Origin of the sequence: Enterobacter cloacae complex sp. I2 (assembly GCF_014896205.1) — a bacterium.
Taxonomy (GTDB): domain Bacteria; phylum Pseudomonadota; class Gammaproteobacteria; order Enterobacterales; family Enterobacteriaceae; genus Enterobacter; species Enterobacter quasihormaechei.
In genome coordinates this window covers 114,250-171,920 of record NZ_JADBRA010000008.1, presented here as the reverse complement: position 1 = coordinate 171,920, position 57,671 = coordinate 114,250, and the positions used below count along the sequence as shown (strand labels likewise).

General features: G+C 55.9%; 52 protein-coding genes and 9 tRNA genes (2 of these 61 only partly in view). 46 read left to right on the top strand and 15 right to left on the bottom strand.

What is annotated here, in order from left to right:
- On the top strand, positions 1–142 hold the 3' end of the coding sequence (locus tag IM300_RS09285; protein ID WP_193036251.1) for a citrate synthase. 1,142 nt of this gene lie to the left of the window's left edge; the window shows 142 of its 1,284 coding nt (coding positions 1,143–1,284); the start codon falls outside the window, past its left edge; the stop codon is at positions 140–142.
- An 85-nt stretch (positions 143–227) separates the two neighbouring features.
- On the opposite strand, the gene nei is transcribed toward IM300_RS09285, so the two are convergent.
- The 7 genes from nei to IM300_RS09250 all read right to left on the bottom strand — a co-directional run bounded on the left by nei (position 228) and on the right by IM300_RS09250 (position 6,127).
- The gene (gene nei, locus IM300_RS09280; RefSeq protein ID WP_112792597.1) at positions 228–1,019 is read right to left on the bottom strand and encodes an endonuclease VIII; all 792 of its coding nucleotides are present in this window, start codon (positions 1,017–1,019) and stop codon (positions 228–230) included.
- Between the two features lie 18 nt (positions 1,020–1,037).
- Positions 1,038–1,778 (bottom strand): 5-oxoprolinase subunit PxpA, encoded by a 741-nt coding sequence (gene pxpA, locus IM300_RS09275; protein WP_193036249.1) that lies wholly within the window; start codon positions 1,776–1,778, stop codon positions 1,038–1,040.
- A complete protein-coding gene (gene pxpC, locus IM300_RS09270) occupies positions 1,765–2,697 on the bottom strand; it encodes a 5-oxoprolinase subunit PxpC (protein ID WP_112792599.1) in 933 nt (310 codons plus the stop codon). The genes pxpA and pxpC overlap by 14 nt, the downstream gene beginning before the upstream one ends.
- Positions 2,691–3,347, bottom strand: a complete 657-nt coding sequence (gene pxpB, locus IM300_RS09265) for a 5-oxoprolinase subunit PxpB (RefSeq protein WP_102750583.1) — start codon at positions 3,345–3,347, stop codon at positions 2,691–2,693. Before pxpB ends, pxpC begins: the two co-directional genes overlap by 7 nt.
- Positions 3,348–3,361: 14 nt before the next feature.
- Positions 3,362–4,105 carry a type 2 GTP cyclohydrolase I gene (locus tag IM300_RS09260; protein ID WP_064910841.1) on the bottom strand — a complete coding sequence of 248 codons (744 nt, stop codon included), beginning with the start codon at positions 4,103–4,105 and terminating at the stop codon, positions 3,362–3,364.
- A gap of 10 nt (positions 4,106–4,115) precedes the next feature.
- Complete coding sequence (gene phrB, locus IM300_RS09255; protein ID WP_193036247.1) at positions 4,116–5,528, bottom strand: deoxyribodipyrimidine photo-lyase; 1,413 nt, start codon at positions 5,526–5,528, stop codon at positions 4,116–4,118.
- 392 nt (positions 5,529–5,920) lie between these two features.
- The gene (locus tag IM300_RS09250) at positions 5,921–6,127 is read right to left on the bottom strand and encodes a YbfA family protein (protein WP_014069366.1); all 207 of its coding nucleotides are present in this window, start codon (positions 6,125–6,127) and stop codon (positions 5,921–5,923) included.
- Between the two features lie 307 nt (positions 6,128–6,434).
- Here IM300_RS09250 and kdpF point away from each other — a divergent pair, with 307 nt between their 5' ends.
- From kdpF to potE, 9 genes are all read left to right on the top strand, one after another.
- Entirely contained in the window at positions 6,435–6,524 is a 90-nt protein-coding gene (kdpF, locus tag IM300_RS22800) for a K(+)-transporting ATPase subunit F (RefSeq protein ID WP_080473261.1), read from the top strand.
- Complete coding sequence (gene kdpA / locus IM300_RS09240; RefSeq protein ID WP_193036245.1) at positions 6,524–8,203, top strand: potassium-transporting ATPase subunit KdpA; 1,680 nt, start codon at positions 6,524–6,526, stop codon at positions 8,201–8,203. The genes kdpF and kdpA overlap by 1 nt, the downstream gene beginning before the upstream one ends.
- Positions 8,204–8,221: 18 nt before the next feature.
- Positions 8,222–10,270 (top strand): potassium-transporting ATPase subunit KdpB, encoded by a 2,049-nt coding sequence (kdpB, locus tag IM300_RS09235; protein WP_131636184.1) that lies wholly within the window; start codon positions 8,222–8,224, stop codon positions 10,268–10,270.
- A gap of 11 nt (positions 10,271–10,281) precedes the next feature.
- On the top strand, positions 10,282–10,857 hold the full coding sequence (kdpC, locus tag IM300_RS09230) for a potassium-transporting ATPase subunit KdpC (protein ID WP_064910823.1): 576 nt from the start codon (positions 10,282–10,284) through the stop codon (positions 10,855–10,857).
- A complete protein-coding gene (gene kdpD / locus IM300_RS09225; RefSeq protein WP_193036243.1) occupies positions 10,858–13,545 on the top strand; it encodes a two-component system sensor histidine kinase KdpD in 2,688 nt (895 codons plus the stop codon).
- Complete coding sequence (gene kdpE, locus IM300_RS09220; protein ID WP_193036241.1) at positions 13,542–14,219, top strand: two-component system response regulator KdpE; 678 nt, start codon at positions 13,542–13,544, stop codon at positions 14,217–14,219. The genes kdpD and kdpE overlap by 4 nt, the downstream gene beginning before the upstream one ends.
- Before the next feature lie 278 nt (positions 14,220–14,497).
- Positions 14,498–14,602, top strand: coding sequence for a leader peptide SpeFL (gene speFL / locus IM300_RS09215; RefSeq protein ID WP_003858645.1), 105 nt, complete (start codon positions 14,498–14,500; stop codon positions 14,600–14,602).
- Between the two features lie 254 nt (positions 14,603–14,856).
- Positions 14,857–17,055: an ornithine decarboxylase SpeF gene (gene speF / locus IM300_RS09210; RefSeq protein ID WP_193036239.1), complete on the top strand. Its 2,199-nt coding sequence runs from the start codon at positions 14,857–14,859 to the stop codon at positions 17,053–17,055.
- On the top strand, positions 17,052–18,365 hold the full coding sequence (gene potE / locus IM300_RS09205) for a putrescine-ornithine antiporter (protein ID WP_193036237.1): 1,314 nt from the start codon (positions 17,052–17,054) through the stop codon (positions 18,363–18,365). The genes speF and potE overlap by 4 nt, the downstream gene beginning before the upstream one ends.
- A gap of 89 nt (positions 18,366–18,454) precedes the next feature.
- Here potE and pgm read toward each other — a convergent pair whose 3' ends face one another.
- Together pgm and seqA are read right to left on the bottom strand one after the other, a co-directional pair.
- Positions 18,455–20,095 (bottom strand): phosphoglucomutase (alpha-D-glucose-1,6-bisphosphate-dependent), encoded by a 1,641-nt coding sequence (gene pgm / locus IM300_RS09200; protein ID WP_063449358.1) that lies wholly within the window; start codon positions 20,093–20,095, stop codon positions 18,455–18,457.
- A gap of 24 nt (positions 20,096–20,119) precedes the next feature.
- A complete protein-coding gene (gene seqA, locus IM300_RS09195) occupies positions 20,120–20,665 on the bottom strand; it encodes a replication initiation negative regulator SeqA (protein WP_063449359.1) in 546 nt (181 codons plus the stop codon).
- A 183-nt stretch (positions 20,666–20,848) separates the two neighbouring features.
- Between seqA and ybfF the strand changes: the two genes are divergently transcribed.
- From ybfF to fur, 4 genes are all read left to right on the top strand, one after another.
- Positions 20,849–21,622 carry an esterase gene (gene ybfF, locus IM300_RS09190; protein ID WP_193036235.1) on the top strand — a complete coding sequence of 258 codons (774 nt, stop codon included), beginning with the start codon at positions 20,849–20,851 and terminating at the stop codon, positions 21,620–21,622.
- A 128-nt stretch (positions 21,623–21,750) separates the two neighbouring features.
- A complete protein-coding gene (ybfE, locus tag IM300_RS09185; protein ID WP_063866095.1) occupies positions 21,751–22,038 on the top strand; it encodes a LexA regulated protein in 288 nt (95 codons plus the stop codon).
- Between the two features lie 155 nt (positions 22,039–22,193).
- Positions 22,194–22,724: a flavodoxin FldA gene (gene fldA, locus IM300_RS09180; RefSeq protein ID WP_003858653.1), complete on the top strand. Its 531-nt coding sequence runs from the start codon at positions 22,194–22,196 to the stop codon at positions 22,722–22,724.
- A gap of 291 nt (positions 22,725–23,015) precedes the next feature.
- Positions 23,016–23,462: a ferric iron uptake transcriptional regulator gene (gene fur, locus IM300_RS09175; RefSeq protein WP_003858655.1), complete on the top strand. Its 447-nt coding sequence runs from the start codon at positions 23,016–23,018 to the stop codon at positions 23,460–23,462.
- A 92-nt stretch (positions 23,463–23,554) separates the two neighbouring features.
- Here fur and chiQ read toward each other — a convergent pair whose 3' ends face one another.
- From chiQ to nagE, 4 genes are all read right to left on the bottom strand, one after another.
- Positions 23,555–23,881 (bottom strand): ChiQ/YbfN family lipoprotein, encoded by a 327-nt coding sequence (chiQ, locus tag IM300_RS09170; protein WP_107535662.1) that lies wholly within the window; start codon positions 23,879–23,881, stop codon positions 23,555–23,557.
- Between the two features lie 47 nt (positions 23,882–23,928).
- Positions 23,929–25,326, bottom strand: coding sequence for a chitoporin (gene chiP, locus IM300_RS09165; protein ID WP_107534927.1), 1,398 nt, complete (start codon positions 25,324–25,326; stop codon positions 23,929–23,931).
- A gap of 446 nt (positions 25,327–25,772) precedes the next feature.
- A complete protein-coding gene (glnS, locus tag IM300_RS09160) occupies positions 25,773–27,440 on the bottom strand; it encodes a glutamine--tRNA ligase (RefSeq protein ID WP_063866092.1) in 1,668 nt (555 codons plus the stop codon).
- A gap of 170 nt (positions 27,441–27,610) precedes the next feature.
- Positions 27,611–29,560 (bottom strand): PTS N-acetyl glucosamine transporter subunit IIABC, encoded by a 1,950-nt coding sequence (gene nagE, locus IM300_RS09155; RefSeq protein WP_063866091.1) that lies wholly within the window; start codon positions 29,558–29,560, stop codon positions 27,611–27,613.
- Positions 29,561–29,885: 325 nt separating this feature from the next.
- Here nagE and nagB point away from each other — a divergent pair, with 325 nt between their 5' ends.
- From nagB to IM300_RS09085, 14 genes are all read left to right on the top strand, one after another.
- Positions 29,886–30,686 carry a glucosamine-6-phosphate deaminase gene (nagB, locus tag IM300_RS09150; RefSeq protein ID WP_003858663.1) on the top strand — a complete coding sequence of 267 codons (801 nt, stop codon included), beginning with the start codon at positions 29,886–29,888 and terminating at the stop codon, positions 30,684–30,686.
- Between the two features lie 55 nt (positions 30,687–30,741).
- Positions 30,742–31,890, top strand: coding sequence for an N-acetylglucosamine-6-phosphate deacetylase (gene nagA / locus IM300_RS09145; protein WP_063449365.1), 1,149 nt, complete (start codon positions 30,742–30,744; stop codon positions 31,888–31,890).
- 8 nt (positions 31,891–31,898) lie between these two features.
- Positions 31,899–33,119: an N-acetylglucosamine repressor gene (locus IM300_RS09140; RefSeq protein ID WP_102750595.1), complete on the top strand. Its 1,221-nt coding sequence runs from the start codon at positions 31,899–31,901 to the stop codon at positions 33,117–33,119.
- Positions 33,120–33,164: 45 nt separating this feature from the next.
- The gene (nagD, locus tag IM300_RS09135; protein ID WP_063449367.1) at positions 33,165–33,917 is read left to right on the top strand and encodes a ribonucleotide monophosphatase NagD; all 753 of its coding nucleotides are present in this window, start codon (positions 33,165–33,167) and stop codon (positions 33,915–33,917) included.
- 250 nt (positions 33,918–34,167) lie between these two features.
- Positions 34,168–35,832, top strand: a complete 1,665-nt coding sequence (gene asnB / locus IM300_RS09130) for an asparagine synthase B (protein ID WP_193036233.1) — start codon at positions 34,168–34,170, stop codon at positions 35,830–35,832.
- Positions 35,833–36,057: 225 nt separating this feature from the next.
- Positions 36,058–36,134: transfer RNA gene (locus IM300_RS09125), tRNA-Met, on the top strand.
- An 8-nt stretch (positions 36,135–36,142) separates the two neighbouring features.
- Positions 36,143–36,227: transfer RNA gene (locus IM300_RS09120), tRNA-Leu, on the top strand.
- 23 nt (positions 36,228–36,250) lie between these two features.
- Positions 36,251–36,325 (top strand) — tRNA-Gln (locus tag IM300_RS09115).
- A 17-nt stretch (positions 36,326–36,342) separates the two neighbouring features.
- Positions 36,343–36,419: transfer RNA gene (locus IM300_RS09110), tRNA-Met, on the top strand.
- Between the two features lie 8 nt (positions 36,420–36,427).
- Positions 36,428–36,512: transfer RNA gene (locus tag IM300_RS09105), tRNA-Leu, on the top strand.
- Between the two features lie 23 nt (positions 36,513–36,535).
- A tRNA-Gln gene (locus IM300_RS09100) sits at positions 36,536–36,610 on the top strand.
- A 17-nt stretch (positions 36,611–36,627) separates the two neighbouring features.
- Positions 36,628–36,704: transfer RNA gene (locus tag IM300_RS09095), tRNA-Met, on the top strand.
- Positions 36,705–36,745: 41 nt separating this feature from the next.
- Positions 36,746–36,820, top strand: a tRNA-Gln gene (locus IM300_RS09090).
- A gap of 34 nt (positions 36,821–36,854) precedes the next feature.
- A tRNA-Gln gene (locus IM300_RS09085) sits at positions 36,855–36,929 on the top strand.
- Positions 36,930–37,037: 108 nt separating this feature from the next.
- Here IM300_RS09085 and ubiF read toward each other — a convergent pair.
- A complete protein-coding gene (gene ubiF, locus IM300_RS09080) occupies positions 37,038–38,216 on the bottom strand; it encodes a 3-demethoxyubiquinol 3-hydroxylase (protein ID WP_193036231.1) in 1,179 nt (392 codons plus the stop codon).
- A gap of 135 nt (positions 38,217–38,351) precedes the next feature.
- Here ubiF and miaB point away from each other — a divergent pair, with 135 nt between their 5' ends.
- The 10 genes from miaB (at position 38,352) to rihA (ending at position 48,623) form a co-directional block, all read left to right on the top strand.
- The gene (gene miaB, locus IM300_RS09075; RefSeq protein ID WP_063449370.1) at positions 38,352–39,776 is read left to right on the top strand and encodes a tRNA (N6-isopentenyl adenosine(37)-C2)-methylthiotransferase MiaB; all 1,425 of its coding nucleotides are present in this window, start codon (positions 38,352–38,354) and stop codon (positions 39,774–39,776) included.
- A gap of 163 nt (positions 39,777–39,939) precedes the next feature.
- The gene (locus tag IM300_RS09070) at positions 39,940–40,986 is read left to right on the top strand and encodes a PhoH family protein (protein WP_022647440.1); all 1,047 of its coding nucleotides are present in this window, start codon (positions 39,940–39,942) and stop codon (positions 40,984–40,986) included.
- Positions 40,983–41,450 carry an rRNA maturation RNase YbeY gene (gene ybeY / locus IM300_RS09065; RefSeq protein ID WP_003858677.1) on the top strand — a complete coding sequence of 156 codons (468 nt, stop codon included), beginning with the start codon at positions 40,983–40,985 and terminating at the stop codon, positions 41,448–41,450. The genes IM300_RS09070 and ybeY overlap by 4 nt, the downstream gene beginning before the upstream one ends.
- 84 nt (positions 41,451–41,534) lie before the next feature.
- On the top strand, positions 41,535–42,413 hold the full coding sequence (gene corC, locus IM300_RS09060) for a CNNM family magnesium/cobalt transport protein CorC (protein ID WP_003858679.1): 879 nt from the start codon (positions 41,535–41,537) through the stop codon (positions 42,411–42,413).
- Positions 42,414–42,418: 5 nt separating this feature from the next.
- Positions 42,419–43,957 (top strand): apolipoprotein N-acyltransferase, encoded by a 1,539-nt coding sequence (lnt, locus tag IM300_RS09055; RefSeq protein ID WP_193036229.1) that lies wholly within the window; start codon positions 42,419–42,421, stop codon positions 43,955–43,957.
- Positions 43,958–44,360: 403 nt separating this feature from the next.
- On the top strand, positions 44,361–45,266 hold the full coding sequence (locus IM300_RS09050; RefSeq protein WP_193036227.1) for an amino acid ABC transporter substrate-binding protein: 906 nt from the start codon (positions 44,361–44,363) through the stop codon (positions 45,264–45,266).
- A gap of 155 nt (positions 45,267–45,421) precedes the next feature.
- Positions 45,422–46,162 carry a glutamate/aspartate ABC transporter permease GltJ gene (gene gltJ / locus IM300_RS09045; RefSeq protein WP_015571133.1) on the top strand — a complete coding sequence of 247 codons (741 nt, stop codon included), beginning with the start codon at positions 45,422–45,424 and terminating at the stop codon, positions 46,160–46,162.
- On the top strand, positions 46,162–46,836 hold the full coding sequence (gene gltK, locus IM300_RS09040) for a glutamate/aspartate ABC transporter permease GltK (RefSeq protein ID WP_022647437.1): 675 nt from the start codon (positions 46,162–46,164) through the stop codon (positions 46,834–46,836). The genes gltJ and gltK overlap by 1 nt, the downstream gene beginning before the upstream one ends.
- Positions 46,836–47,561 (top strand): amino acid ABC transporter ATP-binding protein, encoded by a 726-nt coding sequence (locus tag IM300_RS09035; protein ID WP_006809622.1) that lies wholly within the window; start codon positions 46,836–46,838, stop codon positions 47,559–47,561. Before gltK ends, IM300_RS09035 begins: the two co-directional genes overlap by 1 nt.
- A 120-nt stretch (positions 47,562–47,681) precedes the next feature.
- Complete coding sequence (gene rihA / locus IM300_RS09030; protein ID WP_193036225.1) at positions 47,682–48,623, top strand: pyrimidine-specific ribonucleoside hydrolase RihA; 942 nt, start codon at positions 47,682–47,684, stop codon at positions 48,621–48,623.
- 54 nt (positions 48,624–48,677) lie between these two features.
- On the opposite strand, the gene IM300_RS09025 is transcribed toward rihA, so the two are convergent.
- The gene (locus tag IM300_RS09025; RefSeq protein WP_107535661.1) at positions 48,678–49,160 is read right to left on the bottom strand and encodes a zinc ribbon-containing protein; all 483 of its coding nucleotides are present in this window, start codon (positions 49,158–49,160) and stop codon (positions 48,678–48,680) included.
- Between the two features lie 214 nt (positions 49,161–49,374).
- Here IM300_RS09025 and leuS point away from each other — a divergent pair, with 214 nt between their 5' ends.
- The 8 genes from leuS to mrdB all read left to right on the top strand — a co-directional run.
- The gene (gene leuS / locus IM300_RS09020) at positions 49,375–51,957 is read left to right on the top strand and encodes a leucine--tRNA ligase (protein WP_063449373.1); all 2,583 of its coding nucleotides are present in this window, start codon (positions 49,375–49,377) and stop codon (positions 51,955–51,957) included.
- A gap of 14 nt (positions 51,958–51,971) precedes the next feature.
- Positions 51,972–52,541: an LPS assembly lipoprotein LptE gene (lptE, locus tag IM300_RS09015; protein ID WP_063449374.1), complete on the top strand. Its 570-nt coding sequence runs from the start codon at positions 51,972–51,974 to the stop codon at positions 52,539–52,541.
- The gene (gene holA, locus IM300_RS09010) at positions 52,541–53,572 is read left to right on the top strand and encodes a DNA polymerase III subunit delta (RefSeq protein ID WP_193036223.1); all 1,032 of its coding nucleotides are present in this window, start codon (positions 52,541–52,543) and stop codon (positions 53,570–53,572) included. Before lptE ends, holA begins: the two co-directional genes overlap by 1 nt.
- The gene (gene nadD / locus IM300_RS09005) at positions 53,565–54,230 is read left to right on the top strand and encodes a nicotinate-nucleotide adenylyltransferase (RefSeq protein WP_193036221.1); all 666 of its coding nucleotides are present in this window, start codon (positions 53,565–53,567) and stop codon (positions 54,228–54,230) included. The genes holA and nadD overlap by 8 nt, the downstream gene beginning before the upstream one ends.
- A 268-nt stretch (positions 54,231–54,498) precedes the next feature.
- Complete coding sequence (gene rsfS / locus IM300_RS09000) at positions 54,499–54,816, top strand: ribosome silencing factor (protein WP_003858696.1); 318 nt, start codon at positions 54,499–54,501, stop codon at positions 54,814–54,816.
- 3 nt (positions 54,817–54,819) lie between these two features.
- Positions 54,820–55,287 (top strand): 23S rRNA (pseudouridine(1915)-N(3))-methyltransferase RlmH, encoded by a 468-nt coding sequence (rlmH, locus tag IM300_RS08995; RefSeq protein WP_003858701.1) that lies wholly within the window; start codon positions 54,820–54,822, stop codon positions 55,285–55,287.
- Between the two features lie 28 nt (positions 55,288–55,315).
- On the top strand, positions 55,316–57,217 hold the full coding sequence (gene mrdA / locus IM300_RS08990; protein ID WP_063449377.1) for a peptidoglycan DD-transpeptidase MrdA: 1,902 nt from the start codon (positions 55,316–55,318) through the stop codon (positions 57,215–57,217).
- 2 nt (positions 57,218–57,219) lie between these two features.
- On the top strand, positions 57,220–57,671 hold the 5' portion of the coding sequence (gene mrdB / locus IM300_RS08985) for a peptidoglycan glycosyltransferase MrdB (protein ID WP_048966702.1). Its footprint extends 661 nt past the window's final position; 452 of the gene's 1,113 nt are visible here — the first part of the coding sequence; it begins with the start codon at positions 57,220–57,222; its stop codon lies off the right edge, out of view.

The window sequence follows — 57,671 nt, the reverse complement described above, 5'->3', positions numbered from 1 at the left end:
CGTGATCTTCGCCATGGCGCGTACCGTGGGCTGGATTGCGCACTGGAACGAAATGCACAGCGAAGGCATGAAAATCGCCCGTCCTCGTCAGCTGTACACCGGCTACGAGCAGCGTGATTTTAAGTCTGATATTAATCGCTAAAAAAACACGCCCGGCGGCGCTTCGCTTGCCGGGCCTACAAGTGCGAAATGTAGGCCGGGTAAGGCGTGGCCGCCACCCGGCTTTTTTACATCTGGCACCGGGGACACCAGTAAAACGGTCTGGAAGAGATCGTAGCCTTCTCAATCACTCCGCCGCACCGCTCGCACTTTTTCCCCGCCCGATGGAACACCTTAAAGCGGAACAGCGCCCCGTGATGCTTGTTTTCATCTACGATGCCGCGCGTATTGTACGACAGCCGCGGAATGTCCAGCAGCGCGTGCGACAGCGCCTCCAGCTTTTCATCGCTCAGCTGCGACGCCTTGCGCTGCGGCGCCAGCCCCACTTCCCAGAGGATCTCCACCCGCAGGTAGTTTCCCAGCCCGGCAAGAAACGCCTGATCGAGCAACAGCCCGGAAAACTGGCGGTTGCGGAACTGGGGAGACAATAGCCGGGCTTTAACATCGCTCGCCGTCAGGCGCATGTCCAGCACGTCCGGCCCGACGCGCTGTAAGAACGGATGCGTCAGCAGCTGCTCCGGCGTTAACATTTCGATATCAGAGGCGCTGTAGAGCAGGATCGCCTTATCCGCCGTTTGTAACCGGACGCGCAGCACGCGCGTCGTTTGCGGCTGCTCGTCCGCCTCCACCACGCGCCAGACGCCGTAAAGCTGATTATGGCTATATAACGTCAGGTTATGGGAAAAGTGCGTGAGCAACGCTTTGCCGCGCGTTTCAATGTGGGTCACCGTCTGTCCCACCAGCGCTGTTTCAAACGGTTTTAGTTGAGGAAAGGCAAACCAGACATCGGTCAGAGGTTTACCCTTTATCGCCGCCTCCAGGCTATCCGCCGCGCGGCGGATCTCCGGACCTTCAGGCATGTTATTGTCCTTTTATCATCAATCTGCGCTGACGAGAATGCCCTCTTCAGAGAACGCCGCCCGCAGGCGTCTCGCAAACTGGAGCGCATGCTCCCCGTCGCCGTGTAAACACACCGTATCGGCCTGAACATTTGCGGATGTTCCATCCACGGCGGTCACCCGCCCAGCGCGCACCATCTCCAGCGTCTGCGCCAGCGCTTTATTTTCGTCGGTAATCAGCGCACCGGCCTGCGTGCGCGGCACCAGGCTGCCGTCCGGCATGTATCCCCGATCGGCAAAGACTTCCTGCCGCGTCGACAGCCCCAGCCGCTCTCCGGCACGAATAAGCTCGCTACCCGCCAGGCCAACCAGAATCAGCTGAGGATTGCAGTCCCGCACCGCGCGGGCAATCGCCTCCGCCAGCGCCGGATCTTTCGCTGCCTGGTTATAGAGCATGCCGTGCGGCTTGACGTGACGCAGCACGCCATGCTCAGCGCGCACTATCGCCTCCAGCGCGCCGATCTGGTAGAGCACCTGAGCGTAGACCGTCTCCGGCGGGAGATCCATCGCCGTACGGCCAAAGTTCTCCCGGTCGGGAAAGCTGGGGTGAGCGCCAATCGCCACGCCGTTTTTCATAGCATTGCGTACGCTTTCCAGCATAGTCTGCGCATCGCCGGCATGAAAACCGCAGGCGATGTTGACCGAGGAGACCAGCGTCATCAGCGCCGCATCGGCGCTGCTGCCCTCCCCCAGATCGGCGTTTAAATCAATCTTTACCATCAAGCCTCCACGCCAGCTGTTCGAGATAGCGCTGCCGATCCTGCCGGGCCTTCAGCGCCTCCTCCAGCGTACATTGCACAAAATGAATCGGCTGACCGAGAGGGATTTGCGCCAGATGGTAGCGATCCGCTTCGATAATGCAGGCAATACGCGGATAGCCGCCGGTAGTTTGCGCGTCGTTCATCAGAACGATGGGCTGCCCGTTGCCCGGCACCTGAATCACCCCCGGCAGCAGCCCGTGGGACAGTAGCTCCCGGTCAGTCGTGCGGGTCAGCGGCTGCCCCTGAAGCCGGTAACCCATACGGTTACTCTGCGGGCTGATCTTCCACGGCGAGCGCCAGAAAGACTCTTTTGAGGCTTCATCAAACTCCTGATATTCCGGTCCCGGCAAGGCGCGGATCACGTTCCCCCACAGCAACTGCTTGACGCCCTGCGTGGTGGTGAAATGGCGCGCTGAGGGCTTAATCGCCAGACGATCGCCGTCGCGCAGTAGCCGTCCTTCATGGCCGCCCATTCCCGCTTTCTGGTCAGTGCTGGATGAGCCCAACACCTCCGGCACGTCGATGCCCCCCGCCACGGCAAGATAGCTGCGCACGCCGTGCAGAGGACGCTTAAGCGTCAGACGCTGCCCGGCTTTCGCCCGCAATCGCCAGCCGGTCCACACCGCTTTGCCGTCCAGCGTCGCGTCACAGCCCGCGCCGGTTAAGGCAAACCAGGTTTCCTCACCAAACTCAATAACGCACTGACCCAGCGTAATTTCTAACGCCGCCGTGCTGCCTGGGTTGCCTACCAGCAGGTTGGCAATCTCCAGCGAAGGACGATCGAGCGCGCCGCAGTAGCTCACGCCGGACTGACGCAGGCCAAAACGGCCGGCATCCTGTACCGAGGTGTAAAGCCCTGCACGGATAAGCGTTAACATACTCCCTCCTTCTGCGGGATAAAGCGCAGGGTATCCCCCGGACGCAGGAGTATTGGCGCATCATGGCCGGGTTCAAATAACGGCGTGGACGTGTGCCCGATAAGCTGCCAGCCGCCCGGCGAAGCGAGCGGGTAAATTCCCGTTTGTTCGCCACCAATCGCCACGCTGCCCGCCGGTACGCTCAGGCGCGGCTCAGCCCGGCGCGGGGTGTGTAGCTGGGGCGATAACCCGCCAAGATAGGGGAAGCCCGGCTGGAAACCTAAAAACCAGACAACATAGTCGACTGAGCTGTGCAGCTCGACGACCTGCTTTTCCGTTAATCCACAGTGTTCCGCCACCACGCCAAGGTCAGGGCCACCTTTGCCGCCATAGACAACCGGGATCTCAATCGCCCGCGATTCCGGCTCCAGCGCCTCGCTCTCCTCCCACCAGCGTTGCAGACGCTCTATGGCATCCAGCGCCCCGGTGTGCGGATCGCGTAGCACCACGGTGATATTATTCATACCCGGAATAGCTTCAACCACGCCGGGTAGCTCGGGCAGCCGCTGAGCCAGGCGCCAGATACGCTTTTGCGTGGCAAGCGTCACCGGAGGCTCAAGCTCCAGAACTACCGCGGTTTCACCCAGAAGATAACAACGCGCTCGCTGCACTTAACTACCTCTCATCAGGCCGGATTAGGGATATCAATAAACGTCACATCCAGATCGGTATTTTCCGTCAGCCACTCGCTGAGGGCGCGGATGCCGCCGCGCTCGGTGGCATGATGGCCTGCCGCGTAAAAGTGCAGGCCTTGTTCACGCGCGGAATGAATGGTCTGCTCGGAAACTTCGCCGGTAATAAACGCATCGACACCGAAGCGTGCCGCACTGTCAATAAAGCCCTGACCGCCGCCGGTGCACCATGCCACGCGCTTCACGGTATCCGGCCCGGTGTCGCCGCACCACAGCGGACGACGTCCCAGGCGCGCTTCGATCCACGAGGCCAGCTCCAGCCCCGGTACCGGCATCGACAGCTCGCCCCACGGCACCAGGGGTTCAATTTCCCCCATCACGGTAATCCCCAACAGCTGCGCAAGCTGGACGTTATTACCCAGTTCAGGATGCGCGTCGAGCGGCAGGTGGTACCCGTACAGGTTGATGTCATTCGCCAGCAGCGTTTTGAGGCGGTTGCGCTTCATGCCGCGAATAATCGGCGATTCGTTTTTCCAGAAGTAACCGTGATGGACGATCACCGCATCGGCTTCCTGACGCACCGCCTCATCCAGCAGCGCCTGGCTTGCCGTCACGCCGGTGATGATTTTTTGCACCGTGTCGCGTCCCTCAACCTGCAAGCCATTCGGGCCGTAGTCGCTAAACGAGGCGGTGTTAAGTTTTTCGTTAATCAGGCGTTCCAGTTCACTGTTTTTCATCATCACTCTCTCAAGCTTTTCGGGCGGCTTCGTACGCCGCCAGCGTGGCGACGCGCGCCTGTTTATGGTCGACAATCGGACGGGGATAGTTCAGGGTAACGCGCTGTTTATCCGCCCATGTCCAGGGTTCATGAATGGCTTTGGCGGGGACATCCTTAAGCTCAGGTAGCCAGCGACGGATAAACTCGCCGTCAGCATCAAATCGTTGTCCCTGCGTGGTCGGATTGAAGATCCGAAAATAGGGAGCCGCATCCGTTCCGGTGGAGGCCGCCCACTGCCAGCCGCCGTTATTCGCCGCCAGATCGCCATCGATCAGCTGAGACATAAAATAACGCTCTCCGGTTCGCCAGTCGATAAGCAGATCCTTCACCAGGAAGCTGGCGGTAATCATTCGCAGACGGTTATGCATCCATCCGGTTTCGTTGAGCTGCCGCATAGCCGCATCAACAATCGGGAAGCCGGTGAGTCCACGCTGCCATGCCTTAAGCAGCTTATCATCCAACTGCCACTGTACCTGTTCGGTCCAACGAATGAAGGGGCGATGTTTACATAAATAAGGATGATACGTCATCAGGTGACGGTAAAACTCACGCCAAATCAGTTCGTTCAGCCACACAGCACCAGCGCCCCCGTCAAGCGCCTGAGGCTGTTCCGCCAGCAGCCGATGCAAACACTGGCGCGGAGAGAGCACGCCCAGCGCTAAACAGGCCGACAGGCGGCTGGTGCCTTCAATCGCTGGAAAATCCCGACGCGCCTCGTATTGTGCCGCCCCCTGCTTGCAGAACTGACGCAACTGGGCAATAGCCGCTTTCTCGCTGGCAGGAAATAACGCTTCATCGAACGACTGCTGAGGATAATTCACTGTGATTTCAGTCAGATCCGTTATCGTATCCCCTCTCACGGCTGGCGCGGGAACGCACTCGGGTAGCCCCTCTTTCAGGCGCTTGATAAACGCATTTTTAAACGGCGTGAAAACTTTATACATCTCGTGATTGCCGGTCATCACGCTGCCCGGCGCGAGCATCACGCTGTCATCAAAGCCTTCACAAACCACGCCCGTAAGGGTTTTCTCCAGCTGACGGTCGCGCTGCTGCTCGTTAAATTCGTACTGGTAGTTGTAAAAAAGACGCGTTACCGCGTGCTGCTTACAGATTGCCTGCACCGTCTGAAGCTGTGCGGCAAAATCGTTCACCTCTTCATAGATAAGCGGGATGCCTTTTTCGGCCAGTGAATGTTGCAGGTCATTCAGATACGCGCTGAGCAAAGACGCTTGCCGGGGCGCCATATCATGCTGCTGCCACTGCTCTGGCGTGGCGATAAACAGGGCCAGCACATTCGCGTCTTTGGCGCGGCAGGCCGCCGCGAGAGCGATGTTGTCGTGAATGCGTAAATCCGCGCGAAACCAAACCAGATGGGTGGGCATAAAACTCCTGGCAATTGTCCATTATGTCCGTAAGGGCATGCCGTAAAAGGAAAAAGGCATGCATTGAACTACTTTGCCATGAAGTGTAGACGGGATGAAATAAAAAAGGCCGCCCGAGGCGGCCTTACAGACTGCTAACAAAGTGCTTGTTGTGCGTTTCGCCCGGCGGCGCTACGCTTGCACGGGCCTACAGTGAAACATGCAATGCATTGATATCTTTGCACTGTGTAGGCCGGGTAAGCGCAGCGTCACCCGGCAAGTGGGAGGGCTAAATAGATGCCTGTAACCTCTGACGAGGGCCTGAAGCCCCCAACGGACCGCGAATCCCGAGGGACAAAAAAACCGCCACATTGTCGTTGGCGGTTTTTTTATGGCTACGATGTCGCGTCGTATCAGTAGAAATCGCAGGTTGCTTTCTCGGCCTGATCCATCCACACCGGCTTTTCGCTGGTTTTCGCCCAGACGCGGTGCAGGTAACTGTAAAAACGCGCGCGATCTTTCCAGAACAGCATCACCGGCAGGGCCAGCACGCCAGCCACTACGGCGAAAGTGCGACGCATGAACACGATATGAGCCGGATACTCTTTATAAAGATCCATATTTTCTCCCCTATAGTTGGCCGGAAACGTCATCCGGAAAATTCAAAATTTGTGAGCTGGATAAAATAATATCGCTTTGCGTGTAATTTTACTACTCATCCGACCACTTATTTTCATCCATTTAGTGAATATTTACACTCACGCCGTAATTAAGTTACAAAAAAGTTAACGATTTACTTATCAATAGTTAAATTGTGGGCTTTCCATTTTTATACTTTTTTTACACCCCTCCCCCCGATTTTTGCGAAATCTTTGCGCCGTAAATCCTACCGTTAGCACCATTACAAATGTCACCCGGAGGTGGAGTGTGAGTGCAGGTCTGATTGCCGGCATCGTGCTGGTGTTCCTGTTAATGGCTTATCTGATTTATGCCCTGATTAATGCGGAGGCATTCTGATGGCTGCTCAGGCGTTTTTGCTTATTGCCAGCTTTTTACTGGTGCTGTTTGTGCTCTCCAGGCCGCTGGGAACCGCGCTGGCGCGGCTGATCGGCAATGCGCCATTGCCGGGCACGAGAACGATTGAAAATGTGCTCTGGCGCGTTTCAGGTATAAACGACCGGGAAATGAACTGGCGTCAGTATCTGATGGCGATACTGCTGCTGAATATCATGGGGCTTATTGCCCTTTTTGCGATGCTCATGCTCCAGGGGAGCCTGCCGTTGAACCCGCAACGGCTACCGGGTTTATCCTGGCACCTGGCGCTGAACACGGCGGTCAGCTTTGTGACCAACACTAACTGGCAGTCTTACGCCGGTGAAACGACGCTCAGCTACTTCAGCCAGATGGCCGGGTTAACCGTGCAAAACTTTCTGTCTGCGGCCAGCGGTATCGCGGTGATCTTCGCCCTGACGCGCGCGTTTGCCCGCCAGAATGTCAGCACGCTCGGCAACGCCTGGGTTGATGTCACGCGCATTACCCTTTGGATCCTGGTTCCTGTTGCGCTGCTTATTGCCCTGTTCTTTATTCAGCAAGGCACCCTGCAAAACCTGCTGCCTTATACCCCTTACACTTCGCTTGAAGGAACCGGGGGACTTCTGCCGATGGGGCCGGTGGCATCGCAGGAAGCGATCAAGATGCTGGGCACCAACGGCGGTGGCTTCTTCAACGCCAACTCATCACATCCGTTTGAAAACCCAACGGCATTGACCAATTTTGTGCAGATGCTGGCGATCTTCCTGATCCCCACCGCGCTCTGTTTCGCCTTTGGTGATGTGGTTAACGATCGCCGCCAGGGCCGCACGCTGCTGTGGGCAATGACGCTCATCTTCGTGGTCTGCGTAGCCCTGGTGATGTGGGCCGAATGGAACGGCAACAGCCACTTCATGCCGCTGGGGGCCAACAGCAATATCAACCTGGAAGGCAAAGAGAGCCGCTTCGGCGTTCTTGCCAGCAGCCTTTATGCGGTGGTCACCACGGCGGCCTCCTGCGGGGCGGTGAACGCCATGCACGACTCTTTCACCGCGCTCGGCGGCATGATTCCGATGTGGCTGATGCAGATTGGCGAAGTGGTCTTCGGTGGGGTCGGCTCGGGGCTGTACGGCATGCTGCTGTTCGTTCTGCTGGCAGTGTTTATCGCCGGGCTGATGATTGGCCGCACGCCGGAGTATCTCGGTAAAAAAATCGACGTTCGCGAGATGAAGTTAACCGCGCTGGCGATCCTGGTCACCCCCGCCCTTGTGCTGCTCGGCACCGCCCTGGCGCTGATGACCGAGGCAGGCCGCAGCGGCATCTTTAACCCGGGCATCCACGGCTTTAGCGAAGTGCTGTATGCCGTGTCGTCCGCCGCCAACAACAACGGCAGCGCCTTTGCCGGGCTAAGCGCTAACTCGCCGTTCTGGAACTGTCTGCTGGCGTTCTGCATGTTCGTTGGTCGTTTCGGCGTGATTATTCCCGTCATGGCAATCGCTGGAGCACTGGTGAATAAGAAAATCCAGCCGACCACCGCCGGTACGTTACCGACCCACGGCGCGCTGTTCGTCGGCCTGCTGATTGGCACCGTCCTGCTGGTGGGCGCCCTGACCTTTATCCCCGCCCTCGCGTTAGGCCCGGTTGCGGAAACTCTCTCTTTACGCTGATTTTGCGGAGAATTTGTCATGAGTCGTAAACAACTGGCCCTGCTCGAACCGTCCTTAGTTCGTCAGGCCCTTATGGATGCGGTAAAAAAACTGAGCCCGCGCGTGCAGTGGCACAACCCGGTGATGTTTATCGTCTGGATGGGGAGCTTACTCACCACCGCGCTGGCGATTGCCATGGGAACGGGCCACCTGGCAGGCAATGCAGCCTTTACGGGCGCCATCAGCCTGTGGCTGTGGTTTACCGTGCTGTTCGCCAACTTCGCCGAAGCGCTGGCAGAAGGCCGCAGTAAAGCGCAGGCCAACAGCCTGAAAGGGGTAAAAAAGACCGCTTTCGCGCGCAAATTACGTGAACCGAAATATGGCGCGGAGATGGATCACGTTCCGGCGGATGAACTGCGTAAAGGTGACGTGGTGCTGGTGGAAGCCGGCGACATCATCCCCTGCGACGGGGAGGTCATTGAAGGCGGTGCATCGGTGGACGAAAGCGCCATCACCGGGGAATCCGCCCCGGTGATCCGCGAGTCCGGCGGCGACTTCGCCTCCGTAACGGGCGGGACCCGCATTCTTTCCGACTGGCTGGTGATCCAGTGCAGCGTTAACCCGGGCGAAACTTTCCTCGACCGGATGATCGCTATGGTCGAAGGCGCACAGCGTCGTAAAACGCCGAACGAAATTGCCCTGACCATTCTGCTGGTGGCGCTTACCCTCGTCTTCCTGCTGGCAACGGCGACCCTGTGGCCGTTCTCCGCCTACGGCGGTACGGCGGTCAGCGTTACCGTGCTGGTGGCCCTGCTGGTGTGCCTTATCCCCACGACGATCGGCGGCCTGCTTTCCGCAATTGGCGTGGCGGGGATGAGCCGCATGCTGGGCGCGAACGTTATCGCCACCAGCGGACGCGCCGTGGAAGCGGCGGGCGACGTAGACGTGCTGCTGCTGGATAAAACCGGAACCATCACCCTGGGGAATCGTCAGGCATCTGAATTTTTACCCGCCCCCGGCGTGGATGAAAAAACGCTGGCGGATGCGGCGCAACTCTCCTCTCTGGCCGATGAAACGCCGGAAGGCCGCAGCATCGTGATCCTGGCCAAGCAGCGCTTCAACCTGCGCCAGCGCGACGTGCAGAGCCTGCACGCCACCTTCGTACCGTTTACCGCGCAAACCAGGATGAGTGGGATCAACATTCAGGACCGGATGATCCGTAAAGGGTCCGTTGACGCCATTCGTCGTCATATTGAGGCAAACAATGGCCACTTCCCGCCTGAGGTGGACAAGCTGGTTGAAAACGTGGCGCGTCAGGGGGCGACACCTCTGGTGGTGGCGGAAGGAGCAAGCGTGCTGGGCGTGATAGCCCTGAAGGATATCGTTAAAGGCGGTATCAAGGAGCGTTTCGCCCAGATGCGCAAGATGGGCATCAAAACGGTGATGATCACCGGGGATAACCGCCTCACCGCGGCCGCCATTGCTGCCGAAGCGGGCGTGGATGATTTTCTCTCCGAAGCGACGCCGGAAGCCAAGCTGGCACTCATTCGCCAGTATCAGGCGGAAGGCCGTCTGGTGGCGATGACCGGCGACGGCACTAACGACGCCCCGGCGCTGGCGCAGGCCGACGTGGCGGTGGCGATGAACTCCGGTACGCAGGCAGCAAAAGAGGCGGGCAACATGGTCGACCTCGATTCGAACCCGACCAAGCTGATCGAAGTGGTGCACATCGGCAAACAGATGCTGATGACGCGCGGCTCGCTGACCACATTCAGTATCGCCAACGACGTGGCGAAGTATTTCGCCATTATCCCGGCAGCGTTTGCGGCGACCTATCCGCAGCTGAACGCCCTGAACGTGATGCACCTGCACTCCCCGGCGTCGGCCATCATGAGCGCGGTGATTTTCAACGCCCTGATCATTGTCTTCCTCATCCCGCTGGCGCTGAAAGGGGTGAGCTATAAGCCGCTGACCGCCGCCGCCATGCTGCGCCGCAACCTGTGGATTTACGGCCTGGGTGGGCTGGTGGTGCCCTTTATCGGGATCAAGGTTATCGACGTGCTGTTAACGCTGTTTGGGCTGGTTTAAAGGTGAATCAAATGACGATGTTACGTCCCGCTATACTGTTGTTTATTCTGCTGTCTCTGATTACCGGCGGGCTTTACCCGCTGGTGACCACGGCGCTCGGCCAGTGGTGGTTTAAGGACCAGGCCAACGGCTCGCTGATTATCCAGAACGGTGAAAACCGGGGCTCGCGCCTGATTGGGCAGAACTTCACGGGCGCAGGCTACTTCCAGGGACGCCCTTCCGCCACTGCGGAAAGCCCGTATAATCCAATGGCGTCCGGCGGCAGCAATCTGGCAGGCAGCAATCCCGCGCTGGATAAAGCCATCGCTGAACGCGTTGCCGCCCTGCGCGCCGCCAATCCGCAGGCCAGCCGTGAGGTGCCGGTTGAACTGGTCACCGCGTCGGCCAGCGGGCTGGACTACAGCCTGACGCCGGACGCGGCGGCATGGCAAATTCCGCGCGTGGCCGCCGCCCGCCAGCTGCCCATCGAACAGGTGAGCAAGCTGGTCGCAGAGCACACGCAAAAGCCGCTGGTCAGCTTCATCGGCATGCCGGTAGTGAACATTGTTGAGCTGAATCTGGCGCTGGACGCGCTAAGGAAAAACTAAATGACCGACGAGCCCATGCGCCCGGATCCGGACAGGCTGCTTGAACAGACGGCGGAAGCCCATCGCGGCAAGCTAAAAATTTTTTTCGGTGCCTGTGCGGGCGTCGGGAAAACCTTCGCCATGCTGACGGAAGCCCAGCGGCTGCGGGCGCAGGGGCTTGATATTCTCATCGGCGTGGTGGAAACCCACGGTCGCAAAGAGACGGCGGCGCTGCTGACGGGGCTGGCGACGCAGCCGCCCCAGCGCATTAACCATCGCGGGCGGCTGGTCACGGAGTTCGATCTGGATGCCGCCCTCGCCCGCCGACCTGCGCTCATTCTGATGGACGAACTGGCGCACAGCAACGCGCCGGGCTCGCGTCATCCGAAGCGCTGGCAGGATGTTGAGGAGCTGCTTGAAGCCGGCATCGACGTCTTCACCACGGTGAATGTTCAGCATCTGGAAAGCCTGAACGACGTGGTGAGCGGCGTCACCGGCATTCAGGTGCGGGAGACCGTCCCCGATCCGTTTTTTGATTCTGCCGATGAGGTTGTTCTGGTTGACCTGCCGCCGGACGATCTGCGCCAGCGCCTGCACGAAGGCAAGGTGTATATTGCCGGCCAGGCCGAACGCGCCATCGAACATTTCTTCCGCAAGGGAAACCTGATTGCCCTGCGCGAGCTGGCCCTGCGCCGCACTGCCGATCGCGTTGATGATCAGATGCGCGCCTGGCGAGACCTTCAGGGGCGAGAGCGCGTCTGGCACACGCGGGACGCCATTCTGTTATGCATTGGCCACGGCAGCGGCAATGAAAAGCTGGTCCGCACCGCCGCCCGGCTTGCGGCGAAGTTTGGCAGCGTGTGGCACGCGGTATACGTCGAAACGCCGCAGCTTCACGCCCTGCCGGAGAATCAGCGCCGCGCCATTCTGAGCGCGCTGCGGCTGGCTCAGGAGCTGGGCGCGGAAACCGCAACCCTTTCCGATCCGCAGGAAGATAAAGCCATTCTGCGCTACGCGCGTGAGCACAACCTGGGCAAGATTGTCATTGGGCGTCGCCAGCATCGCCGCTGGTTTAGCCGGGAATCTTTCGCCGACAGGCTGGCCCGCCGCGCGCCGGATCTCGATTTAGTCATCGTCGCGCTGGATGACAGGCCCGCTCCCCTGCCCAACCGCGCGCCGGACGCCCGCGCCTTTGGCGATAAATGGCGCATGCAGATCCGCGGCTGCCTGGTGGCCGTGGTGCTCTGCGCCCTGATTACGGTGATTGCCAGCCAGTGGCTGATCGCCTTCGACGCCGCCAATCTGGTCATGATTTATCTGCTGGGCGTCGTCGTGGTCGCCCTCTTTTACGGCCGCTGGCCGTCGGTGCTGGCAACGGTGATCAACGTCGTCAGCTTCGATCTGTTCTTTATTGCGCCACGCGGGACGCTTGCCGTCTCGGACGTGCAGTACATTCTGACTTTTGCCGTGATGCTTACCGTCGGGCTGGTGATCGGGAACCTGACGGCGGGCGTGCGCTACCAGGCGCGCATTGCCCGCTACCGCGAGCAGCGCACGCGACATCTTTACGAAATGTCAAAATCGCTGGCGGTCGGCCGCACGCAGCAGGATATCGTCCAGACCAGCGAGCAGTTTATCCGCTCAACGTTTCATGCCAGCAACCTGATTTTACTCCCCGACGAGCACGGACATCTTCGCCCGCTTACCTCGCCTTCGGGCATGACACCGTGGGATGAAGCGATTGCCCGCTGGAGCTTCGACAAAGGGTTACCCGCCGGTGCCGGAACCGACACCCTGCCCGGCGTGCCTTACCAGATCCTGCCGCTGCGCAGCGCGGATAAAAACCACGGGCTGGTCATCGTGGAGCCGTCTAACCAACGCCAGCTGATGATCCCCGAGCAGCAGCGCCTGCTGGAAACCTTCACCCTGCTGGTCGCCAGCGCCCTTGAGCGGCTGGCGCTTACCGCCAGCGAAGAGCAGGCGCGGCTGGCAAACGAGCGTGAAAGCATCCGCAACTCGCTGCTGGCGGCGCTTTCCCACGATCTGCGCACCCCGCTCACCGTGCTGTTTGGTCAGTCCGAAATTCTCACGCTGGATCTGGCGGCGGAAGGGTCGAAGCACGCGGTACAGGCCAGCGAAATTCGCCAGCACGTGCTGAATACCACGCGCCTGGTGAATAACCTGCTGGACATGGCGCGCATTCAGTCCGGCGGTTTTAACCTAAAAAAAGAGTGGCTTACGCTTGAAGAGGTTGTCGGCAGCGCGCTGAAGATGCTGGAGCCGGGTCTGGGTGGACGCCATATTGCGCTGAACATGCCGGAACCCCTGACGCTCATACATGTTGATGGCCCGCTGTTTGAGCGCGTCCTGATTAATCTTCTGGAAAACGCGGCTAAATACGCCGGAGCAAAAGCGCAGATTGGGATCGCCGCCGGGGTAGATACACAGACGCTGCGGCTTGAGATCTGGGATACCGGGCCGGGTATTCCGGCGGGTCAGGAGCGCGCCATTTTCGAAAAATTTGCGCGCGGCAATAAGGAATCCGCCATTCCGGGCGTTGGGCTGGGGCTCGCGATCTGCCAGGCGATTGTCGACGTGCATGGCGGCACCATTTCAGCCGAGAACCGCCCGGAAGGTGGCGCACGCTTTTGTGTTACACTTCCTCTTGAAACTCCACCAGAACTTGATGATTTACCAGAGGATATGTGATTAACGTTCTGATTGTTGAAGATGAGCTCGCTATCAGCCGATTTCTGCGTACCGCGCTGGAAGGCGACGGTTTGCGCGTTCATGAAGCCGGTACGCTTCAACGGGGGTTAATCGAAGCCGCGACCCGCAAGCCGGACCTGGTGATTCTGGATCTGGGGCTCCCGGATGGCGACGGCATTGATTTTATTCGCGAAGTGCGTCAGTGGAGCCAGATGCCGATTCTGGTCCTTTCAGCCCGCATCGAAGAGGCGGATAAAATCGCCGCGCTGGATGCCGGAGCGGATGATTATCTGATCAAACCGTTTGGCATTGGCGAGCTACAGGCCCGGCTTCGTGTGGCGCTGCGTCGTCACAGTGCCACAACCCCATCTGATCCGGTGTACGCCTTTGGCGATATCCGCGTCGATCTTGCTGCCCGCCGCATTGTGCGGGGAGAAGAAGAGGTTCACCTCACGCCCATCGAATTTCGTCTGCTGGCCGTGCTGCTCAACAACCATGGAAAAGTGCTAACGCAGCGACAGCTCTTAAGTCAGGTCTGGGGGCCAAATGCTGTTGAGCATAGTCACTATTTACGCATTTATATGGGACACCTTCGCCAGAAACTTGAAGCCGATCCCGCGCGTCCGCGTCATTTATTAACAGAAACCGGTATTGGCTATCGGTTTATGATCTGAATAAGTATTCAAATCGGCCTTAAATAAAGAAAGCCATCCCCCTGAATATGCCATGAAAATAATGCAGAGGTTATTTTCATGGCTATATTCGTCCTTCCCAAACACAATTCAAACACCAATTTAACATCAAACCAACAAAACAGCATTTTGATCTGCATTATTCATCAAAAACGACTAATTATTTCTGAAATGATCGGTTAATGGTGATCTGTTTCACAGTTAATCCCTTTTTCCTGGATAAAATGACCGTGCTTTCAATTACTGAAAGGAAACTGAACATGGAAAACAATAATCGTTTAATGCCCCATATAAGGCGGACAACACATATCATGATGTTTGCCCACCGTAACTGTTTTGACTTTCATCTCTTCAACGCCCGGTAGTCCTTCGACTTCTGGCGCATCTGCTTACAGGTCTTCCTGAAACTTGCTATTTTACAGGCGCTTGCCTGTGAACACCTGCGCTTACTTTCTGCAATTCAGATTCTCCGCAACCGGGCGGACTGAATTCTACTCAGCAAAAAGCAATTAACTGATTTCGTATCAGCGGCCACGCTTTGCTTTTTTTTCCGGAAATAATCGATTTCTTTATTGCAAGAAGTCGAGGGCCCCATATTGCCTGAAATAAAGAGAAAAAGATGAAAACGTTAAAAATTGCCGTCAGCCGTGCCTGTCCTGAATGCTTTACCACGTCGCGTGAAATTGTGGATATCAGCGCATCGGACTATATTGATGTGGCAGCCGTGGTGCTGGCCGTCAGCGATATTTTCACCGGCGCCATAGAAGAAATAGACGCCACAGGATTTGGTATTCCGGTGTTTATTGCCACCCATAAAGAAGAAAGGGTTCCGGCTGAATATTTGTCCCGTATTCACGGCGTTTTTGAGTACTCTGACACCAGCAATGAATTCTACGGACGCCAGCTTGAGGCGGCGGCGCAGAAGTACGAAACCCAGCTTCGCCCGCCGTTCTTCCGCGCGCTGGTCGATTACGTCCAGCAGGGTAACAGCGCGTTTGACTGCCCGGGGCACCAGGGAGGCCAGTTCTTCCGTCGCCATCCGGCGGGGAATCAGTTTGTCGATTTCTTTGGCGAAACGCTATTCCGCGCCGATCTGTGCAACGCCGATGTGGCAATGGGCGATCTGCTGATCCACGAGGGCGCGCCCTGCATCGCCCAGCAGCATGCGGCAAAGGTCTTTAATGCCGATAAAACCTACTTCGTGCTGAACGGCACCTCCTCATCCAACAAGGTGGTGCTCAATGCGCTGCTCACCCCGGGCGATCTGGTGCTGTTCGATCGCAATAACCATAAATCTAATCACCACGGCGCGCTGTTACAGGCAGGAGCGACGCCGGTTTATCTCGAAACGGCGCGCAACCCGTACGGGTTTATCGGCGGTATTGACGCGCACTGTTTTGAAGAGAGCTACCTGCGGGAGCTGGTGTCAGAGGTCGCGCCTGGCCGCGCGCGGGATGAACGTCCGTTCCGCCTGGCGGTGATCCAGCTGGGCACCTACGACGGCACCATCTATAACGCCCGTCAGGTGGTGGATAAGATTGGTCACCTCTGTGACTACATTCTGTTTGACTCCGCCTGGGTCGGTTACGAGCAGTTTATCCCGATGATGGCTGACTGCTCGCCGCTGCTGCTGGAGCTGAACGAAAACGATCCGGGCATTCTGGTTACCCAGTCGGTGCATAAGCAGCAGGCGGGTTTCTCGCAAACCTCGCAAATCCATAAGAAGGACAGCCATATCAAAGGCCAGCCGCGCTATGTCCCGCATAAGCGACTCAACAACGCCTTCATGATGCACGCCTCCACCAGCCCGTTTTATCCGCTGTTTGCCGCCCTGGATATCAACGCCCGCATGCACGAGGGGCAAAGTGGGCGCAACATGTGGATGGACTGCGTGGTGACGGGTATCGACGCGCGGAAACTGATCCTTCAGAACTGTCAGTTTATTCGCCCGTTCGTGCCGGAGACGGTGGACGGCCGTCCGTGGGAAAGCTGGGATACGGCGGAAATCGCCACCGATCTGCGCTTCTTCCATTTCGTCCCGGGCGAACGCTGGCACGCATTCGAGGGATATGCCGAGCATCAGTATTTTATCGATCCGTGCAAGCTGCTGCTGACCACGCCGGGCATCAACGCCCGTACCGGTGAGTACGAAGATTTCGGCGTGCCCGCCACCATCCTTGCCAACTTCCTGCGTGAAAATGGCATCGTGCCGGAAAAATGCGACCTCAACTCCATACTCTTCCTGCTCACCCCGGCGGAGGACATGGGCAAATTGCAGCAGCTCGTCGCCCAGCTGGTGCGCTTCGAAAAACTGCTCCAGAGCGATGTGCCGCTAAAAGAGGTTCTGCCCTCTCTTTGTAAGCAACATCCGGATCGTTACGCGGATTACACCCTCCGCCAGATTTGTCAGGAGATGCATGACCTTTATGCCCGCCACAATGTGAAACAACTGCAAAAAGAGATGTTCCGTAAGTCTCACTTCCCGCGCGTCATGATGAACCCGCAGGAGGCGAACTACGCGTACCTGCGCGGTGAGGTCGAACTGGTCTCCCTGCGCGATGCACAAGGCCGTATCGCCGCCGAAGGTGCGCTGCCTTACCCACCGGGGGTGCTGTGCGTGGTGCCGGGTGAAGTCTGGGGCGGTTCCGTGCTGCGCTACTTTGCCGCACTGGAAGACGGAATCAACCTGCTGCCGGGCTTTGCGCCGGAGTTACAGGGGGTTTACATCGAGGAGCGTGATGGGCGCAAAGAGGTGCGCTGCTACGTCATCAAACAACCTGCCGCTCAGCCAGCGCTGCTGAAAGGAGAAAAATTATGAGTAAAGCCAACAAGATGGGCGTAGTGCAACTCACTATTCTCACCATGGTGAACATGATGGGTTCCGGGATCATCATGCTGCCTACCAAGCTCGCCGAAGTGGGGACCATTTCGATTATCTCCTGGCTCGTGACCGCCGTGGGCTCGATGGCGCTGGCGTGGGCGTTTGCCAAGTGCGGAATGTTCAGCCGCAAGTCAGGCGGGATGGGGGGCTATGCCGAATATGCGTTCGGTAAGTCCGGTAACTTTATGGCGAACTACACCTACGGCGTGTCGCTGCTGATCGCTAACGTGGCGATAGCCATTTCCGCTGTCGGTTACGGCACGGAGCTGTTTGGCGCGACGCTGACCCCGGTGCAGATTGGGCTGGCAACCATCGGCGTGCTGTGGATCTGTACCGTCGCCAACTTTGGCGGCGCGCGCATCACCGGACAACTCAGCAGCATCACCGTCTGGGGCGTGATCATCCCGGTGGTCGGTCTGTGCATCATCGGCTGGTTCTGGTTCAGCCCGACGCTGTACGCCAACTCCTGGAACCCGCACCACGTGCCGTTCTTCACCGCAGTGGGCTCGTCCATCGCCATGACGCTGTGGGCTTTCCTCGGCCTAGAATCGGCCTGTGCGAATGCTGAAGTGGTGGAAAACCCGGAGAAGAACGTACCCATCGCGGTTCTCGGCGGAACGCTGGGCGCGGCGGTGATCTACATCATTTCGACCAACGTGATTGCGGGGATTGTGCCCAACATCGATCTGGCTAACTCCACGGCACCGTTCGGGCTGGCGTTTGCGCAGATGTTTACGCCGGAGGTGGGGAAAGTCATTATGGGGCTGATGGTGATGTCCTGCTGCGGCTCGCTGCTGGGCTGGCAGTTCACCATCGCTCAGGTGTTTAAATCTTCAGCTGACGAAGGGTATTTCCCGAAAATCTTCTCCCGCGTCACCAAAGCGGATGCGCCGGTACAGGGCATGCTGGCGATTGTGATTTTCCAGAGCGGTTTGTCGCTCATGACCATCAGCCCGTCACTGAACAGCCAGTTTAACGTGCTGGTCAACCTGGCGGTGGTGACGAACATCATTCCGTACATCCTGTCGATGGCGGCGCTGGTGATTATTCAGAAGGTGGCGAAGGTGGATCCGCGCAAAGCCCGGGCGGCCAATATCGTGGCGCTGATTGGCGCGATCTATAGCTTCTACGCGCTCTACTCGTCCGGCCAGGAAGCAATGCTGTATGGCGCGATGGTGACCTTTATGGGCTGGACGCTGTACGGTCTGGTCTCACCACGGTTTGAACTGAAGAACAAGCATAGTTAAAAAAAGCCCGGTGGCGCTAGCGCTTACCGGGCCTACGATCGCTGTTGTAGGCCGGGCAAACGCAGTGCCGCCCGGCACACAAACCGCACTTACGCGTTTTTCAGCACTTCGCTGACAATCTCTACCGCTTCTTTCTCAATCTGCTGACGGTGCTCAGCGCCGAGGAAGCTTTCGCAATAGATTTTGTACGCATCTTCCGTACCGGATGGACGCGCCGCGAACCAGCCGTTTTCGGTCATCACCTTCAGGCCGCCGATGGCCGCGCCGTTGCCCGGTGCCGCCGTCAGACGCGCGGTGATCGGGTCACCTGCCAGCGTGCTGGCGCTGACCATTTCCGGAGACAGTTTTGACAGGGCTGCTTTTTGCGCAGACGTGGCGCCCGCCTGAATACGGTTATAGCTTGGCGCGCCAAAACGTTCCGCCAGCTCGTTGTAATGTTCCTGCGGGTTCTTACCGGTAACTGCGGTGATTTCCGCCGCCAGCAGGCACATGATGATGCCGTCTTTATCGGTTGACCATGGGGTACCGTCAAAGCGCAGGAAGGACGCACCCGCGCTCTCTTCACCGCCAAAGCCAAAGCTGCCGTCGTGCAGGCCGTCAACAAACCACTTGAAGCCCACCGGCACTTCCACCAGCTTACGGCCCAGTGCGTCGACCACGCGGTCAATCATGGCGGAAGAGACCAGCGTTTTACCAACCGCGACCTCTTTGCCCCACTGCGGACGGTGCTGGAACAGGTAGTTGATGGCAACGGCCAGGTAGTGGTTCGGGTTCATCAGCCCTGCCGGGGTAACGATACCGTGACGGTCGTAGTCCGGGTCGTTGGCAAACGCCAGGTCGAACTTGTCACGCAGCGCCAGCAGGCCAGCCATTGCGCATTCTGAGGAGCAGTCCATACGGATCGCGCCGTCTTTATCCAGGTGCATAAAGCGGAACGTCTGATCGACATGATCGTTCACGATGGTCAGATCCAGCTTGTAATGCTCGGCAATGCGTTTCCAGTATTCGATACCGGAACCACCCAGCGGATCCACGCCCAGCTTCAGGCCAGCTTTCTGGATCGCGGCCATATCGACGATATCCGCCAGCCCTTCCACAAACGGCTGCACCAGATCCTGCTCTTTCACATGACCGGAGGCCATGGCTTCATCCAGCGAGATACGCTTCACGCCGTTCAGGCCATTTGCCAGCAATGCGTTGGCGCGATCTTCCACCACTTTCGTGACGTTGGTATCTGCCGGGCCACCGTTAGGTGGGTTGTACTTAATGCCGCCATCTTCCGGTGGGTTGTGGGACGGGGTGATCACAATGCCGTCAGCCTGCGCGCCCCCTTTTTTGTTGTGTACCAGAATAGCGTTAGACACCGCAGGCGTTGGCGTGAAACCGTTGTTCTCCTGAACAATCACGTCTACGCCGTTTGCCGCCAGCACTTCCAGCACGGAGATAAAAGCAGGTTCAGACAGGGCGTGAGTATCTTTCCCAACATAGCACGGACCGGTGACGCCATTTTTCGCGCGCTCTTCCGCGATGGCCTGAGCAATGGCCAGAATGTGCGGTTCGTTAAAGCTGTGGCGCGCCGCGCTGCCGCGGTGGCCAGATGTACCAAACTTCACTGCGTGTTCTGCGTTGCCCACGACCGGCTTCAGCACGTAGTACTGCGCGGTCAGTTGAGCGACGTTAATCAAATCGCGTTGTTGTGCAGGTTGTCCTGCACGGCTGTGATTTGCCATTGCCTGGTCCTTCTGATGCAAGGGTTAAATTGTACCGCAAACCTTTTCGATCAATTCCGCCGGGAACTGCATGGATTGCATGATATGTTCGATCATGCTGCACTTGCGGCCCGTATTGGTATTCGTGATCACCCAGTATGGCGTACCGGGAACATGTTTGGGCTTGGTTTGATTGCCATTTTGCAGCAGCGTCTGCTCGTCACCTGCGAAGTAAACGCGGGTGCGGCCGTGCAGCGACTCTGTCGCTTCAGCAAAGGCATTGTGATCCAGTGAGTAAAGTGTAGACAGCACCAGCATAAAGCGGTTAACCGCCTTTTTCTGCTCGGCATATTCGTCGGACAGCAGCAGTTCACGCATCGCGCGCACTTTGTCTTTTGCCGGCATGACGGCAGGTTTTACCTGTGCAACAACGCTCGGCTGAGACACGACATCTTTAGTGACGGGAGTGGGCTGTGAGGCGGCGGAAATTTTAAGCATGCGCCGTAAAATGTCGGACGCGCTCTCCCCAATATGCCGCGTCTGGCTGGCAATATACTGATAGAGTTCGTCATCAACTTCGATTGTTTTCATCTTAATCCAGTGCGATATCTTATCTGAATACAAGTCGTTGAGATTATAGGTTCAAATCCCAACAGCGGATAGCGTCAAACCAGGTTGGCGGCAAAAGTCAGATTAAACTGGATCCTTGCCCCCGGGCGGCAGAATGGTCAACATGATACCCTAACCTGACAAACCTAAAAAAAGAACTTTGCCATGAAATTGAATACCCGAGCGCAAACTGCACAATCGCCGAACAATAATTCTCCCATCGTACTGGTTCACGGCCTGTTTGGTAGCCTGGATAACCTGGGCGTGCTGGCGCGCGATTTAGTGACCGATCATGAGATCCTTCAGGTTGACATGCGAAATCACGGTCTTTCCGGGCGCTCGGAAATGATGACCTACGCGGCCATGGCGCAGGATCTGCTGGACACCCTCGACGCGAATAATATTCAGAAAGCGACGCTCATCGGGCATTCAATGGGCGGTAAAGCGGTGATGGCGCTCACCGCGCTGGCCCCCGAGCGGATTTCCGGGCTGGTGGTCATTGACGTTGCGCCCGTCAATTACGACGTTCGCCGTCACGATGAGATTTTCGCTGCCATCAACGCCGTGACGGCGTCAGGCGTCTCCACACGCCAGCAGGCGGCTGCCGTTATGCGTGAGCAGCTCGATGAAGAAGGCGTGGTGCAGTTTCTGCTGAAATCATTTGTCGACGGACAATGGCGCTTTAACATTCCGGTCCTGTGGGATCAGTATTCGCATATTGTGGGCTGGGAAACCGTCCCCGCCTGGCCGCACCCTACCCTCTTCATTCGTGGCGGCAACTCTCCTTACGTTACTGATGCGTACCGTGACGCGCTGCTGGCGCAATTCCCGCAGGCACGCGCTCACGTCATTGCCGGTGCCGGGCACTGGGTACATGCAGAAAAACCTGACGCCGTCCTGCGCGCCATTCGCCGCTATCTCACTGATACCGCGAATTGATTAAAAAGCCAGCGACCGGAAGACGACGGGCTTCCAGTCGTTGGCGTGTGGATTAGGGTGATGTATGATGGCGCGCTTATCGCCCGGGCATTAGCAGGGCGGCGTGTATCCCCCGAAGTCTCAGAATCATGGCCAAAGAACAAACGGACCGTACGACACTAGATCTGTTCGCGAATGAGCGTCGACCGGGACGACCGAAAACGAATCCGCTTTCGCGCGATGAACAGCTGCGTATCAATAAACGCAACCAGCTTAAACGCGATAAAAATCGTGGGCTTAAGCGTGTCGAACTGAAGCTGAATGCCGATGCCGTCGATGCGCTTAACGCGTTAGCTGACGCGCGCAACATCAGCCGCAGCGAACTGATCGAAGAGATGCTGATCGCCCAGCTTGAGACGTTACGCGGCAAGGCTTGAGTCAGAAAATCCTCAATATTACCTTTTTCATGTAGCACAGAGTGCAGTCCTGCGTGATAGCTGTTTCCGCAGGGTTGTCTGTTCTGCTATTATTGCCCTTATCCGTGGACAATTTGCGCCACCATACCATTAAGTTTCAAGAGGTTATTTTACTCATGGCAATCATCGGCATTTTCTTTGGCAGTGATACCGGCAATACTGAAAATATCGCAAAAAACATTCAAAAACAGCTCGGTAAAGACGTTGCTGATGTGCATGACATCGCCAAGAGCAGCAAAGAAGATCTCGAGGGCTATGACATCCTGCTGCTGGGCATCCCGACCTGGTACTACGGTGAAGCCCAGTGTGACTGGGACGATTTCTTCCCGACGCTGGAAGAAGTTGACTTCAACGGCAAGCTGGTTGCCCTGTTCGGCTGCGGCGATCAGGAAGATTATGCGGAGTATTTCTGTGATGCGCTGGGCACCATTCGCGACATCATTGAGCCACGCGGCGCGGCGATCGTCGGTCACTGGCCAACGGCGGGTTACCACTTCGAGGCTTCTAAAGGTCTGGCAGATGACGATCACTTCGTTGGCCTGGCCATTGACGAAGACCGCCAGCCAGAGCTGACCGCTGAGCGCGTAGAGAAATGGGTTAAGCAGGTTCGCGAAGAGCTGAACCTGGACGATATCCTTAACGCCTGATATCCCTGCGGCGCAGCTCCGGTTGCGCCCGTTTTCTAGGTAAAACCGATTAAATTAATTGCTACAAACTTTTAACTTTTTCGCTCAGACCTGTACAATATCCCCCTGGTAAAAAGTGGGTGCCATCGAACAAGTTTGTTGGTGATACCACGTTTTTATAAGCATACTTTGCTTGAGACTTGCAGTTTTCATTTAGGCATGGCAGTTCTATAATGAGACGCATTATCCCAAGTGCATTTTCTGTCACTTCTTCTTTTGAAGTGAATCGTTTAGCAACAGGACAGATTCCGCATGACTGACAACAATACCGCATTAAAGAAAGCTGGCCTGAAAGTAACGCTTCCTCGGTTAAAAATCCTTGAAGTGCTTCAGGGGCCAGACAATCACCATGTCAGTGCGGAAGACCTTTACAAGCGTCTTATCGATATGGGTGAAGAGATTGGGCTGGCAACCGTCTATCGTGTGCTGAACCAGTTTGACGACGCGGGCATTGTTACTCGTCATAATTTCGAAGGCGGCAAGTCCGTGTTCGAACTGACTCAGCAGCACCACCACGATCACCTGATCTGCCTCGACTGTGGCAAGGTCATTGAATTTAGCGATGATTCCATTGAATCACGCCAGCGTGAAATCGCCGCCCGTCATGGCATCCGCCTGACTAACCACAGCCTGTACCTGTATGGTCACTGCGCTGAAGGGGATTGCCGCGAAAATGAACATGCGCACGACGCAAAATAAGTGAGTGTTCATACTCTGAGCCAGCCGTGAGGTTGGCTTTTTTTTGCCTGAAAAAAGCCCGGTAAGCGCAGCGCTACCGGGCGTAAAGCAACTTATTTATTGTTATTGCGTATCTCGTTCCAGATCTTATCGCAACGCTTCGCCACTTCCTGATCGTTACCGGTTTTACGCGCCTGAATGCAGGCCTGGTAATCCATCACGCGAACGTTTTCCTGCGTGGCGAATTGCTCATGGGCTTTGTCTTTTTTCAGCACGTTCAGCACGCTTTGACAGGCCTCAATCTTCTCAGGTGAACCCTGTGCGGTATTGATGCACGCGCTGTAGGCCTCTTTCAGACGGGAGTCCTCTTTCGGCGCCTGATCCTGCACGCATGCCACCAGCCCGAAGGCCAGCAACGCAACGATTACCCTTTTATTCATCATGTTCAGTCTCCATAACGGCGGGACACCGCCCGCCGCAGCATTCATCAGAAGATGGTAAATGGCGCAATGACCATGAATTTCACGTCACGTTCATCCTGGAAGATGTTGCCGTAGCCGCCCGCGTAGCTCGGGATATCGGAGTGGTTGTCATACTGGGTGAAGTGCAGTTTGAACATCGTGCCTTTCGCACGGCCCTCCTGAAGGGTGTAGATCGCATCCAGGCTGTATGAAGACTCTTTCAGACGGTAGTTTGGATCGTAGTACGCGTCTGGCGTTGCCATATCCCCGGGCTTCGCATCCCAGGCGTACGCGTAGGATGCTCCCACTGCCCAGCCGGGCAGGTTCCAGTTTTTCAGGTCATACATTGCACCAAAGAAGACCGCCTTTTCGCCGTCGGCGTTAAAGTCAGAGCGGTTATCCCACCAGATATCCAGACGACCGTTAGAGGAGGCGTAGGTAGGCGTCATACGTTGCAGGAAGTAACCCTGCTGCCCTTCAGCCTTAACCCACGTCCCTTCCAGGCGCAAATCAACCTGGCCGACCTTGTAGCCGAAGGTCAGCGCCTGCAACCATGCGGTACCGTCATAGATATCATTTACGCTGCCATCGCTGACCTTATCGCGCGTGCCGTAGAACTGATAGCTGGTACTCAGCGGGCTACCTGCGATATCAAATTTATAGCTGGCTTTAGCAAAGTACTGATCGATATAGCCTTCAGCCTGACCGAACGCCGCTTCCAGCACCAAATCATTTTTAAAGTCATACTTCGCGCCAAGAGAGTGGAGATACTCGACTTTGGTTTTTTTATCGTTCTGGTAGAACTTGTCCATCTCAATGTGCCACGGCGCTTTGTACTCGTTGGTCCACATATAGGAGAAGCTCAACGCCCCCGCATCGCCGTAGTCAAAATTAGCCCCGGCTTCCGCCCCCTGATAGGTACCTGGCATAAAGCTCCAGTGCGGCGCTAACAGCGTTTGTCCTGTTGGCTGGATATACCCCCCGCGCGCCCAGACCGGGCCATATTTGAATTTTGCCGCCGCTTTATAGAGGCTGATACCGCTTTTATCGCCGGACCAGTCTTCGTCGTAGGCTTTATTGCTGGAGGAGAATGCAATTTCGTTCGGATGGCCACTGTCGCCATTTTCGGCCATTTCAATTGCGGTGAAAGCAGCAATATCAATCCCGAACATATCGGCGGCATAACCCGACTGGAAATCCAGGTTGGCGTTCCAGGTCGAGTGAGAAAGGTTGGTTTTGTATTTATTTTCAGTGACGTCTTTACGGTCACGCTCACGCTGCCAGTAATAAATACCGCCCGTGAGGGTGGAATCTTCAATGAAGCCTGCTGCTTTTGCCTCTGGCGCAATCACCAGGCCCGACATTGCTGTCACACCGGCGATAGCCAGCGCCAGCGCACTACGTTTGCCACTGAACGTACGCATAGATTATTCCTCTTTGACGAATTAAAACGCCTTAAACGGCGAAAAACAGAAAAGACCAAAAGGTCAGGGGTAGTCAGAAATACCCTCGAATTAACTACCGTCTTTAGGTTATTTTTCGCGACGCGAATTATCAATGCTTTTAATCAGGCAAAAGTCAGGATTATGACGAAGAGCACATATTTCGTAGTGCTTTGTAACAATTAGCAGGAGCCGAGTGCTGGCGGGGAACCGGTGGATTTTCAGTAAGTAACGCCATTAATATTTATCTATTTTTATCCCTTTTCGTTTTTCGTAAATAAACAAACTTTTTTTAGAAAAATAAGTAGCACCTCATTGACCCGTTCTGCTGGCTTATAATAATTTCGCCTGCGCTTAACGATATGATCGTTAAATAAAAAAACGCCGCATTACGCGGCGTTTGTTTCTCATTGACCAGAGCAGCGTTATTATTCGCCGATCTTAGTCCAGGTATCACGCAGACCCACGGTACGGTTAAACACCGGTTTTTCTGCCGTGCTGTAGCGGCTGTCCAGGCAGAAGTAACCTTCACGCTCAAACTGAAACGCCTTGCCGGCCTCAGCGGCCTTCAGGGACGGCTCAGCATAGCCTTGCTTAATGACCAGCGATTCCGGGTTAATGGTTGCGAGGAAGTCTTCCGCCGCACCTGGATTCGGCACGCTGAACAGGCGATCGTACAGGCGGATCTCAACAGGCAGCGCGTGCTGGGCGCTCACCCAGTGGATTACGCCTTTCACTTTACGGCCATCCGCCGGATCTTTGCTCAGCGTCTCTGCGTCGTACGTACAGAAGATGGTCGTGATGTTACCTTCCGCATCTTTTTCTACGCGCTCGGCTTTGATGACATAGGCGTTACGCAGACGCACTTCTTTACCCATCACCAGACGCTTGTACTGCTTGTTCGCTTCTTCACGGAAGTCAGCACGATCGATCCAGATTTCACCGCTGAACGGCACGTCGCGGGTGCCCATTTCCGGTTTGTTCGGATGGTTAGGCATAGAGACCAGCTCGCTTTCGCCCTGCGGATAGTTTTCGATAACCAGCTTAACCGGGTCGATCACCGCCATCGCGCGCGGCGCGTTTTCGTTCAGATCTTCACGGATGCAGGATTCCAGTGAGGCCATCTCAATGGTGTTGTCCTGCTTGGTGACGCCGATACGTTTGCAGAACTCACGAATGGACGCGGAGGTGTAGCCACGACGACGCAGGCCAGAAATGGTCGGCATGCGCGGGTCGTCCCAGCCTTCAACGTGCTTGTCGGTAACCAGCAGGTTGAGCTTACGCTTGGACATCACGGTGTATTCCAGGTTCAGACGAGAGAACTCGTACTGACGCGGATGCACGGGAATGGTGATGTTATCCAGCACCCAGTCGTAAAGACGACGGTTGTCCTGGAACTCCAGCGTACACAGCGAGTGCGTAATACCTTCCAGCGCATCGCTGATGCAGTGGGTGAAGTCGTACATCGGGTAGATGCACCACTTGTTACCGGTCTGGTGGTGTTCAGCGAACTTAATGCGGTACAGCACCGGGTCGCGCATCACGATGAACGGAGACGCCATGTCGATTTTGGCACGCAGGCACGCTTTGCCTTCTTCGAAGCCGCCGGCACGCATTTTTTCAAACAGCGCCAGGTTCTCTTCCACGCTGCGATCGCGGAACGGGCTGTTTTTGCCGGGCTGAGTCAGCGTACCGCGGTATTCACGGATTTCGTCAGCAGACAGCTCGTCAACGTAAGCCAGACCTTTATTGATCAGTTCAACCGCATAGGCATACAGCTGATCGAAATAGTCTGAGGAGTAGCAGATATCGCCAGACCAGTTGAAGCCCAGCCATTGCACGTCGTTTTTAATCGACTCAACGTATTCGATGTCTTCTTTAACCGGGTTGGTATCATCGAAACGCAGGTTGCACTGCCCCTGGTAGTCTTGCGCGATACCAAAGTTCAGGCAGATCGATTTAGCGTGACCAATATGCAGGTAGCCGTTTGGCTCCGGCGGGAAACGCGTGTGCACCGTGGTGTGCTTACCACTGGCCAGATCTTCATCGATGATCTGACGAATAAAGTTACTCGGGCGGGCTTCTGCCTCACTCATCGTGGATTCCTCAAAGCGTAAACAACGTATAACGGCATATGATCTTATAAGCCGGACGTAGTGACAACCCTTAAAACGTTCCAGAAGAAAATAATGGGGGCATTTGCTGCAAAAAAAAGCGGCGGAGGATTTCCCCCCGCCGCTAAAGGCATAACTCTACTCAGGAGCGATTACTTGCCTTTAATCTCATACAGCGGTGTCTGGCCCGCAACTACCTGACCCTGCGCCTGGAGTACCAGACCGCTGAAGTCGTCGATGTTGCTGCACACCACAGGGCTTATCATGGAGCGCGCGTTGGCGTTCAGGAAGTCCAGATCCATTTCCAGGATCGGCTGGCCTGCTGCCACCTCAGCGCCCTCTTCCACCAGGCGAGTAAAGCCCTGACCGTTCAGCGCAACGGTATCGATACCCATATGGACAACGATCTCCGCGCCTTTCTCAGTTTCCAGGCAGAACGCGTGGTTGGTATTGAAGATTTTCACGATAGTACCGGCTGCCGGAGAGACCACGGTTTTATCCGTTGGCTTCACGGCCACGCCGTCGCCTACGGCTTTGCTGGCGAACGCTTCGTCAGGCACCTGCTCAAGCGCAACCACGTCACCCGTCACCGGAGAAACCAGCGCAGCGATGGTCACCGCGTTTGGCACAGCCTGCGGCTTCGCAGCCGGAGCGTCGGCCACTGGCGCGCTGTCCGCTGAGGCGGCAGCAACCGGGCCACGGGCAACCACTTTTTTCATTTCATCGCCGATAGATTCGGCTTTCGCACCCACGATAACCTGGATGGTTTGTTTGTTCAGCTTCACCACGCCAGATGCGCCCAGGCGTTTACACATTGCATCGCTCACGCGCGCAGAGTCGCCCACGGTCAGACGCAGACGGGTAATACAGGCATCAATCGCTTTCAGGTTATCGGTACCGCCTACAGCGGCAATGTAGCTGGTTGCCAGCTGGGTTAAACCTTCTTCGGTGTTGCTGTTGGCTTCACTGGTCACCACATCTTCTTTCGTGTCTTCGCGGCCCGGCGTTTTCAGGTTAAACATGCGAATAACCGCGCTGAACAGAACGAAGTAGATAACGAAGAAGATCAGGCCCATCACCACCAGCATCCAGACGTTGCTGCTTGCCGCCGGCAGGTTGTACATCAGCACGTAGTCGATGGCGCCTGCGGAGAAGGAGAAGCCAGCATGGATGCCCAGAAGAGTAGCAACGAACAGGCTGATACCGGTCAGGATGGCGTGCATGAGGTACAGCAGCGGCGCCAGGAACATGAACAGGAATTCGAGCGGCTCGGTCACGCCGGTCAGGAAAGCCGTTACCGCAACGGACAGCAGCATACCGCCCACCATCGGGCGACGCGCTTTTGGCGCGGCCAGGTACATTGCCAGCGCAGCGCCAGGCAGACCAAACATCATGATTGGGAAGAAACCGGACATGAACATGCCCGCGGTGCCATCGCCTGCGTAGAAGCGGTTGATATCACCGTGGAATACCGCGCCGGCCGCGTTGGTGAACTCACCAATCTGGAACCAGGCGATGGTGTTCAGTACCTGATGCAGACCGGTTGGGATCAGCAGACGGTTAATGAAACCGAAGATGCCCGCACCCATTGCGCCCGCAGAGACGATCCACTCGCCGCCCGCATGGATAGCGTGCTGCACCGGTGGCCAGACGTAGCCAAAGATGGCTGCCAGGATCAGACAGAAAAAGCCCGTCGCAATCGGCACAAAACGTTTACCGCCGAAGAAGCTCAGGAAGTCAGGCAGTTTGATACCTGCCCAGCGGTTGTACACGGCGCCACCGACCAGACCGGTAATGATACCCGCCAGTACACCCATGTTGATTTCCGGGTTGATGGTTACCATCGCTTTCGTGAGGATGAAGTAACCTACCGCCCCTGCCAGTGCCGCAGCACCGGCGCTGTCTTTTGACCAGCTTGACGCCACGCCGATGGCGAAGATCAGCGCAAGGTTGTCAAAAATGGCGCCGCCTGCCTGGGCAATAAACGGCACGTTAAGAAGATCGGGTTGCCCGAATCGCAGCAGCAACGCTGCAACCGGTAGCACGGCGATAGGGAGCTGCAAAGCCCTACCGAGGCGCTGGAAAAAACCTAAAATATTCATCCTATTCCCCCTACGAGACCCATTGTTAAGACTCGCGCATAAACTATGTTTTTATTGTGTCACGAACGATAGATACAGTTGATGATTCACTGGCAGTGTGAGTGTGTGAAAAATTAATTCGTATCGCAAATTAAACACCTATTTTTTGTGATTATTGTCACCAAATATCGTATTAAACCCTCCCTTTCACTGGCTAACGACGAAAACTTATTTTATCATTCAAAAAATCAAGACGGATTGATCCGGCCTGAAAGGTTCCAGGTTACGCTTAGTTCAGGTTGCACTAATCATCCGCCCACTTTTACTTAAACTTTAGAGGTGAATAATGAGACTGATTCCCCTGGCAACAGCTGAACAAGTCGGAAAATGGGCTGCTCGTCATATCGTTAACCGCATCAACGCGTTCAAACCAACAGCCGATCGTCCTTTCGTTCTCGGTCTTCCAACCGGCGGCACGCCACTGACCGCGTATAAAGCGCTGGTTGAAATGCATAAAGCGGGCCAGGTTAGCTTCAAGCACGTTGTGACCTTCAACATGGACGAATATGTCGGCCTGCCAAAGGAACATCCGGAAAGTTACCACAGCTTTATGCACCGTAATTTCTTTGATCACGTTGATATTCCGGCTGAAAATATTAACCTGCTGAATGGAAACGCGCCTGATATTGACGCAGAATGCCGTCAGTATGAAGAAAAAATCCGTTCCTACGGTAAAATCCACCTGTTTATGGGCGGCGTGGGCAACGATGGCCACATCGCGTTCAACGAACCGGCATCTTCACTGGCTTCCCGCACCCGTATTAAAACGCTGACTCATGACACGCGTGTGGCTAACTCCCGCTTCTTTGATGGCGACGTCAATCAGGTGCCTAAATACGCGCTGACCGTGGGCGTGGGTACGCTGCTGGACGCTGAAGAAGTGATGATTCTGGTGCTGGGTGCCGTGAAAGCGCAAGCGCTTCAGGCTGCCGTTGAAGGTAACGTGAACCATATGTGGACTATCAGCTGCTTGCAGCTGCATCCAAAAGCGGTTGTCGTATGTGACGAACCGTCCACCATGGAACTGAAAGTGAAAACGCTGAAATATTTCAACGAGTTAGAAGCTGAGAACATCAAAGGTCTGTAATTGAATAACCGCCTCTTCTGTCAGAGGCGGTCGCTTTTTTTAACCGGGGGTCGATATGTACGCTTTAACCCACGGTCGGATTTATACCGGCCATGAAATTCTGGATGACCATGCGATTGTTATCGCCAATGGCCTGATTGAACGTGTTTGCCCGCTGGCGGAACTGCCGCCGGAGATCGAACAGCGCTCACTCAATGGAGCTGTAATCTCCCCCGGTTTCATCGACGTACAGCTTAACGGCTGCGGCGGTGTCCAGTTTAACGATACCGCAGAAGCGGTGACGGTTGAAACGCTGGAAATCATGCAGAAAGCCAACGAGAAATCGGGCTGCACCAGCTATCTGCCGACGCTTATCACCAGCAGCGATGACCTGATGAAACAGGGTATCCGCGTTATGCGCGAGTACCTGGCAAAACACCCGAACCAGGCGCTGGGTCTGCACCTGGAAGGACCGTGGCTGAACATGGTCAAAAAAGGCACCCATAACCCGAACTACGTGCGCAAGCCGGATGCCGAGCTGGTTGACTACATGTGCGCCAATGCCGACGTGATCGCTAAAGTGACGCTGGCGCCGGAAATGACCGGCACGGACGTTATCAGCAAACTGGCCGCTGCCGGGATTGTGGTGTCTGCGGGCCATTCGAACGCGACGCTGAAAGAGGCGAAAGCCGGCTTCCGCGCAGGCATTACCTTTGCCACACACCTTTATAACGCGATGCCGTATATTACTGGCCGCGAACCCGGGCTGGTTGGTGCCATTCTGGATGAACCAGACGTCTACTGCGGCATTATCGCCGACGGCTTGCATGTGGATTACACCAACATCCGCAACGCCAAGCGTCTCAAGGGCGACAAGCTCTGCCTGGTAACGGATGCCACCGCTCCGGCAGGGGCAAATATTGACCAGTTCATTTTTGCTGGTAAAACAATATACTACCGGAATGGACTGTGTGTGGATGAGAACGGCACGCTGAGCGGTTCTTCTCTGACGATGATCGAAGGGGTGCGTAACCTCGTTGAGCATTGCGGTATTGCGCTTGAGGAAGTGCTGCGCATGGCCACGCTGTATCCGGCGCGAGCCATTGGCGTCGATAAACAGCTCGGGGGTATTGCGCCAGGTATGGTTGCAAACCTGACGGCGTTCACACACGATTATAAAATTATTAAGACCATCGTTAATGGTAACGAGGTCGTCACTGAGTAAGTAAAAGTATGACACCAGGCGGACAAGCTCAAATCGGTAATGTCGATCTCGTTAAACAACTTAACAGCGCGGCAGTTTATCGCCTGATTGACCAGCACGGGCCAATCTCACGCATTCAGATAGCCGAACAAAGCCAGCTTGCTCCCGCCAGCGTGACAAAAATCACGCGTCAGCTCATTGAGCGCGGTCTGATCAAAGAAGTGGATCAGCAGGCCTCCACCGGAGGCCGCCGCGCGATTTCCATTGTCACTGAAACCCGCAATTTTCAGGCGATTGGCGTCCGCTTAGGCCGTCATGACACCACGCTTACGCTCTACGATCTGAGCAGCAAAGCCATTGCCGAAGAGCACTACCCGCTGCCCGAGCGCACGCAGGAAACGCTCGAACACGCCTTACTGAATACCATCGCGCACTTTATTGAAAGCTGTCAGCGCAAGATCCGCGAGCTGATTGCCATTTCGGTCATTCTGCCCGGCCTGGTCGACCCGGAGAGCGGCGTTATTCGCTACATGCCGCATATTAACGTGGAGAACTGGGGGCTGGTTGAAGCGCTGGAAAAGCGCTTTAAGCTAACCTGTTTTGTCGGGCACGATATTCGCTCCCTGGCGCTGGCGGAGCACTACTTTGGTGCGAGCCAGGACTGTGAAGACTCTATTCTGGTGCGCGTTCACCGGGGTACAGGTGCGGGCATCATCTCTAACGGGCGCATTTTTATCGGTCGTAACGGCAACGTGGGCGAGATTGGTCATATCCAGGTTGAACCGCTTGGCGAACGCTGCCACTGCGGTAACTTTGGCTGTTTAGAAACCGTTGCCGCGAATGCCGCCATTGAACATCGCGTTCGCCATCTGCTGGAGCAGGGTTACCAGAGCCGCGTCACGCTGGACGATTGTAAGATCGGCGCCATCTGCAAGGCGGCAAATAAAGGCGATGCGCTGGCCTGCGAAGTGATCGAACAGGTAGGACGGCACCTGGGTAAAACCATCGCCATTGCCATCAACCTGTTTAATCCGCAAAAAGTGGTGATTGCCGGGGAGATCGTGGAAGCCGAAAAAGTGTTACTGCCTGCCATTGAGGGCTGCATCAATACCCAGGCGCTGAAGGCATTTCGCCAGAACCTGCCGGTAGTGCGCTCTACGCTGGATCACCGCTCGGCAATTGGCGCATTCGCCCTGGTAAAACGTGCCATGCTCAACGGGATCCTGCTGCAACATTTGCTGGAATCCTGATCGGACCTTATAGTAACGCCTTCTTTTTTTGATGTCGGATTGTCCATGACCATTAAGAATGTAATTTGTGATATCGACGGCGTGCTGATGCACGACAACGTTGCCGTGCCGGGTGCTGCGGAGTTTCTTCACCGCATCATCGACAAAGGAATGCCACTGGTTCTTCTCACGAACTACCCTTCACAGACTGGTCAGGATCTGGCAAACCGCTTTGCGACTGCGGGCGTTAATGTCCCGGACAGCGTATTTTATACCTCCGCTATGGCAACGGCGGATTTCCTGAAGCGTCAGGAAGGCAAGAAAGCCTACGTGGTCGGCGAAGGCGCGCTGATCCACGAGCTGTATAAAGCGGGCTTTACCATCACCGACGTGAACCCGGACTTTGTTATCGTGGGTGAAACGCGCTCCTTTAACTGGGAGATGATGCATAAAGCAGCCTACTTTGTCGCCAACGGTGCGCGTTTTATCGCCACCAACCCAGATACGCACGGTCGTGGTTTTTACCCCGCCTGCGGTGCGCTGTGCGCCGGTATCGAAAAAATCTCTGGCCGTAAGCCGTTTGTTGTCGGCAAACCAAGCCCGTGGATCATTCGCGCCGCGCTGAATACGATGCAGGCACACTCGGAAGATACCGTCATTGTTGGCGACAACCTGCGCACCGATATTCTGGCCGGTTTCCAGGCGGGGCTTGAAACCATTCTGGTGCTTTCTGGCGTCTCGCAGCTTGATGACATTGATACGATGCCCTTCCGGCCAAGCTGGATTTACCCCTCTGTCGACGAAATCGACGTTATTTGATTCAGAACCACGCCCCAGGGCGTGGTTTTTCATTTCTGGCTTCATAAAACATACCGCCATCTAACGAAACCCGCCTTTTACTGAATAATCATCAATAAAATCGCCTTCGGCATGCTCTATTTTTAAGATTCGGCAATCGTCGTTGCACTATTTACGTTTTCACCCGTAAAACGCTTGCGCGCCCTCCCCCTTTTGCGGCATTTTCATAAGCAAGCAACATCACAATGCAACAGGGTTAACGGAGAAGGTTATGTGTTCTATTTTTGGCGTACTGGATATTAAAACTGACGCGGGCGAACTGCGTAAAAAAGCACTCGAATTGTCCCGCCTGATGCGCCATCGCGGTCCGGACTGGTCAGGCGTTTACGCCAGCGATAAAGCGATCCTGGCTCACGAACGTCTCTCCATTGTTGACGTCAACGCCGGTGCACAGCCGCTGTATAACGAGAAAAAAACGCACGCGCTGGCTGTTAACGGTGAAATTTACAACCATCAGGCGCTGCGCGCCGAGTACGGCGACCGCTACGCCTTTCAGACCGGTTCTGACTGTGAAGTGATCCTGTCGCTGTATCAGGAGAAAGGCCCGGAGTTCCTCGACGAGCTGCAAGGCATGTTTGCCTTCGCGCTGTACGACAGCGAAAAAGACGCTTACCTGATTGGCCGTGACCATATCGGTATTATCCCGCTGTACATGGGGCACGATGAACACGGCAACTTCTACGTTGCTTCAGAGATGAAAGCGCTGGTACCGGTTTGTCGCACCATTAAAGAGTTCCCGGCGGGCAGCTACCTGTGGAGTAAAGACGGCGAGATCCGCCCTTATTACCAGCGCGACTGGTTTGACTATGACGCGGTGAAAGACAACGTGACGGATAAAGCCGAACTGCGTCAGGCGCTGGAAGAGTCCGTGAAGAGCCACCTGATGTCTGACGTGCCGTACGGCGTTCTGCTCTCCGGCGGCCTGGACTCCTCCGTGATCTCCGCGATCACCAAAAAATTCGCCGCCCGTCGCGTGGAAGATCAGGAGCGTTCCGAAGCCTGGTGGCCGCAGCTGCACTCCTTTGCCGTGGGTCTGGAAGGGGCACCTGACCTGAAAGCTGCCCAGGAAGTGGCGAACCATCTGGGCACCGTGCATCACGAAATTCACTTCACCGTGCAGGAAGGCCTGGACGCGATCCGCGACGTGATCTATCACATTGAAACCTACGATGTGACCACCATTCGCGCCTCCACGCCGATGTACCTGATGTCGCGTAAGATCAAGGCGATGGGCATCAAGATGGTGCTCTCCGGCGAAGGTTCTGACGAAGTGTTTGGCGGTTACCTCTATTTCCATAAAGCGCCGAACGCCAAAGAGCTGCATGAAGAGACGGTGCGTAAGCTACAGGCGCTGCACATGTTTGACTGCGCGCGCGCCAACAAGGCCATGTCCGCCTGGGGCGTGGAAGCCCGCGTGCCGTTCCTCGATAAGAAATTCCTCGACGTGGCAATGCGCATCAACCCGCAGGATAAAATGTGCGGCAACGGCAAAATGGAAAAACATATCCTGCGCGAATGTTTTGAATCCTACCTGCCGGCGAGCGTGGCGTGGCGTCAGAAAGAGCAGTTCTCCGATGGCGTAGGCTACAGCTGGATCGACACCCTGAAAGAGGTGGCGGCGAAGCAGGTTTCTGACCAACAGCTGGAAACCGCGAGCTTCCGCTTCCCTTACAACACGCCGGGCTCAAAAGAGGCGTACCTGTACCGTGAGATCTTCGAAGAACTGTTCCCGGTTCCAAGCGCAGCCGAGTGCGTACCGGGGGGGCCATCGGTCGCCTGCTCGTCTGCCAAAGCCATTGAATGGGATGAATCTTTCAAATCCATGAACGATCCATCAGGACGTGCGGTAGGCGTTCACCAGTCTGCCTATAAATAATGTCCAGACCATAATCAGGCCCTCCGGGGCCTGATTTTTTTGCCTCTCTTTTCCCCGCATAAAAACGATTAATAACCAATAATTGTCGAATATTCGGCCTCGCTGTTCGCAACCTAACCAAACAGTCACATTCCGGCTATTTTCATTGAAAAAGGTGTTGACGCTGCAAGGGTCTATACGCATAATGCGCCCCGCAACGCCGATAAGGTAACGCGAAAAAAAGATGGCTACGTAGCTCAGTTGGTTAGAGCACATCACTCATAATGATGGGGTCACAGGTTCGAATCCCGTCGTAGCCACCATCTTTTTTGCGGGAGTGGCGAAATTGGTAGACGCACCAGATTTAGGTTCTGGCGCCGCAAGGTGTGCGAGTTCAAGTCTCGCCTCCCGCACCATTCCCAGGTAAGCGTTGCACGGATGGGGTATCGCCAAGCGGTAAGGCACCGGTTTTTGATACCGGCATTCCCTGGTTCGAATCCAGGTACCCCAGCCATCGAAGATTGCAGTACTGGCTACGTAGCTCAGTTGGTTAGAGCACATCACTCATAATGATGGGGTCACAGGTTCGAATCCCGTCGTAGCCACCATCTTTTTTGCGGGAGTGGCGAAATTGGTAGACGCACCAGATTTAGGTTCTGGCGCCGCAAGGTGTGCGAGTTCAAGTCTCGCCTCCCGCACCATTCCCAGGTAAGCGTTGCACGGATGGGGTATCGCCAAGCGGTAAGGCACCGGTTTTTGATACCGGCATTCCCTGGTTCGAATCCAGGTACCCCAGCCATCGAAGATTGCAGTACTGGCTACGTAGCTCAGTTGGTTAGAGCACATCACTCATAATGATGGGGTCACAGGTTCGAATCCCGTCGTAGCCACCATATTTACGTTATCGAATACCATTCGGTAAACTGAACATTGTTGGGGTATCGCCAAGCGGTAAGGCACCGGATTCTGATTCCGGCATTCCGAGGTTCGAATCCTCGTACCCCAGCCACTTTAAAGTCGTTAAGCCATTTGTTTAACGCAATTGGGGTGTCGCCAAGCGGTAAGGCTCTGGTTTCTGATACCAGCATTCCGGGGTTCGAATCCCTGCACCCCAGCCACTTAAAACAAACAAGCCCGCTCTGCGGGCTTTTTTGTTTTTGTTGCTCAGAATAGTGCGGCCTGATGCCCTCACCCTAACCCTCTCCCACGGGGAGAGGGAATAAAGATTAGAGTCCGAGGGCGTATTTCAGGGCCTGACGCTTCAGGCCACCGGCGCGCTCCGCCGCCATCAGTCCGATATTTCGCAATATCCGCACCGGACCCACGTCATTGCTGAACCCGGCATAGAACAGATCCATTCCCGACTGCATGACGAAGTTATCCGCCATCCGGCGCGTCTGGTAGCGCTTGAGTACCTGATGGCTGGCCCAGACTTCCGCGTGAGCGCGTGCGTTGCCCAGCACGTCCAGTAACGCATCGACGTCACGGTATCCCAGGTTAACCCCCTGCCCCGCCAGCGGATGAATGGTGTGTGCCGCGTCCCCCACCAGCGCCAGCCCTTCACGGGCATACTGCAACGCGTGGCGTCGCATCAGCGGGAATGCACCGGCAGCAACCGGCGTTACGTTCCCCAGACGGCTCGGGAAGTGCTGCTGGATTTCACGCTGCAACTGCGCCATTGTCAGCCCCTGCAACTGCCGAATACGCGCCGGTTTGTCGTACCACACCAGCGAAGCCCAGTTATCAAACAGCGGCAAGAATGCATGCGGGCCGTTCGGCGTAAAATGCTGCCAGGTGCTTTCGCCCGGTGCGTTTTCTGACTGAACGGTGATCAGCATGCAGGACTGCTGATACTGCCAGGCATGGATCCCAATGCCTGCCATCTGCCTGACCTGTGAGTTCGCGCCATCTGCCCCCACCACCAGCTTCACGGCCAACTCGTCGTCGTCGTTGTCCAGCGTCAGGTGATATCCGCTTTCATGACGATGCAGGGCTTTCAGCGAGGCCGGAACGCGCAGCGTCACCTTCGGATGCGCCTCCAGCGCCTGCCAGAGCGCCTGCTGGAGCACATTGTTTTCCACCATATAACCCAGGCGCGGCAGTTTCAGCTCGGCGGCGTCAAACGACACGTGGGCATTTTCCCACTCCCAGGTTTCAAGACGACTGTAGGGATGCGCGCGCATCGCCAGCACCGCCTCCCAGACGCCCAGCCCGCGAAGCAGATCAACAGACGCCGCGCTGATGGCGGAAATACGCACGTCCGGCTTGCTGGCAGGATCGAATGCCGGCGGAGCCGCCTGTTCAATAACGGTTACATCAAATCCCTGCTGCGCCAGCCCCAGCGCCAGTGCGCCGCCGACCATACCGCCGCCGACAACGGCAACTTCGGTGTTCAGGAGTGTCATGGTCACTATTCCTTATTGGAGAATGCCTTAAGTTTACCGGATTTTTGCGGTCCTGAGGTTGACAACCTTCATACTGGTCACAACCGCACCAAAGCATTACAATACGCGGCTTGCAATCCTGAGCTGAGCAAGTCGATGACTAAAAAACTCCATATAAAAACCTGGGGCTGTCAGATGAACGAATACGATTCATCCAAGATGGCCGATCTGCTGGATACCACCCACGGATACCAGCTGACTGAAAATGCGAAAGAAGCCGATGTGCTGCTGCTGAACACCTGTTCAATTCGTGAAAAAGCACAGGAAAAAGTCTTTCATGTGTTAGGCCGCTGGAAGCTTCTCAAACGGAAAAATCCGGACCTGATCATTGGCGTGGGTGGCTGCGTGGCATCGCAGGAAGGTAAGCTGATCCGCCAGAGAGCCCCCTATGTGGATATCGTCTTTGGCCCTCAGACCCTGCACCGTCTGCCAGAGATGATCAATCAGGTTCGCGGGAATCGCAGCCCGGTGGTTGACGTGAGCTTCCCGGAGATCGAGAAATTTGACCGTCTGCCAGAGCCGCGCGCGGATGGCCCGACCGCCTTCGTCTCCATCATGGAAGGCTGTAATAAATACTGTACTTACTGCGTGGTGCCTTATACCCGCGGTGAAGAAGTGAGCCGCCCGGCGGACGATATTCTGTTTGAAATCGCTCAGCTTGCCGCCCAGGGCGTACGCGAAGTGAACCTGCTGGGCCAGAACGTTAACGCCTGGCGCGGTGAGAACTACGACGGCACCACGGGCAGCTTTGCTGAACTGCTGCGACTGGTGGCGGCGATTGACGGCATCGACCGCATTCGCTTTACCACCAGCCATCCGATGGAATTTACCGACGACATCATTGACGTCTATCGCGATACGCCGGAGCTGGTGAGCTTCCTGCACCTGCCGATTCAGTGCGGCTCTGACCGCGTGCTGAACCTGATGGGCCGTCCACACACGGTGCTGGAGTATAAATCCACCATCCGCAAACTGCGTGAAGCGCGCCCGGATATCCAGATTAGCTCCGACTTCATCGTCGGCTTCCCTGGCGAAACCGCTGACGACTTCGAGCGCACCATGAAGCTTATCGGCGACGTGAATTTCGACGTCAGCTACAGCTTCATCTTCTCCGCGCGCCCGGGCACGCCTGCTGCCGATATGGTTGACGACGTGCCGGAAGAAGAGAAAAAACAGCGTCTGTATATTTTGCAGGAGCGTATTAACCAGCAGGCCAACGCTTGGAGCCGTCGCATGCTCGGCACCGTCCAGCGTATTCTGGTGGAAGGCACTTCCCGTAAGAGCATTATGGAACTGTCCGGTCGAACCGAAAATAACCGCGTGGTGAACTTTGAAGGCACCCCGGACATGATCGGTAAATTTGTGGACGTTGAGATTGTCGAAGTGCTGACTAATTCCCTGCGCGGGAAGCTGGTGCGCACCGAGGACGAAATGGGTCTGCGCATCGCACAGACGCCTGAATCCGTCATCTCTCGTACCCGCAAAGTCAACGATTCTGGCGTAGGTATTTACCAGCCGTAATCCTTCTGGCCTGCCCTCCTGGCAGGCCTTGTATTTCCTCTCATCACCCCCAATATCTACCGCAACGCTTGCGCCTTTATTCTATGGCGTGAATAATTTCGGTAATGACCGTTTTATTACGGCGTGTGGCCACAGGTCAGTTAACCAATTAAAGAGGAACAGTTTGAACATAGATACGCGTGAAATTAGCCTTGAGCCCGCAGACAACGCTCGCCTGCTGAGCCTGTGCGGGCCGTTTGATGACAACATCAAACAACTGGAGCGACGTCTGGGTATCGAAATCAATCGTCGCGATAACCATTTCAAACTCACCGGACGCCCAATCTGCGTCAATGCCGCGGCAGATATTCTCCGCAGTCTGTATGTTGATACCGCCCCGATGCGTGGCGAAATTCAGGATATTGAGCCTGAACAGATCCACCTTGCCATCAAAGAGGCGCGCGTGCTCGAGCAGAGCGCCGAGAGCGTGCCGGACTACGGTAAGGCCATCAATATCAAGACCAAGCGCGGCGTCATCAAGCCGCGTACGCCTAACCAGGCGCAGTACATCGCCAACATTCTTGACCATGACATCACCTTCGGCGTGGGTCCGGCGGGGACGGGTAAAACCTATCTGGCCGTTGCTGCGGCGGTAGATGCGCTCGAGCGTCAGGAGATCCGCCGTATCCTGCTGACCCGTCCTGCCGTTGAAGCGGGTGAGAAACTCGGCTTCCTGCCGGGCGATTTGAGTCAGAAAGTGGACCCCTATCTGCGCCCGCTGTACGACGCGCTGTTCGAAATGCTCGGCTTCGAGAAAGTTGAAAAGCTCATTGAGCGTAACGTGATTGAAGTCGCCCCGCTGGCCTACATGCGTGGCCGTACGCTTAACGACGCGTTCATCATTCTGGATGAGAGCCAGAACACCACCATCGAACAGATGAAGATGTTCCTGACGCGTATCGGCTTTAACTCGAAAGCGGTTATCACCGGTGACGTCACTCAGATTGACCTGCCGCGCAACACCAAATCGGGTCTGCGTCACGCCATCGAAGTGCTGGCCGAAGTAGACGAAATCAGCTTTAACTTCTTCCACAGTGAAGATGTGGTACGCCATCCGGTCGTCGCGCGTATCGTTAACGCTTATGAGGCCTGGGAAGAGGCCGATCAGAAGCGCAGGGCCGAACTGGCCGCAGAACGTAAGCGCGAAGCGCAGGAGCATGAACAGAAATGAGTCAGGTGATCCTCGATTTACAGCTGGCCTGTGAAGATAATTCCGGCATGCCAGAAGAGGCACAGTTTCAGAAATGGCTGGATGCCGTTATCCCTCAGTTTCAGGAAGAATCAGAAGTCACGATTCGCCTGGTGGATGAAGCGGAAAGCCATGAGCTCAACCTGACCTACCGCGGGAAAGATAAGCCGACCAACGTGCTCTCTTTCCCGTTCGAAGCGCCTCCGGGTATTGAGATGCCGCTGCTGGGCGATCTGATCATCTGCCGTCAGGTGGTTGAGCAGGAAGCCAAAGAGCAGCAAAAGCCGCTGGAAGCACACTGGGCACACATGGTGGTGCACGGTAGCCTGCATCTTCTGGGTTACGACCATATTGAAGATGACGAAGCGGAAGAGATGGAATCCCTCGAGACAGAGATAATGCTTGCTCTGGGCTATGAGGATCCGTACATTGCCGAGAAAGAATAGTCAGTCACTGACTACCATTCCGCCGCGCAAGGACATAGCGCGGCGGTTAACGTTGAACTAACAAGAGAACCCTTAACAAACGCCATGAGCGACGACAATTCACACAGTAGCGACACGACAACCACAAAAAAGGGATTTTTCTCCCTCATTCTGAACCAGCTTTTCCACGGCGAACCCAAAAACCGTGATGAACTGCTGGAGCTGATTCGTGATTCCGGGCAGAACGATCTTATCGATGAAGATACGCGCGAAATGCTCGAAGGGGTGATGGACATCGCCGACCAGCGCGTCCGCGACATCATGATCCCCCGCTCGCAGATGATTACCCTGAAACGCAACCAGACGCTGGACGAGTGCCTCGATGTGATTATCGAATCGGCTCACTCGCGCTTCCCGGTCATCAGCGAAGATAAAGATCACATCGAAGGGATTTTGATGGCGAAAGATCTGCTGCCGTTTATGCGCAGCGATGCCGAAGCCTTCAGTATGGAAAAAGTGTTACGTCCGGCCGTCGTTGTGCCGGAAAGTAAACGTGTGGATCGGATGCTGAAGGAGTTTCGCTCCCAGCGCTACCACATGGCGATTGTTATTGATGAATTTGGCGGCGTTTCCGGTCTGGTTACAATCGAAGACATCCTTGAGCTGATCGTGGGCGAAATTGAAGATGAGTATGACGAAGAAGAGGATATCGACTTCCGTCAGCTGAGCCGCCACACCTGGACCGTGCGCGCGCTGGCCTCCATTGAAGACTTCAACGACACCTTCGGCACCAGCTTCAGCGATGAAGAAGTGGACACCATTGGCGGTCTGGTGATGCAGGCCTTCGGCCATCTTCCGGCCCGCGGTGAAACCGTTGACATCGATGGTTACCAGTTCAAGGTCGCAATGGCTGACAGCCGACGTATTATTCAGGTTCACGTCAGAATGCCGGACGACTCACCGGTGCCAAAACTGGAAGATTAATGTAAATGGCATTTGCCCCATTATTAGAACGCCAGCGCGTCCGTTTGCTGCTGGCGCTGTTACTCGGAGCCAGCGGTACGCTGGCTTTTTCTCCTTACGATATCTGGCCAGCCGCTCTTCTCTCCCTGATGGGGCTACAGGGTCTTACCCTGAACCGTCGCCCGGTACAGGCCGCGGCCATCGGCTACTTCTGGGGGCTGGGGCTGTTCGGCTCTGGCATCAACTGGGTCTACGTCAGTATCGCGCAATTTGGCGGAATGCCGGGGCCGGTTAACGTCTTCCTGGTTGTGCTGCTCGCCGCGTATCTGTCGCTCTACACCGGCCTGTTCGCGGGTGTCCTTTCTCGTCTTTGGCCTAAAACCAGCTGGCTGCGCGTGGCGATAGCGGCTCCCGTTGTCTGGCAAATCACTGAATTTCTGCGCGGCTGGGTACTGACCGGCTTCCCGTGGTTGCAGTTCGGCTATAGCCAGATAGACGGCCCGCTGAAAGGTCTGGCTCCCGTCATGGGCGTGGAGGCGATCAACTTTCTGTTAATGGCGGTCAGCGGCCTGCTGGTGCTGGCCCTGGTGACACGTAACGGGAAGCCGCTGGCTGTCGCGCTGATCCTGTTTGCCCTGCCCTTCCCGCTGCGCTATATCCAGTGGTACACGCTGGAGCCCGCGCGCGCCACGCAGGTTTCTCTGGTGCAGGGCGATATCCCGCAGTCACTGAAATGGGATGAGAATCAGCTGCTGAACACGCTGAAAATCTACGCCAACGCCACCGAAGAGGTGATGGGCAAATCACAGCTCATCATCTGGCCTGAGTCTGCGATCCCGGACCTGGAGATCAATCAGCAACCCTTCCTGAAGATGATGGACGATTTGCTGCGCGCCCGCGGCAGTACGCTGATTACCGGCATTGTGGATGCGCGTCTGAACCAGCAGAACCGCTATGACACCTACAACGCGATCATTACGCTCGGTAAGGACAGCGAATACAGCTATACCTCCACCAATCGCTACAACAAAAACCACCTTGTACCGTTTGGCGAGTTTGTTCCGCTGGAGTCGATTCTGCGCCCGCTGGCACCGTTCTTTGATTTGCCGATGTCCTCATTCAGCCGCGGCCCGTACGTTCAGCCGCAGCTTCACGCGCACGGTTTTGCCCTGACGGCCGCCATTTGCTACGAGATTATCCTCGGCGAGCAGGTGCGCGATAACTTCCGCCCGGACACCGACTATTTGCTGACCATCTCAAACGATGCCTGGTTCGGTAAATCGATTGGCCCGTGGCAGCACTTCCAGATGGCGCGAATGCGTTCTCTGGAGCTGGCGCGTCCGCTGCTGCGTAGCACTAATAACGGCATCACCGCCGTGATTGGCCCGCAGGGCGAAATCCAGGCCATGATCCCGCAGTTCACCCGTGAAGTGCTGACAACCAAAGTTACGCCTGCCTCGGGCCTGACACCGTACGCCCGCACCGGCAACTGGCCGCTGTGGATCCTGACCGCGCTGTTCGGCTTTGGCGCCGTGCTGATGAGCCTGCGTCAGCGTCGTAAATAATCTTGCCTTCTGATGCCGGGTGGCGCTGACGCTTACCCGGCCTACATTTTTACTCCCGTAGGTCGGTTAAGGCTTCGCCGCCACCCGACAATTTCCTCCCAACCCTTCAATTCTGGCACGCCTGTTGCTTTATTTCTTCACGCAAACGCTGTCTGGCTTAACGTGCAACCCTGTCGCACCAGCATCGATCGCCGGTGGCACCGAAACGGTGCAACGGGAGATTATTGCCTCGGAATGGTGCGGCGCGCTTCGCAAAAATAAACAATAACGCAGCAAAATCTTTACATTAAGCCAGACTAAATGTTAACAAGCTTGCATAACACTGCACTCGCATTGCGCGAGATATAACAACATCACAATGGGTATCTATGCGTCACTGGCGCTGATAAGAAAGGAGTTGGGTATGCAATTACGTAAACTGGCCACAGCAATGCTGGTTATGGGAATGTCTGCGGGCGTCGTCCACGCTGAAGACGCTCCGGCAGCAGGAAGCACTCTCGACAAGATTGCCAAAAACGGCGTAATCGTGGTCGGCCACCGTGAATCTTCTGTCCCGTTCTCTTACTACGACAACACGCAAAAAGTCGTGGGCTATTCACAGGATTACTCCAACGCCATCGTTGAAGCCGTGAAGAAAAAGCTGAACAAACCTGACCTGCAAGTGAAGCTGATCCCCATCACTTCACAGAACCGTATCCCTCTGCTGCAAAACGGCACGTTTGATTTTGAGTGTGGCTCGACCACCAACAACCTTGAACGTCAGAAACAGGCCGCTTTCTCCGATACCATCTTCGTTGTGGGCACTCGCCTGCTGACGAAAAAAGGCGGCGATATCAAAGACTTTGCTGACCTGAAAGGCAAAGCGGTTGTCGTTACCTCCGGTACCACATCCGAAGTACTGCTGCACAAGCTGAACGACGAGAAGAAAATGGACATGCGCATCATCAGCGCGAAAGACCACGGCGACTCCTTCCGTACCCTGGAAAGCGGTCGTGCTGTCGCGTTTATGATGGATGACGCCCTGCTGGCGGGCGAGCGCGCGAAGGCGAAGAAACCAGACAACTGGGAAATCGTCGGAACCGCGCAGTCGAAAGAAGCTTACGGCTGTATGCTGCGTAAAGGCGATGAAGACTTCAAAAAGCTGATCGATAACACCATCGCTCAGGCGCAAACCTCTGGCGAAGCGGCAAAATGGTTCGACAAGTGGTTCAAGAACCCTATTCCACCAAAAAACCTGAACATGAACTTTGAACTGTCTGACGACATGAAAGCGCTGTTCAAATCACCAAACGACAAAGCTCTTAACTAATTAGAACGACAGGGGCGGGATCTCCTGCCCTCTCGATTGTCGGGAAGCATGGACAGACTATACGTTGAGTGGTCGTTCCCCACTCAGCGCAAAAATTGAGCTTCTCACCAATCTTCGAGGGTAGCGCTGCTACCCTCTTTTTTCTGGAGTTTACTATGTCAATTGACTGGAACTGGGGCATCTTTCTGCAACAAGCCCCGTTCGGCAACACCACCTATCTCGGCTGGCTGTGGAGCGGCTTTCAGGTTACCGTTGCGCTATCGATAACGGCGTGGATTATCGCGTTTCTTGTCGGTTCGCTGTTCGGTATTCTGCGTACCGTCCCTAACCGTTTTCTCTCTTCAATTGGCACGCTCTATGTGGAACTGTTCCGTAACGTTCCGCTGATCGTGCAGTTCTTTACCTGGTATCTGGTGATCCCGGAACTGCTGCCGGAAGATCTCGGCATGTGGTTCAAGGCAGAACTGGATCCTAACGTACAGTTCTTTGTCTCTTCCATGCTGTGTCTGGGGCTGTTCACCGCTGCGCGCGTCTGCGAACAGGTGCGTGCCGCCATACAGTCACTGCCGCGCGGGCAAAAGAATGCGGCACTGGCGATGGGCCTGACCCTGCCACAGGCCTACCGTTACGTCCTGCTGCCTAACGCTTACCGCGTTATCGTTCCGCCAATGACCTCCGAAATGATGAACCTGGTGAAAAACTCGGCCATCGCCTCAACCATTGGCCTGGTCGATATGGCGGCGCAGGCGGGTAAGCTGCTGGATTACTCCGCTCACGCGTGGGAATCCTTCACGGCGATCACGCTCGCGTATGTTCTGATTAACGCTTTCATCATGCTGGTGATGAACCTGGTTGAACGCAAAGTACGCCTGCCGGGCAATCTGGGGGGCAAATAATGTACGAATTTGACTGGAGTTCCATTGTTCCCTCCATGCCCTATCTGCTGGATGGACTGGCAATTACCCTAAAGATCACCGTTATCGCCATTATCGTCGGTATTGTCTGGGGCACCCTGCTGGCGGTGATGCGCCTGTCGAGCTTTAAGCCGCTCGCCTGGTTCGCCACGGCTTACGTTAACGTGTTCCGCTCCATCCCGCTGGTCATGGTGCTGCTGTGGTTTTACCTGATTGTTCCCGGCTTCTTACAGAACGTGCTGGGTCTGTCGCCGAAAACCGATATCCGCCTGATCTCTGCCATGGTGGCGTTTTCCATGTTTGAAGCCGCCTACTACTCCGAGATCATCCGCGCCGGTATTCAGAGTATCTCGCGCGGGCAGTCCAGCGCTGCGCTGGCGCTCGGTATGACGCACTGGCAGTCCATGAAGCTGATTATTCTGCCGCAGGCGTTTCGCGCCATGGTTCCGCTGCTGCTGACGCAAGGCATCGTCCTGTTCCAGGATACCTCCCTGGTCTACGTACTGAGCCTGGCAGACTTCTTCCGTACCGCTTCCACCATTGGCGAACGTGACGGAACGCAGGTTGAGATGATCCTCTTCGCGGGCGGGGTCTATTTTGTGATTAGTTTAAGCGCATCGCTGTTGGTCAGCTGGCTGAAGAAAAGGACCGTATAATGATTTCCCTGAAAAATGTTTCTAAATGGTATGGGCACTTTCAGGTGCTGACCGACTGCTCAACAGAAGTGAAAAAAGGCGATGTGGTGGTGGTCTGCGGCCCGTCCGGTTCCGGTAAGTCTACGCTTATCAAAACCGTTAATGGTCTGGAACCTGTCCAGCAGGGCGAGATTGTCGTTAACGGCACCAAAGTGAACGACCGTAAAACCAACCTTGCCCAGCTTCGCTCCCACGTGGGCATGGTGTTCCAGCATTTTGAGCTGTTCCCGCACCTGTCGATCATTGAGAACCTGACGCTTGCACAGGTGAAAGTGCTGAAGCGCGATAAAAAAGCGGCGCGCGAAAAGGGGCTGAAGTTACTGGAACGCGTCGGGCTCTCTGCGCATGCGGATAAGTTCCCGGCACAGCTTTCGGGCGGCCAGCAGCAGCGTGTGGCAATCGCGCGGGCGCTGTGTATGGATCCGGTGGCGATGCTGTTCGATGAACCGACTTCTGCACTCGATCCTGAAATGATCAACGAAGTGCTGGACGTGATGGTGGAGCTGGCGCACGAAGGGATGACCATGATGGTGGTGACGCACGAAATGGGCTTCGCCCGTAAAGTGGCCAACCGCGTGATCTTCATGGATGAAGGGAAAATCGTTGAAGACTCGCCCAAAGAAGAGTTCTTCGCGAATCCGAAATCCGAACGCGCTAAAGACTTCCTCGCTAAAATCCTGCATTAATCTTTTCAGTGCGCAATCTGCGGATTGCGCACTGCTTCACGCTTTAGATCTCTTTTTCTATTCGGCGTCACATCGCAGCGTTAACCTTGTCACAAAATAATGCTGAGAATGGAGAACGCTATGGCACACCCTATAATTCTCGACTGCGATCCGGGTCATGATGACGCGATCGCGCTCGTCCTCGCGCTTGCCTCCCCTGAACTGGACGTCAAAGCTGTCACCTCCTCCGCCGGGAACCAGACACCGGATAAAACCTTGCGAAACGTGTTGCGCATGCTGACGCTGCTGAAACGCACCGATATTCCGGTCGCAGGCGGCGCCATTAAGCCGCTGATGCGCGAACTGATCATTGCGGACAACGTTCACGGTGAAAGCGGGCTGGATGGCCCGGCGCTGCCGGAGCCAGGTTTCGCACCGCAAGACTGCGCTGCCGTCGAGCTAATGGCGAAGATACTGCGTGAAAGCGCAGAGCCCGTGACGCTGGTGGCTACCGGTCCGCAGACCAACGTTGCGCTTCTGCTGAACAGCCATCCTGAACTGCAAAGCAACATCGCCCGTATCGTTATCATGGGCGGGTCAATGGGGCTGGGAAACTGGACGCCTGCGGCCGAATTCAACATCTTTGTTGACCCGGAAGCGGCGGAGATCGTCTTCCAGTCGGGCCTGCCGATTGTGATGGCGGGGCTGGACGTGACGCATCGGGCGCAGATTATGGCAGACGATATTGAACGCTTCCGCGCCGTGGGCAACCCGGTTGCAACGACCGTGGCCGAGCTGCTCGACTTCTTTATGGAGTATCACAAAGCCGAGAAGTGGGGCTTCCACGGCGCGCCGCTGCACGACCCTTGCACCATAGCCTGGCTGCTGAAGCCCGAGATGTTTGCCACGGTGGATCGCTGGGTTGGCGTGGAGACGCAGGGGAAATATACCCAGGGAATGACGGTGGTAGACTATTACTCATTGACGGGAAACAAACCGAATACGACGGTAATGGTGGATATTGATCGGGAAGCGTTTGTGGATTTGCTGGCGGAGAAGCTGGCTTACTATTCTGCGGCCTGATGCCCTCACCCTGGCCCTCTCCCACAGGGAGAGGGAATAAACCTGCGCTTTTACTTATGGCTCAAACGGGCGACGCTGGAACTGGTCGTGACCGCACTTCGGACACAGCGACAGCACCTCCGGCGTATAAACGGCCATATGGTGGTGGCACTTCTCACACACCAGATTCCCCAGCCCCACCACTTCGCCGCTGTGATAGACACCGTGGTGGTTTAAATCCTGGAACACCTCGCGCCACTCCAGCTGGGTTTTATCGGTAATATCCGCCAGCTCCTGCCACAGGCTCTCTTTAATGACTCGCATAAAAACGCTGTCGGCGATCTCGTCCTGACTCTCCTCGTAGCTTCGCGCAAACTCTTCCAGGTCACGGCGCACGGCGCGCGTCACCTCTTCCACTTCGGTTCGCGTTAACTCACCCGTTTGCGTCACGCGTGCGCGTGCCTGTTCGACCAGCGCGTCGATATCGCGCTCGCCGTTACGCAGCCGTTCCGTCAGTGTGGCCATCAGTTCACGGTAAAATTGAGCAACCTTGTTCATCATTTTGCCTCCCGGGTAAGTAACTGTCTCTAATAATAGACCTTATTTCGTCACCGCTTTGTCAGGTGAAGCACAGACCCGGTAAATTCCTGCAAAGTGCATTTGCGTGAAAGGCTGTTTTGACGCGGGCGTTTGGGCTATGCTATGCGGATCTGAATTACCACATCCATTGGCTACATTTGTAGCTGTATTGAACACAGGACCACTGGCTGCCATGCAAGAGCAATACCGCCCGGAAGAGATAGAATCAAAAGTCCAGCAACACTGGGACGAGAAGCGCACCTTTGAAGTAACCGAAGACGAGAGCAAAGAGAAGTATTACTGCCTGTCGATGCTTCCCTATCCTTCTGGTCGACTACACATGGGCCATGTGCGTAACTACACCATCGGTGATGTGATTGCACGCTACCAGCGTATGCTGGGCAAAAACGTTCTTCAGCCTATCGGCTGGGATGCGTTCGGCCTGCCTGCTGAAGGCGCGGCGGTGAAAAACAACACGGCACCGGCTCCGTGGACGTACGACAACATCGCGTACATGAAAAATCAGCTGAAAATGCTGGGCTTTGGCTACGACTGGAGCCGCGAGCTGGCTACCTGTACTCCAGAATATTATCGCTGGGAGCAGAAGTTCTTCACCGAGCTGTATAAAAAAGGCCTGGTCTACAAGAAAACGTCCGCCGTTAACTGGTGCCCGAATGACCAGACCGTACTGGCGAACGAGCAGGTTATCGACGGCTGCTGCTGGCGCTGCGACACCAAAGTTGAGCGTAAAGAGATCCCGCAGTGGTTTATCAAAATCACCGCCTACGCTGACGAGCTGCTGAACGATCTGGACACTCTGGATCACTGGCCTGACACCGTTAAAACCATGCAGCGCAACTGGATTGGCCGTTCCGAAGGCGTTGAAATCACCTTCAACGTAGAAAACTACGACCAGACCCTGACTGTCTACACCACCCGTCCGGACACCTTCATGGGTGCGACTTACCTTGCTGTGGCTGCGGGTCACCCGCTGGCACAAAAAGCAGCGGAAAACAATCCGGAGCTGGCAACCTTCATCGACGAATGCCGCAACACGAAAGTGGCCGAAGCCGACATGGCGACGATGGAGAAAAAAGGCGTTGATACCGGCTTCAAAGCAATTCACCCGCTGACGGGCGAAGCCATCCCGGTCTGGGCAGCGAACTTCGTGCTGATGGAATACGGTACGGGCGCAGTGATGGCCGTGCCGGGCCACGATCAGCGTGACTACGAATTTGCTACCAAATACGGCCTGAACATCAAGCCTGTGATCCTGGCGGCTGACGGTTCTGAACCTGACCTCTCCGAGCAGGCGCTGACCGAAAAAGGCACCCTGTTTAACTCCGGTGAGTTTAGCGGCCTGAGCTTCGAAGAGGGCTTCAACGCCATCGCCGACAGACTGGCCTCGCTGGGCGTGGGCGAGCGTAAAGTGAACTACCGTCTGCGCGACTGGGGCGTTTCCCGTCAGCGTTACTGGGGTGCGCCAATCCCTATGGTGACCCTGGAAGACGGCACCGTCATGCCAACCCCGGAAGATCAGCTGCCGGTGATCCTGCCGGAAGACGTGGTCATGGACGGTATCACCAGCCCGATCAAAGCCGATCCTGAGTGGGCCAAAACCACCGTCAACGGTCAGCCAGCGCTGCGTGAAACCGACACCTTCGACACCTTCATGGAGTCCTCCTGGTACTACGCGCGCTACACCTGCCCGCAGTACAAAGAAGGCATGCTGGATTCCGACGCGGCAAACTACTGGCTGCCGGTAGACATCTACATCGGCGGCATTGAACACGCCATCATGCACCTGCTCTACTTCCGCTTCTTCCACAAACTGATGCGTGACGCAGGCCTGGTCAATTCCAACGAGCCAGCAAAACAGCTGCTGTGTCAGGGGATGGTGCTGGCAGATGCGTTCTACTACGTTGGCGCGAACGGCGAGCGTAACTGGGTTTCTCCCGTTGATGCGATTGTCGAACGTGACGAGAAAGGCCGTATCGTGAAGGCGAAAGACGCTGAAGGTCATGAACTGGTTTATACCGGCATGAGCAAGATGTCCAAGTCTAAAAATAACGGCATCGACCCGCAGGTGATGGTTGAGCGTTACGGTGCAGACACCGTGCGTCTGTTCATGATGTTCGCATCTCCGGCAGACATGACCCTGGAGTGGCAGGAATCCGGTGTTGAAGGGGCCAACCGCTTCCTGAAACGCGTCTGGAAACTGGTTTACGAGCACACCTCTCAGGGCGATGCGCCAGCGCTGAACGTAGCTGCACTGACTGAAGATCAGCAGGCGCTGCGTCGTGATGTTCATAAAACCATTGCGAAAGTCACCGACGATATTGGTCGTCGTCAGACCTTCAATACCGCAATTGCGGCTATTATGGAACTGATGAACAAGCTGGCGAAAGCTCCGCAGGACGGCGAGCAGGATCGCGCGTTAATGCGTGAAGCGCTGCTGGCGGTCGTTCGCATGCTGAACCCGTTCACACCGCACGTTAGCTTCACGCTGTGGCAAGAGCTGAAAGGCGAAGGCGATATCGACAACGCGCCGTGGCCAGTGGCTGATGAATCCGCTATGGTGGAAAACACCACGCTGGTTGTGGTGCAGGTTAACGGTAAAGTGCGCGGTAAAATCACCGTCGCGGTCGACGCAACCGAAGAACAGGTTCGCGAGCGCGCAGGCCAGGAACATCTGGTCGCGAAATACCTTGAGGGCGTTACCGTACGTAAAGTTATCTACGTACCGGGTAAACTGCTGAATCTGGTCGTTGGCTAAGCGCGGGAGGAAACGTGCGACAACTGGCAACAATACTCTTATCTCTGGCGGTGCTTGTCACCGCTGGCTGCGGCTGGCACCTGCGCAACACCACGGCAGTGCCTGCGCAGATGAAAACGATGATCTTCGACTCATCCGATCCGAACGGACCGCTGAGCCGGGCCATTCGTAACCAGCTGCGTTTGAACGATGTTAAGCTGATCGAGAAGGGAACCCTGCGTCAGGATGTTCCTTCGCTTCGCGTCCTGAAATCAACGCTGTCACAAGACACGGCGTCGATCTTCCAGGATGGTCGAACCGCGGAATATCAAATGGTGCTTACCGTTGATGCGGCCGTCTTAATGCCGGGTAAAGATATTTACCCTATCAACACCAAAGTCTACCGTTCGTTCTTCGATAACCCGCAGACGGCCCTGGCAAAAGACGCTGAACAGCAGATTATCATCAAGGAAATGTATGATAAGGCCGCAGAGCAGCTGATCCGTAGACTGCCTGCCATTGCCGCGTCGTCGAAAAAAGGCGCTGACGTCATCGAAACACCGGATGCCAGCACGCCGGACATGCCAACGTCGCTGGGTAACTGATGATCAGGTTGTATCCTGAACAACTCCGCGCGCAGCTCAACGAAGGGCTGCGCGCGGCCTACCTGCTACTTGGTAACGACCCCCTGTTACTTCAGGAAAGCCTTGATGCTGTTCGCCATGCAGCAGCCGCACAGGGTTTTGATGAGCATCATACGTTTCAGATCGATAACAGTACCGACTGGAACGCTATCTTCTCGCTTTGTCAGGCCATGAGCCTGTTTGCCTCGCGTCAGACAATCCAGATCCTGCTGCCAGAGAATGGTCCTAACGCCGCCATCAACGAACAGCTCGCCATGCTGGTCAGCTTGTTACACAGCGATCTGCTGCTGATAGTACGCGGCAACAAACTCACAAAAGCGCAGGAAAACGCGGCCTGGTTTACCCGGCTGGCCACCAGTGCAGTGCTGGTTACCTGCCAGACGCCTGAACAGGCACATCTGCCAAAATGGGTTGCCGCGCGAGCAAAGCAGCACAACCTGCAACTGGACGATGCCGCCAGCCAGCTGCTTTGCTACTGCTATGAAGGCAATCTTCTGGCACTGGCGCAGGCGCTGGACAGGCTCTCCCTGCTGTGGCCGGATGGCAAGCTGACGCTGCCCCGCGTCGAACAGGCGGTGAACGATGCCGCGCACTTTACCCCCTTCCACTGGGTTGATGCGCTGCTGTCGGCGAAAAGTAAGCGTGCCCTGCACATACTGCAACAGCTGCGCCTGGAAGGCAGTGAGCCGGTCATTCTGCTCCGCACGCTCCAGCGCGAACTACTGCTGCTGAACAACCTTAAGCGCCAGTCTGCGCATACGCCCCTGCGCGCCTTATTCGACAAGCATCGCGTGTGGCAGAACCGTCGGGCGATGACCACAGAGGCGATAAACCGCCTGAGCCAGGAGCAGCTGCGTCAGGCCGTGCAGCTGCTGATGCGCGCCGAACTGACGCTGAAACAGGATTACGACCAGTCCGTCTGGGCGGAGCTGGAGAGCCTCTCCTTACTGCTCTGCCATAAGGCGCTGGCAGACGTATTTATCGATGGGTGATATGCATTCTTTACAGGCAATGTATGGCGGGACCTTCGACCCGGTGCACTATGGGCATCTTAAGCCGGTAGAAATCCTCGCGAATTTGATTGGCTTGCAGCGGGTGATCATCATGCCCAACAATGTTCCGCCGCACCGTCCTCAGCCAGAAGCAACCAGCGAACAGCGCAAAGCGATGCTCGCGCTGGCTATCGCCGATAAGCCGCTCTTCACGCTTGACGAGCGCGAACTGCGCCGGAATACGCCGTCCTGGACATCGCAAACCCTGCGGGAGTGGCGCGCTGAACAGGGGCCAGTGAAACCGCTGGCGTTTATCATCGGCCAGGATTCCTTGCTCAACTTTCCCAGCTGGTACCAGTATGAAACCATTCTGGAAAACAGCCACTTGCTGGTCTGCCGCCGTCCGGGCTACCCGCTGACCATGCGTGAACCGCAGCATCAGCAGTGGCTTGACGCGCATCTGACGGACAATATAGAAGACCTTCACAGCCTGCCCGCCGGTAAAATTTACCTCGCCGAGACGCCGTGGTTTGATATATCCGCAACCCTCATCCGCGAGCGTCTCCAGCAGGGTTTGAACTGTGACGATCTCCTGCCCTTACCTGTGCTGGCCTATATCCACGCACACGGTCTGTATCAGAAAAGTACAGATGCCTGAACATCGCCGGCGAAATTGTCTGTTAATGATTATCCTGCCTTGACAGGCTAAGCCATACTGATATCCTCCGCTGCCAGACTTTCCCGCCGATCGTTGCTTTACAGAAATTGTTTTACAAAAATGGCGATGCAATCTCAGGCGGAGGGTGGGATGATACCCGCCTTCAAAAGCCGGGCGGTGACATTTGTCCCGCGACTGGCGTCAGTTCAGGTATACTGGCTGACCACGAATTCACAGTTGTACAATCTCATTCACCCAGGGGGAAAACTTGCAGGGTAAAGCACTCCAGGATTTTGTTATCGACAAAATTGATGACCTGAAAGGTCAGGACATCATCGCTATCGACGTTAAGGGTAAATCCAGCATCACCGACTGCATGATTATCTGCACCGGTACCTCAACTCGTCACGTTGTTTCGATTGCTGACCATGTTGTTCAGGAATCACGCGCGGCAGGGCTGCTTCCGCTGGGCGTTGAAGGTGAAGCGACCGCTGACTGGGTGGTTGTCGATCTCGGCGATGTGATTGTCCACGTCATGCAGGAAGAGAGCCGTCGCCTGTATGAGCTGGAAAAACTCTGGGGTTAATGCGTGAAGTTGCAGCTGGTCGCCGTCGGCACCAAAATGCCTGACTGGGTACAAACCGGTTTTACTGAGTATCTGCGTCGTTTCCCAAAAGATATGCCGTTTGAACTGGTGGAGATCCCAGCAGGAAAGCGCGGCAAGAACGCAGATATCAAACGTATTCTCGATAAAGAGGGAGAGCTGATGCTGGCTGCCGCAGGCAAAAACCGCATCGTGACCCTCGATATCCCGGGCAAGCCCTGGGATACGCCGCAGCTGGCGCACGAACTGGAGCGCTGGAAGCAGGACGGTCGTGACGTCAGTCTGTTGATTGGCGGACCAGAGGGGTTATCTCCCGCCTGCAAAGCGGCAGCAGAACAAAGTTGGTCACTCTCTGCGCTGACGCTGCCCCACCCGCTCGTGCGGGTTCTCGTGGCAGAAAGTTTGTATCGCGCGTGGAGCATCACTACCAACCACCCTTATCACCGCGAGTAATGACTGACCAGGGTAACTTAAGCAGCGGATGAAACTACAGAATTCTTTTCGCGACTATACGGCTGAGTCCGCGCTGTTTGTGCGCCGGGCGCTGGTCGCCTTTACGGGGATTTTGCTGCTTACCGGCGTGCTGATCGCCAACCTCTATAATCTGCAAATTGTCCGCTATACCGATTACCAGACCCGCTCAAACGAAAACCGTATCAAGCTGGTGCCCATCGCGCCCAGCCGCGGCATTATCTACGATCGTAACGGCACCCCGCTGGCGCTAAACCGCACCATCTATCAGATAGAGATGATGCCGGAGAAAGTGGATAACGTGCAGGATACGCTGAACGCGCTGAGAAGCGTTGTCGACCTGAACGATGATGACATCGCGGCGTTCAAAAAAGAGCGCGCACGTTCTCACCGCTTCACCTCCATTCCGGTAAAAACCAACCTGACAGAAGTGCAGGTCGCCCGTTTTGCCGTTAACCAGTACCGTTTTCCCGGCGTGGAAGTCAAAGGCTATAAGCGCCGCTACTATCCTTACGGCTCCGCGCTGACGCACGTGATTGGCTACGTCTCCAAAATCAACGATAAAGACGTCGAACGCCTTGATAAAGACGGCAAGCTGGCTAACTACGCCGCAACCCATGATATCGGCAAGCTGGGGATCGAACGTTACTACGAAGATGTCCTGCACGGCCAGACCGGTTATGAAGAGGTTGAAGTCAACAACCGTGGTCGCGTGATCCGTCAGCTAAAAGAGGTCCCCCCGCAGGCGGGACATGACGTGTATCTGACGCTCGACCTGAAGCTCCAGCAGTATATCGAAACGCTGCTGGCGGGTAGCCGCGCCGCCGTGATCGTGACCGACCCGCGTACCGGCGGCATTCTGGCGATGGTTTCCATGCCAAGCTACGATCCGAACCTCTTCGTGGACGGTATCTCCAGCAAAGATTACTCCGGCCTGCTCAACGATCCAAACACCCCGCTGGTGAACCGCGCTACGCAGGGGGTTTATCCTCCAGCCTCAACGGTTAAACCTTATGTCGCCGTGTCTGCGCTGAGCGCAGGCGTCATTACCCGCAATACCAGCCTGTTTGACCCGGGCTGGTGGCAGTTGCCTGGCTCTGAGAAACGCTACCGCGACTGGAAAAAATGGGGCCATGGCCATCTGAACGTGACCAAATCACTGGAGGAGTCTGCGGATACCTTCTTCTATCAGGTCGCCTACGACATGGGTATTGACCGTCTGTCTGAATGGATGAGCAAATTCGGCTACGGGCATTACACCGGTATAGATTTGGCGGAAGAGCGTTCCGGCAACATGCCAACACGCGAATGGAAGCAGAAGCGCTTTAAAAAGCCCTGGTATCAGGGTGACACCATTCCGGTGGGGATTGGTCAGGGCTACTGGACGGCAACGCCGCTGCAAATGAACAAGGCGATGATGATCCTCATCAACGATGGCGTAGTGAAAGTGCCGCACCTGCTGCAAAGCACCGTTGAAGACGGCAAAAAAGTGCCGTGGATACAGCCTCATGAGCCACCGGTGGGTGACATTCATTCCGGATTCTGGGAAATCGCGAAAGACGGTATGTACGGCGTAGCCAACCGCCCTAACGGCACGGCGCACAAATATTTCGCTGGCGCACCGTATAAGGTTGCCGCCAAATCGGGTACTGCACAGGTCTTCGGTCTGAAAGCGAATGAAACCTATAACGCCCACAAAATTGCCGAACGTCTGCGTGACCACAAGCTCATGACGGCGTTTGCCCCTTACGATAACCCGCAGGTTGCGGTGGCGATGATTCTGGAAAACGGCGGCGCAGGCCCGGCGGTGGGTACCATCATGCGTCAAATCCTCGACCACATCATGCTGGGTGATAACAACACCGAACTGCCTGCTGAAAACCCGGCAGCCGCTGCGGCGGAGGACCAATAATCATGACGGATAATCCGAATAAAAAATCGCTGTGGGATAAGATCCACATCGACCCAGCCATGCTGCTGATCCTGCTGGCTCTGCTGGTGTACAGCGCCCTCGTTATCTGGAGCGCCAGCGGCCAGGATATCGGCATGATGGAGCGTAAAATCGGCCAGATCGCCATGGGCCTGGTCATTATGGTGGTGATGGCGCAAATCCCACCGCGCGTGTACGAGGGCTGGGCGCCCTATCTCTATATTTTCTGTATCATTTTGCTGGTGGCGGTAGACGCGTTCGGTGCCATCTCGAAGGGGGCGCAACGCTGGCTGGATCTGGGGATTGTCCGCTTCCAGCCGTCGGAAATTGCCAAAATCGCCGTTCCGCTGATGGTGGCGCGCTTCATTAACCGCGACGTCTGTCCGCCGTCGTTGAAAAATACCGCCATTGCGCTGGTGCTGATTTTCCTGCCGAC

What these genes read in the sequence shown, in the direction of transcription:
- nei (WP_112792597.1), bottom strand. Translation starts at nt 1,019, where the DNA reads ATGCCTGAAGGTCCGGAGATCCGCCGCGCGGCGGATAGCCTGGAGGCG.
- pxpA (WP_193036249.1), bottom strand. Translation starts at nt 1,778, where the DNA reads ATGGTAAAGATTGATTTAAACGCCGATCTGGGGGAGGGCAGCAGCGCC.
- pxpC (WP_112792599.1), bottom strand. Translation starts at nt 2,697, where the DNA reads ATGTTAACGCTTATCCGTGCAGGGCTTTACACCTCGGTACAGGATGCC.
- IM300_RS09260 (WP_064910841.1), bottom strand. Translation starts at nt 4,105, where the DNA reads ATGAAAAACAGTGAACTGGAACGCCTGATTAACGAAAAACTTAACACC.
- phrB (WP_193036247.1), bottom strand. Translation starts at nt 5,528, where the DNA reads ATGCCCACCCATCTGGTTTGGTTTCGCGCGGATTTACGCATTCACGAC.
- IM300_RS09250 (WP_014069366.1), bottom strand. Translation starts at nt 6,127, where the DNA reads ATGGATCTTTATAAAGAGTATCCGGCTCATATCGTGTTCATGCGTCGC.
- kdpA (WP_193036245.1), top strand. Translation starts at nt 6,524, where the DNA reads ATGGCTGCTCAGGCGTTTTTGCTTATTGCCAGCTTTTTACTGGTGCTG.
- kdpB (WP_131636184.1), top strand. Translation starts at nt 8,222, where the DNA reads ATGAGTCGTAAACAACTGGCCCTGCTCGAACCGTCCTTAGTTCGTCAG.
- kdpC (WP_064910823.1), top strand. Translation starts at nt 10,282, where the DNA reads ATGACGATGTTACGTCCCGCTATACTGTTGTTTATTCTGCTGTCTCTG.
- kdpD (WP_193036243.1), top strand. Translation starts at nt 10,858, where the DNA reads ATGACCGACGAGCCCATGCGCCCGGATCCGGACAGGCTGCTTGAACAG.
- speFL (WP_003858645.1), top strand. Translation starts at nt 14,498, where the DNA reads ATGGAAAACAATAATCGTTTAATGCCCCATATAAGGCGGACAACACAT.
- speF (WP_193036239.1), top strand. Translation starts at nt 14,857, where the DNA reads ATGAAAACGTTAAAAATTGCCGTCAGCCGTGCCTGTCCTGAATGCTTT.
- potE (WP_193036237.1), top strand. Translation starts at nt 17,052, where the DNA reads ATGAGTAAAGCCAACAAGATGGGCGTAGTGCAACTCACTATTCTCACC.
- pgm (WP_063449358.1), bottom strand. Translation starts at nt 20,095, where the DNA reads ATGGCAAATCACAGCCGTGCAGGACAACCTGCACAACAACGCGATTTG.
- seqA (WP_063449359.1), bottom strand. Translation starts at nt 20,665, where the DNA reads ATGAAAACAATCGAAGTTGATGACGAACTCTATCAGTATATTGCCAGC.
- ybfF (WP_193036235.1), top strand. Translation starts at nt 20,849, where the DNA reads ATGAAATTGAATACCCGAGCGCAAACTGCACAATCGCCGAACAATAAT.
- ybfE (WP_063866095.1), top strand. Translation starts at nt 21,751, where the DNA reads ATGGCCAAAGAACAAACGGACCGTACGACACTAGATCTGTTCGCGAAT.
- fldA (WP_003858653.1), top strand. Translation starts at nt 22,194, where the DNA reads ATGGCAATCATCGGCATTTTCTTTGGCAGTGATACCGGCAATACTGAA.
- fur (WP_003858655.1), top strand. Translation starts at nt 23,016, where the DNA reads ATGACTGACAACAATACCGCATTAAAGAAAGCTGGCCTGAAAGTAACG.
- chiQ (WP_107535662.1), bottom strand. Translation starts at nt 23,881, where the DNA reads ATGAATAAAAGGGTAATCGTTGCGTTGCTGGCCTTCGGGCTGGTGGCA.
- chiP (WP_107534927.1), bottom strand. Translation starts at nt 25,326, where the DNA reads ATGCGTACGTTCAGTGGCAAACGTAGTGCGCTGGCGCTGGCTATCGCC.
- glnS (WP_063866092.1), bottom strand. Translation starts at nt 27,440, where the DNA reads ATGAGTGAGGCAGAAGCCCGCCCGAGTAACTTTATTCGTCAGATCATC.
- nagE (WP_063866091.1), bottom strand. Translation starts at nt 29,560, where the DNA reads ATGAATATTTTAGGTTTTTTCCAGCGCCTCGGTAGGGCTTTGCAGCTC.
- nagB (WP_003858663.1), top strand. Translation starts at nt 29,886, where the DNA reads ATGAGACTGATTCCCCTGGCAACAGCTGAACAAGTCGGAAAATGGGCT.
- nagA (WP_063449365.1), top strand. Translation starts at nt 30,742, where the DNA reads ATGTACGCTTTAACCCACGGTCGGATTTATACCGGCCATGAAATTCTG.
- IM300_RS09140 (WP_102750595.1), top strand. Translation starts at nt 31,899, where the DNA reads ATGACACCAGGCGGACAAGCTCAAATCGGTAATGTCGATCTCGTTAAA.
- nagD (WP_063449367.1), top strand. Translation starts at nt 33,165, where the DNA reads ATGACCATTAAGAATGTAATTTGTGATATCGACGGCGTGCTGATGCAC.
- asnB (WP_193036233.1), top strand. Translation starts at nt 34,168, where the DNA reads ATGTGTTCTATTTTTGGCGTACTGGATATTAAAACTGACGCGGGCGAA.
- ubiF (WP_193036231.1), bottom strand. Translation starts at nt 38,216, where the DNA reads ATGACACTCCTGAACACCGAAGTTGCCGTTGTCGGCGGCGGTATGGTC.
- miaB (WP_063449370.1), top strand. Translation starts at nt 38,352, where the DNA reads ATGACTAAAAAACTCCATATAAAAACCTGGGGCTGTCAGATGAACGAA.
- ybeY (WP_003858677.1), top strand. Translation starts at nt 40,983, where the DNA reads ATGAGTCAGGTGATCCTCGATTTACAGCTGGCCTGTGAAGATAATTCC.
- corC (WP_003858679.1), top strand. Translation starts at nt 41,535, where the DNA reads ATGAGCGACGACAATTCACACAGTAGCGACACGACAACCACAAAAAAG.
- lnt (WP_193036229.1), top strand. Translation starts at nt 42,419, where the DNA reads ATGGCATTTGCCCCATTATTAGAACGCCAGCGCGTCCGTTTGCTGCTG.
- IM300_RS09050 (WP_193036227.1), top strand. Translation starts at nt 44,361, where the DNA reads ATGCAATTACGTAAACTGGCCACAGCAATGCTGGTTATGGGAATGTCT.
- gltJ (WP_015571133.1), top strand. Translation starts at nt 45,422, where the DNA reads ATGTCAATTGACTGGAACTGGGGCATCTTTCTGCAACAAGCCCCGTTC.
- gltK (WP_022647437.1), top strand. Translation starts at nt 46,162, where the DNA reads ATGTACGAATTTGACTGGAGTTCCATTGTTCCCTCCATGCCCTATCTG.
- IM300_RS09035 (WP_006809622.1), top strand. Translation starts at nt 46,836, where the DNA reads ATGATTTCCCTGAAAAATGTTTCTAAATGGTATGGGCACTTTCAGGTG.
- rihA (WP_193036225.1), top strand. Translation starts at nt 47,682, where the DNA reads ATGGCACACCCTATAATTCTCGACTGCGATCCGGGTCATGATGACGCG.
- IM300_RS09025 (WP_107535661.1), bottom strand. Translation starts at nt 49,160, where the DNA reads ATGAACAAGGTTGCTCAATTTTACCGTGAACTGATGGCCACACTGACG.
- leuS (WP_063449373.1), top strand. Translation starts at nt 49,375, where the DNA reads ATGCAAGAGCAATACCGCCCGGAAGAGATAGAATCAAAAGTCCAGCAA.
- holA (WP_193036223.1), top strand. Translation starts at nt 52,541, where the DNA reads ATGATCAGGTTGTATCCTGAACAACTCCGCGCGCAGCTCAACGAAGGG.
- nadD (WP_193036221.1), top strand. Translation starts at nt 53,565, where the DNA reads ATGGGTGATATGCATTCTTTACAGGCAATGTATGGCGGGACCTTCGAC.
- mrdA (WP_063449377.1), top strand. Translation starts at nt 55,316, where the DNA reads ATGAAACTACAGAATTCTTTTCGCGACTATACGGCTGAGTCCGCGCTG.